The 57,075-nt window shown below is 73.8% G+C and carries 51 protein-coding genes and 1 riboswitch (1 of these 52 running past the window's edge); of the genes, 30 read left to right on the top strand and 21 right to left on the bottom strand.

Annotated features, from left to right (window positions below):
* The 3 genes from AB0950_RS16100 to AB0950_RS16090 form a co-directional block, all read left to right on the top strand.
* Positions 1–451 carry the 3' end of an NlpC/P60 family protein gene (locus AB0950_RS16100; protein WP_360149889.1) on the top strand. The gene continues 584 nt to the left of window position 1, outside the view, so the window shows 451 of its 1,035 coding nt (coding positions 585–1,035); the start codon falls outside the window, past its left edge; its stop codon occupies positions 449–451.
* 294 nt (positions 452–745) lie between these two features.
* Positions 746–1,777, top strand: a complete 1,032-nt coding sequence (locus AB0950_RS16095; RefSeq protein ID WP_366778738.1) for an NlpC/P60 family protein — start codon at positions 746–748, stop codon at positions 1,775–1,777.
* Positions 1,778–1,805: 28 nt separating this feature from the next.
* Positions 1,806–2,999, top strand: coding sequence for a hypothetical protein (locus AB0950_RS16090; RefSeq protein ID WP_366778737.1), 1,194 nt, complete (start codon positions 1,806–1,808; stop codon positions 2,997–2,999).
* Between the two features lie 21 nt (positions 3,000–3,020).
* Here AB0950_RS16090 and AB0950_RS16085 read toward each other — a convergent pair whose 3' ends face one another.
* On the bottom strand, positions 3,021–3,551 hold the full coding sequence (locus AB0950_RS16085; RefSeq protein WP_360149898.1) for a PadR family transcriptional regulator: 531 nt from the start codon (positions 3,549–3,551) through the stop codon (positions 3,021–3,023).
* A gap of 105 nt (positions 3,552–3,656) precedes the next feature.
* Here AB0950_RS16085 and AB0950_RS16080 point away from each other — a divergent pair, with 105 nt between their 5' ends.
* Positions 3,657–5,033, top strand: a complete 1,377-nt coding sequence (locus AB0950_RS16080) for an MATE family efflux transporter (RefSeq protein WP_366778736.1) — start codon at positions 3,657–3,659, stop codon at positions 5,031–5,033.
* Here the strand turns inward: AB0950_RS16080 and AB0950_RS16075 are convergent.
* Entirely contained in the window at positions 4,963–6,198 is a 1,236-nt protein-coding gene (locus tag AB0950_RS16075) for a glycosyltransferase family 87 protein (protein WP_366778735.1), read from the bottom strand. The two genes, AB0950_RS16080 and AB0950_RS16075, sit on opposite strands and share 71 nt — an antisense overlap.
* A gap of 165 nt (positions 6,199–6,363) precedes the next feature.
* On the opposite strand from AB0950_RS16075, the gene AB0950_RS16070 reads away from it, so the two are divergent.
* Complete coding sequence (locus AB0950_RS16070; RefSeq protein ID WP_366778734.1) at positions 6,364–7,506, top strand: glycosyltransferase family 4 protein; 1,143 nt, start codon at positions 6,364–6,366, stop codon at positions 7,504–7,506.
* A 22-nt stretch (positions 7,507–7,528) separates the two neighbouring features.
* Here AB0950_RS16070 and AB0950_RS16065 read toward each other — a convergent pair whose 3' ends face one another.
* Positions 7,529–9,325, bottom strand: coding sequence for an AMP-dependent synthetase/ligase (locus AB0950_RS16065; protein ID WP_360149910.1), 1,797 nt, complete (start codon positions 9,323–9,325; stop codon positions 7,529–7,531).
* Between the two features lie 296 nt (positions 9,326–9,621).
* On the opposite strand from AB0950_RS16065, the gene AB0950_RS16060 reads away from it, so the two are divergent.
* From AB0950_RS16060 to AB0950_RS16035, 6 genes are all read left to right on the top strand, one after another.
* Positions 9,622–10,419, top strand: a complete 798-nt coding sequence (locus AB0950_RS16060) for a metallophosphoesterase (protein ID WP_360149913.1) — start codon at positions 9,622–9,624, stop codon at positions 10,417–10,419.
* A 111-nt stretch (positions 10,420–10,530) separates the two neighbouring features.
* Complete coding sequence (locus AB0950_RS16055; protein WP_360149916.1) at positions 10,531–10,974, top strand: SRPBCC family protein; 444 nt, start codon at positions 10,531–10,533, stop codon at positions 10,972–10,974.
* Positions 10,975–11,018: 44 nt separating this feature from the next.
* Positions 11,019–12,194: an ArsA-related P-loop ATPase gene (locus AB0950_RS16050; RefSeq protein WP_360149919.1), complete on the top strand. Its 1,176-nt coding sequence runs from the start codon at positions 11,019–11,021 to the stop codon at positions 12,192–12,194.
* A 60-nt stretch (positions 12,195–12,254) separates the two neighbouring features.
* A complete protein-coding gene (locus AB0950_RS16045; RefSeq protein WP_360149922.1) occupies positions 12,255–12,755 on the top strand; it encodes a DUF5304 domain-containing protein in 501 nt (166 codons plus the stop codon).
* A gap of 67 nt (positions 12,756–12,822) precedes the next feature.
* Complete coding sequence (locus AB0950_RS16040) at positions 12,823–13,776, top strand: ROK family glucokinase (RefSeq protein ID WP_360149925.1); 954 nt, start codon at positions 12,823–12,825, stop codon at positions 13,774–13,776.
* Positions 13,777–13,865: 89 nt separating this feature from the next.
* Positions 13,866–14,618 carry an endonuclease/exonuclease/phosphatase family protein gene (locus tag AB0950_RS16035; RefSeq protein WP_360149928.1) on the top strand — a complete coding sequence of 251 codons (753 nt, stop codon included), beginning with the start codon at positions 13,866–13,868 and terminating at the stop codon, positions 14,616–14,618.
* A 164-nt stretch (positions 14,619–14,782) separates the two neighbouring features.
* On the opposite strand, the gene AB0950_RS16030 is transcribed toward AB0950_RS16035, so the two are convergent.
* A complete protein-coding gene (locus AB0950_RS16030) occupies positions 14,783–15,343 on the bottom strand; it encodes a hypothetical protein (RefSeq protein ID WP_360149931.1) in 561 nt (186 codons plus the stop codon).
* On the bottom strand, positions 15,336–16,115 hold the full coding sequence (locus AB0950_RS16025; protein ID WP_360149934.1) for an alpha/beta fold hydrolase: 780 nt from the start codon (positions 16,113–16,115) through the stop codon (positions 15,336–15,338). Before AB0950_RS16025 ends, AB0950_RS16030 begins: the two co-directional genes overlap by 8 nt.
* 186 nt (positions 16,116–16,301) lie before the next feature.
* On the opposite strand from AB0950_RS16025, the gene AB0950_RS16020 reads away from it, so the two are divergent.
* The 4 genes from AB0950_RS16020 to AB0950_RS16005 all read left to right on the top strand — a co-directional run bounded on the left by AB0950_RS16020 (position 16,302) and on the right by AB0950_RS16005 (position 20,206).
* Complete coding sequence (locus AB0950_RS16020) at positions 16,302–17,030, top strand: lysophospholipid acyltransferase family protein (protein WP_360150952.1); 729 nt, start codon at positions 16,302–16,304, stop codon at positions 17,028–17,030.
* 174 nt (positions 17,031–17,204) lie between these two features.
* The gene (locus AB0950_RS16015; protein ID WP_366778746.1) at positions 17,205–18,383 is read left to right on the top strand and encodes a DUF5931 domain-containing protein; all 1,179 of its coding nucleotides are present in this window, start codon (positions 17,205–17,207) and stop codon (positions 18,381–18,383) included.
* Positions 18,380–19,057: a response regulator transcription factor gene (locus tag AB0950_RS16010; protein ID WP_360149937.1), complete on the top strand. Its 678-nt coding sequence runs from the start codon at positions 18,380–18,382 to the stop codon at positions 19,055–19,057. The genes AB0950_RS16015 and AB0950_RS16010 overlap by 4 nt, the downstream gene beginning before the upstream one ends.
* Positions 19,058–19,177: 120 nt before the next feature.
* Positions 19,178–20,206: a 6-phosphofructokinase gene (locus AB0950_RS16005; protein WP_360149940.1), complete on the top strand. Its 1,029-nt coding sequence runs from the start codon at positions 19,178–19,180 to the stop codon at positions 20,204–20,206.
* Between the two features lie 48 nt (positions 20,207–20,254).
* Here AB0950_RS16005 and AB0950_RS16000 read toward each other — a convergent pair whose 3' ends face one another.
* Positions 20,255–22,117: an anthranilate synthase family protein gene (locus AB0950_RS16000; protein ID WP_366778732.1), complete on the bottom strand. Its 1,863-nt coding sequence runs from the start codon at positions 22,115–22,117 to the stop codon at positions 20,255–20,257.
* 90 nt (positions 22,118–22,207) lie between these two features.
* The gene (locus AB0950_RS15995) at positions 22,208–22,264 is read right to left on the bottom strand and encodes a trp operon leader peptide (RefSeq protein WP_115913573.1); all 57 of its coding nucleotides are present in this window, start codon (positions 22,262–22,264) and stop codon (positions 22,208–22,210) included.
* Between the two features lie 107 nt (positions 22,265–22,371).
* Between AB0950_RS15995 and AB0950_RS15990 the strand changes: the two genes are divergently transcribed.
* Both AB0950_RS15990 and AB0950_RS15985 read left to right on the top strand, forming a co-directional pair.
* Positions 22,372–23,724, top strand: coding sequence for a class II 3-deoxy-7-phosphoheptulonate synthase (locus AB0950_RS15990; RefSeq protein WP_360149946.1), 1,353 nt, complete (start codon positions 22,372–22,374; stop codon positions 23,722–23,724).
* A gap of 140 nt (positions 23,725–23,864) precedes the next feature.
* Complete coding sequence (locus AB0950_RS15985) at positions 23,865–24,089, top strand: (2Fe-2S)-binding protein (protein ID WP_360149949.1); 225 nt, start codon at positions 23,865–23,867, stop codon at positions 24,087–24,089.
* Between the two features lie 17 nt (positions 24,090–24,106).
* On the opposite strand, the gene bfr is transcribed toward AB0950_RS15985, so the two are convergent.
* A complete protein-coding gene (bfr, locus tag AB0950_RS15980) occupies positions 24,107–24,625 on the bottom strand; it encodes a bacterioferritin (RefSeq protein ID WP_360149952.1) in 519 nt (172 codons plus the stop codon).
* Between the two features lie 174 nt (positions 24,626–24,799).
* Between bfr and AB0950_RS15975 the strand changes: the two genes are divergently transcribed.
* Positions 24,800–25,432 carry a sulfite oxidase-like oxidoreductase gene (locus AB0950_RS15975; protein ID WP_360149955.1) on the top strand — a complete coding sequence of 211 codons (633 nt, stop codon included), beginning with the start codon at positions 24,800–24,802 and terminating at the stop codon, positions 25,430–25,432.
* 59 nt (positions 25,433–25,491) lie between these two features.
* Here AB0950_RS15975 and AB0950_RS15970 read toward each other — a convergent pair whose 3' ends face one another.
* Positions 25,492–26,385, bottom strand: coding sequence for a deoxyribonuclease IV (locus AB0950_RS15970; RefSeq protein WP_366778730.1), 894 nt, complete (start codon positions 26,383–26,385; stop codon positions 25,492–25,494).
* A 92-nt stretch (positions 26,386–26,477) separates the two neighbouring features.
* Between AB0950_RS15970 and AB0950_RS15965 the strand changes: the two genes are divergently transcribed.
* From AB0950_RS15965 to AB0950_RS15950, 4 genes are all read left to right on the top strand, one after another.
* Positions 26,478–26,798, top strand: coding sequence for a CU044_2847 family protein (locus AB0950_RS15965; RefSeq protein WP_360149961.1), 321 nt, complete (start codon positions 26,478–26,480; stop codon positions 26,796–26,798).
* 158 nt (positions 26,799–26,956) lie between these two features.
* Positions 26,957–27,127: an FxSxx-COOH cyclophane-containing RiPP peptide gene (gene fxsA, locus AB0950_RS15960; RefSeq protein WP_360149964.1), complete on the top strand. Its 171-nt coding sequence runs from the start codon at positions 26,957–26,959 to the stop codon at positions 27,125–27,127.
* 7 nt (positions 27,128–27,134) lie between these two features.
* Positions 27,135–28,292, top strand: a complete 1,158-nt coding sequence (locus tag AB0950_RS15955) for an FxsB family cyclophane-forming radical SAM/SPASM peptide maturase (RefSeq protein ID WP_366778729.1) — start codon at positions 27,135–27,137, stop codon at positions 28,290–28,292.
* A complete protein-coding gene (locus AB0950_RS15950; protein ID WP_366778728.1) occupies positions 28,289–30,058 on the top strand; it encodes an HEXXH motif-containing putative peptide modification protein in 1,770 nt (589 codons plus the stop codon). The genes AB0950_RS15955 and AB0950_RS15950 overlap by 4 nt, the downstream gene beginning before the upstream one ends.
* Before the next feature lie 29 nt (positions 30,059–30,087).
* On the opposite strand, the gene fxsT is transcribed toward AB0950_RS15950, so the two are convergent.
* The 7 genes from fxsT to thiO all read right to left on the bottom strand — a co-directional run bounded on the left by fxsT (position 30,088) and on the right by thiO (position 41,767).
* Positions 30,088–34,485 carry an FxSxx-COOH system tetratricopeptide repeat protein gene (fxsT, locus tag AB0950_RS15945; RefSeq protein ID WP_366778727.1) on the bottom strand — a complete coding sequence of 1,466 codons (4,398 nt, stop codon included), beginning with the start codon at positions 34,483–34,485 and terminating at the stop codon, positions 30,088–30,090.
* Positions 34,485–35,504 carry a MoxR family ATPase gene (locus AB0950_RS15940; protein WP_360149976.1) on the bottom strand — a complete coding sequence of 340 codons (1,020 nt, stop codon included), beginning with the start codon at positions 35,502–35,504 and terminating at the stop codon, positions 34,485–34,487. Before AB0950_RS15940 ends, fxsT begins: the two co-directional genes overlap by 1 nt.
* Positions 35,501–37,441: a hypothetical protein gene (locus AB0950_RS15935; RefSeq protein WP_366778745.1), complete on the bottom strand. Its 1,941-nt coding sequence runs from the start codon at positions 37,439–37,441 to the stop codon at positions 35,501–35,503. Before AB0950_RS15935 ends, AB0950_RS15940 begins: the two co-directional genes overlap by 4 nt.
* Positions 37,442–37,595: 154 nt before the next feature.
* Positions 37,596–39,512 carry a Stk1 family PASTA domain-containing Ser/Thr kinase gene (pknB, locus tag AB0950_RS15930; RefSeq protein ID WP_366778726.1) on the bottom strand — a complete coding sequence of 639 codons (1,917 nt, stop codon included), beginning with the start codon at positions 39,510–39,512 and terminating at the stop codon, positions 37,596–37,598.
* A gap of 90 nt (positions 39,513–39,602) precedes the next feature.
* Positions 39,603–40,397, bottom strand: a complete 795-nt coding sequence (locus AB0950_RS15925) for a thiazole synthase (RefSeq protein WP_366778725.1) — start codon at positions 40,395–40,397, stop codon at positions 39,603–39,605.
* A 3-nt stretch (positions 40,398–40,400) separates the two neighbouring features.
* Entirely contained in the window at positions 40,401–40,601 is a 201-nt protein-coding gene (thiS, locus tag AB0950_RS15920; RefSeq protein ID WP_366778744.1) for a sulfur carrier protein ThiS, read from the bottom strand.
* A gap of 2 nt (positions 40,602–40,603) precedes the next feature.
* Positions 40,604–41,767: a glycine oxidase ThiO gene (gene thiO, locus AB0950_RS15915; RefSeq protein ID WP_360571471.1), complete on the bottom strand. Its 1,164-nt coding sequence runs from the start codon at positions 41,765–41,767 to the stop codon at positions 40,604–40,606.
* A riboswitch (TPP riboswitch) is annotated at positions 41,765–41,876 on the bottom strand. It overlaps the preceding gene by 3 nt.
* Positions 41,877–42,058: 182 nt before the next feature.
* Here thiO and AB0950_RS15910 point away from each other — a divergent pair.
* The 5 genes from AB0950_RS15910 to AB0950_RS15890 all read left to right on the top strand — a co-directional run bounded on the left by AB0950_RS15910 (position 42,059) and on the right by AB0950_RS15890 (position 46,586).
* On the top strand, positions 42,059–43,291 hold the full coding sequence (locus AB0950_RS15910; protein WP_366778723.1) for an FAD-dependent oxidoreductase: 1,233 nt from the start codon (positions 42,059–42,061) through the stop codon (positions 43,289–43,291).
* A gap of 145 nt (positions 43,292–43,436) precedes the next feature.
* On the top strand, positions 43,437–43,802 hold the full coding sequence (locus AB0950_RS15905) for an Rv2175c family DNA-binding protein (protein WP_360149991.1): 366 nt from the start codon (positions 43,437–43,439) through the stop codon (positions 43,800–43,802).
* A 93-nt stretch (positions 43,803–43,895) separates the two neighbouring features.
* On the top strand, positions 43,896–44,543 hold the full coding sequence (gene thiE / locus AB0950_RS15900; RefSeq protein WP_366778722.1) for a thiamine phosphate synthase: 648 nt from the start codon (positions 43,896–43,898) through the stop codon (positions 44,541–44,543).
* A 130-nt stretch (positions 44,544–44,673) separates the two neighbouring features.
* The gene (gene metF / locus AB0950_RS15895; protein WP_360149997.1) at positions 44,674–45,597 is read left to right on the top strand and encodes a methylenetetrahydrofolate reductase [NAD(P)H]; all 924 of its coding nucleotides are present in this window, start codon (positions 44,674–44,676) and stop codon (positions 45,595–45,597) included.
* 56 nt (positions 45,598–45,653) lie between these two features.
* Entirely contained in the window at positions 45,654–46,586 is a 933-nt protein-coding gene (locus AB0950_RS15890; protein WP_360150000.1) for a hypothetical protein, read from the top strand.
* A 34-nt stretch (positions 46,587–46,620) separates the two neighbouring features.
* Here the strand turns inward: AB0950_RS15890 and AB0950_RS15885 are convergent, their stop codons facing one another.
* The 4 genes from AB0950_RS15885 to AB0950_RS15870 all read right to left on the bottom strand — a co-directional run bounded on the left by AB0950_RS15885 (position 46,621) and on the right by AB0950_RS15870 (position 52,150).
* Entirely contained in the window at positions 46,621–48,129 is a 1,509-nt protein-coding gene (locus AB0950_RS15885; protein ID WP_366778721.1) for an NAD(P)/FAD-dependent oxidoreductase, read from the bottom strand.
* Between the two features lie 439 nt (positions 48,130–48,568).
* The gene (locus AB0950_RS15880) at positions 48,569–49,198 is read right to left on the bottom strand and encodes a TetR/AcrR family transcriptional regulator (protein WP_360150006.1); all 630 of its coding nucleotides are present in this window, start codon (positions 49,196–49,198) and stop codon (positions 48,569–48,571) included.
* A 56-nt stretch (positions 49,199–49,254) separates the two neighbouring features.
* Positions 49,255–51,339 carry a YhgE/Pip domain-containing protein gene (locus AB0950_RS15875; RefSeq protein WP_366778720.1) on the bottom strand — a complete coding sequence of 695 codons (2,085 nt, stop codon included), beginning with the start codon at positions 51,337–51,339 and terminating at the stop codon, positions 49,255–49,257.
* Positions 51,326–52,150: an ATP-binding cassette domain-containing protein gene (locus AB0950_RS15870; protein ID WP_366778719.1), complete on the bottom strand. Its 825-nt coding sequence runs from the start codon at positions 52,148–52,150 to the stop codon at positions 51,326–51,328. The genes AB0950_RS15875 and AB0950_RS15870 overlap by 14 nt, the downstream gene beginning before the upstream one ends.
* A 177-nt stretch (positions 52,151–52,327) precedes the next feature.
* Here AB0950_RS15870 and AB0950_RS15865 point away from each other — a divergent pair, with 177 nt between their 5' ends.
* The 3 genes from AB0950_RS15865 (at position 52,328) to AB0950_RS15855 (ending at position 54,504) form a co-directional block, all read left to right on the top strand.
* The gene (locus AB0950_RS15865; RefSeq protein ID WP_360150015.1) at positions 52,328–52,891 is read left to right on the top strand and encodes an SAV_6107 family HEPN domain-containing protein; all 564 of its coding nucleotides are present in this window, start codon (positions 52,328–52,330) and stop codon (positions 52,889–52,891) included.
* A 124-nt stretch (positions 52,892–53,015) separates the two neighbouring features.
* A complete protein-coding gene (locus AB0950_RS15860) occupies positions 53,016–53,843 on the top strand; it encodes a methyltransferase (protein ID WP_360150018.1) in 828 nt (275 codons plus the stop codon).
* A gap of 277 nt (positions 53,844–54,120) precedes the next feature.
* Complete coding sequence (locus AB0950_RS15855) at positions 54,121–54,504, top strand: DUF3040 domain-containing protein (RefSeq protein ID WP_360150021.1); 384 nt, start codon at positions 54,121–54,123, stop codon at positions 54,502–54,504.
* A 107-nt stretch (positions 54,505–54,611) separates the two neighbouring features.
* Here the strand turns inward: AB0950_RS15855 and AB0950_RS15850 are convergent, their stop codons facing one another.
* Positions 54,612–56,996: a DUF3488 and transglutaminase-like domain-containing protein gene (locus tag AB0950_RS15850; protein WP_366778718.1), complete on the bottom strand. Its 2,385-nt coding sequence runs from the start codon at positions 56,994–56,996 to the stop codon at positions 54,612–54,614.
* Positions 56,997–57,075 lie beyond the last annotated feature (79 nt).

The raw sequence follows: 57,075 nt of genomic DNA, 5'->3' as shown, positions 1-57,075 counted from the left end.
CACCCTGACGGCCAAGGAGAAGCAGGAACTGGCCGCCCAGCAGGCGCGCGCCGACCGCTCCTCCAGCGAGCGCGTGAACCTCGGCGACGCCCCGCCCGCCTCCGGCCGCGCCGCCGCCGCCTTCTCCGCCGCCCAGAGCAGGCTCGGCTCGCCGTACGTCTACGGCGCCTCCGGCCCGTCCTCCTTCGACTGCTCGGGCCTGACCTCCTGGGCCTACGCCCAGGCCGGCGTCTCCATACCGCGCACCTCCGAGGCGCAGGCCACCATCGGCACCCGGATCTACGACCAGAGCCAGCTCAAGGTCGGCGACCTGGTGTTCTTCTACGGCGACATCCACCACGTCGGCCTGTACGCCGGCAACGGCCAGGTGCTGCACGCGCCGCACACCGGCGCCGTCGTCCGCTACGAGGCGATGTCCGACATGCCGTTCCAGTTCGGCGTCCGCGTCTGACCCCACCCGCGCGACGCGGCCCGATCCTCCCGCGGAACCCGGTCTGTTACCCGCGTACGCGGCCGGAACGCCGTCGGGATGGCGCCCGAACGGGCGAATCCCGTGGACCGGAGCTGACTCCACGCCCCGCCGGTGACCTGCGTCAGCGGCGGGGCGTCACTGTGCGTCGCCACCCCGGCCGTTGGTCGGCGCCCCCGCGCCCGGCTACTGTCTGCCGCGTTTCCCCGGCGCCCGGGGTCTCCCCGTCCCCAGGCGCCGGGGAACGGCCGTACGTCCGCCAGCAGAAGGACTGCCGTGGGGTCTCATCGCCGCCTTGCCTCCTCCGGATTCGACCGGGGCGCCGCCGCCCTGTGCGTACTGTCGGCCGCGACCGCCGCGCTCGGCGCCGTACCGGCGCACGCGGCCCCGCACGCCGACGCCCGCGCCGAGGTGGACCGCCTCTACCAGGAGGCCGAGCAGGCGACCCAGGCCTTCGACAAGGCCCAGGAGCGCGCGGGGGTGCTGCGCCGCGAGGTGCGGGCCGCCCAGGACCACATCGCCCGGCAGCAGCAGCGCGTCAACACCCTGCGCGAGCAGCTCGGTGCGCTGGCCGGCGCCCAGTACCGGGCGGGCGGCATCGACCCGGCCGTCGCGCTGCTCTTCTCCGACGACCCCGACGACTACCTCGACAAGGCCGCCACCCTCGACCGCATCACCGCCCAACAGGCGGGCCACCTGCGGGAGTTGCAGTCGGTGATGCGGGAACTGGCCCAGGAGCGCGCGCAGGCGGCCGGGAAGCTCGCCGAGCTGGAGCGCAGCCGGGAGGCCGTGGCCGCGCACAAGCGGACCGTGCAGAAGAAGCTCGCCAAGGCCCAGCGGGTGCTCGGCACGCTGTCGCCCGCCGCACGCGCCGCCTTCGGCCGGGCCTCGCGCTCCGACGACTCCGGCCGCGCCGACCTGTCCGAGCTGTCCGACCTGGCCGGCGGCAGCGTCGCCCCCGACGCCCGCGCCGCCGCCGCGGTGGCCGCCGCCCGCTCCGCCCTCGGCCGGCCGTACGTGTGGGGCGCCAACGGCCCCTCCGGCTTCGACTGCTCGGGCCTGATGCAGTGGTCGTACGCGCATGCCGGGGTCCAGCTGCCGCGCACCTCGCAGGAGCAGCGCTTCGCCGGCCGGCGCGTCCCGCTGTCGCGGATCCGGCCCGGCGACCTCGTGGTGTACCGCTCCGACGCCAGCCACGTGGGCATGTACGTGGGCGACGGCCGGGTCATCCACGCCCCCTATCCGGGAGCGGCGGTGCGCTACGACCCGGTCGGGATGATGCCGATCTCCTCGGTCACCCGGCCCTGATCCGGCCGCTCGCCGATACGATCGGGAAGTGGCTGGTCGCAGGCGGGCGTGGAGCATCGGGGCCGTGGGGCTCGTCCTGCTGCTGCCCTTGGCGGGCTGCGGCGGCACCCCGGCCGACTCCACCCGCACCGAGGTGCAGCACCTGCTCGACCGGCGCTCCGCCGCCCTGCTGCACCACGACGAGACGGCGTACGGGGCGACGGGCGCCCGCACCGAGTACACCCGGCTGCGCGCCCTGCCGCTGGCCTCGTGGCGCTACCGGGTCACCGAGGTGCACCGCACCGGTTCCGGCGCCACCGCGGACGCCGACCTCAGCTACCGCGTCGCCGGGTACGACAGGGCCCCGGTCGACGCCCGCCGCACCCTCACCCTGCGCCGTACCGCGGACGGCAGGTGGTACGTCACCGCCGACCGGGCCGCCCGGGACGCCGGGCAGCAGCTGTGGGACCAGGGCGCGGTGACCGCCGTCAAGGGCGCCCACAGCCTGGTGCTGGGCACCGGGCCGACCACCGCCGGCCTGCGCGGATACGCGCGGCTCGCCGACCGCGCGGTCCCGGCCGTCTCCCGGGTCTGGGGCGCCGGCTGGGCCCGCCATGTCGTCGTCCTCGTCCCGCGCTCCCTCGACGGCATGGCCGGGCTGCTGGGGTCGCCGGCCGCCAACTACCGGGGCATCGCCGCCGTCACCACCGGGGAGGCGGGCGGCTCGGGCCAGGCCCCGGCGGACCGGGTGGTCGTCAACCCGGAGGCCTACGCCATCCTCGGCGACCTCGGCAAGCAGGTGGTGCTCACCCACGAGACCACCCATGTGGCCACCCGCGCGCAGACCACCGCGGCGACCCCGCTGTGGCTCTCCGAGGGCTTCGCGGACTGGATCGGCTACCTCGGCACCGGCCGCACCCCGACCGAGGCCGCGCCGGAGCTCACCCGTACCGTCCAGGACGGCCACGCGCCCACCGCGCTCCCCACCGACAAGGACTTCGGCTTCACCAGCGCCCCCGCCGAGCTCGCGCGGGCCTACGAGGGCGGCTGGCTGGCCTGCCGGATGATCGCCGAACGCTGGGGCACGGCCCGGCTCGACGCCTTCTACCGCGCCGTGGGCGCACATCAGCAGCGGGCGGGCGCGGTCGAGGAGGCCCTGAAGAAGGTGCTGGGGACCACGACCGAGGCGTTCACCGAGCAGTGGCGGGAGTACGTGCGGGAGCAGCTGACCCCGACCGAGTGACCAACGCGCCCCGGCGGCCGGTCAGTCGGCCTTCTCCAGGGTCTCGATGGCCTCCCGCAGCCAGGCCCGCTCCGCCTGCCCGGTGGCCCGGGCGACCCGCAGCATGCCCGCGCGGAACAGGTCCCCGGCCTCCTCGGCGCGCACCGGCTCGCCCTTCCGGTAGAAGAAGCTCGCCGGGGTCTGGAGGAAGTCCAGCCGGCGGCGCAGCACGGCCGCCTGGGCGGCGGGGTCGTCCAGGTGCCGCAGGAAGGCCAGGAGCGTGTTGAAGCGGACGTGGTCGGTGATCTCCGCCTGCTTGGGGTCGCGCAGCCGCGCGAGCAGCTCCCGCCGGCCCTCGGCCGTCAGGGACAGCACCCGGCGCGGGGCGGCGCTCGCGCCGTCCTCGGTGCGCTGGTCGAGCAGTCCGGCGGCGACGAGCCGGTTGATGGCCGGGTAGAGCGCGCCGTCGCTGACCGGGCGGACATGGCCGCTCAGCGCCTTGATGCGCTCCTTCAGCTCGTAGCCGTGCAGCGGCTCCTCGGCGAGGAAGCCCAGGATCGTCAACTCCAGCACGCGGTCTCCTCCTTGCAGCGGTCCCGTGCGCCATGTTACCTCTTATCGAGCTACCTCGTTTCGAGATACGTCGGTTCGAGGTAGCTCGACAAGAGGAGTGGCTCAGTGAACGCCCACCGCAAGCAGCTCATCGCCCTCGCCCACCCCGTCTACCTCTCCCTGCTCGCCTCGGTCGCCTCCGGGATCACCAACACCGTCTGGGTCTCCCGGCTCGGCGGCGCCGCCGTCGCCGCCGTGGCCGTCGCCACCAACACCGAGAACGTGCTGCTCGGCGTCGCGCTGGTCTTCGCCTCCGGTACGACCGTGCTGGTGGCGCACGCCCGAGGGGCCCGCGACCCGGCCGCCGTACGCGCCGCCGTACGGGGCGGCTGGGCGCTGTGCGCGCTGGTCACCCCGCTGGTCGCGGCCGGCGGCTTCCTGCTGCGCGGACCGCTGGCCGCCCTGGTCCTCGGCGGCGGCGACGGCACGGCCCTGCACCTGGCCACCGCCTACTTCGCCGTCTCCCTGCCCGGCATGACCGTCTTCTTCGCCCAGCAGCTCGTCGACGGCATCCTCAAGGGCGCCGGCGATGCCCGCACCCCCATGCGCCTGGCCCTGCTGGCCAACGGCCTGATCCTGCTGTGCGACCCCGTCCTGATCCACCTCTACGGCGTCCGCGGCGCCGCCGTCTCCACCGTGCTGTGCCGCGGCGTGGCCCTCGCGGCCGGTCTGCGCGCCCTGCGCCGTAACGCCCTGCTGCGGACGGCCGCCGCGGCGCCGCCCGCAGCCTCCGTGCCGGCCGCCCTGCGCCGCACCCTCACCACCGGCCTGCCCATGTCCGCCGACTTCACCGTGCGGCAGAGCGGGGCCCTGGTGCTGGTGGCGATCGTGGCCCGGCTCGGGGTGACGGCGGTGGCCGCCTACGCCATCGCCTACAAGGTCATGTACCTGGCCACCATGGCCTTCTACGCCGTCCGGCAGGCCGCCGCGATCCACACCGCGCACACCCGGGGCGCCGGCGCGGACGCGCGGCGGGACATCGGCCGGCAGGCGGTGCTGGTCTCCGGGACGCTGGGCCTTGCGGCCTCCGCCCTGTTCGCCGCGACGGCCCCCTGGATCATGGCCGCGTTCGGCGCCGGACCCGACGTCGCCCACCAGGGCGCGCTGTTCCTGCGCTGCATCGGCCCCTATCTGCTGCTGATGGCCTGCTTCATCGCGCTCGGCGGGGTCTTCGAGGGCGGCGGAGGGGCACCGGCGCTGCTCCGGGTCACCCTGCTCGGCACAGCCGTCCAGCTGCCCCTGGCGTACGCCCTCGGCGGCCTCGGCCTGCCCGGCGTCTGCCTGGCGCTGGCGCTCGCGATGGCCGTGCAGTGCGCCGCGGTGGCGGCGCTGCTCGCCCGGACCGGACGCCCGGCCCTGCCCGGCCGCCGGGTCAGGGGGAGACGCGGGCCTGACGGGACCGGGCCGGCTCGGGCGGCAGGGGCGCGGCGGGGACCGGGGTGACGGTCGAGCGCCACAGCCGGCGGGCCGCCGTCACCGAGGCCGCGACCAGCAGACCGTTGCGCAGCACCAGCAGCAGCACCCCGTACCCGTCGCTGACCACCACATGGCCGAAGCCGACCGGGAACTCCAGGACCGTCACGAAGGACGCGGCCACCACCATCAGCGCGGGCGCCCCCATCCGGCTCGCCCGGTACGACACGCACACCGCGGCCAGGCCGACCAGCCACACCATGTACTGCGGGCTGATCACCCGGCTGGTGACCGTGAACAGCAGGACCGCGGTGAAGGCCGCCTCCGCGAGGGTGTGCGGCGCCCAGAGGGACGCGCGCAGCCGCCACAGCAGCAGCCAGCCGAACGCGAGCAGGGTCAGCGCCAGCGCCGCCGCGCTGACCTGCTCCACATACGGGCCGACGAACTCGATCGACCCGTAGTTCAGCAGCACCTGGCCCTGCCAGCCGAAGTGCCGGGCCACATGGAAGAACAGGGCGCCGAGCGACTCCACCTCGGTGCCCCGGTCCCGCTGGAAGGTCAGGAAGGCGAAGGCGCCCGGCATGGACAGCGAGAACAGCGCGGCGAGGCCGGACGCGGTCACCGCCGCCGACCACCACGCCCGCCGCCGCACGGCGCCGACCAGCAGCAGCGCCGGCCACACCTTCAGCAGCGCCCCGAACGCCGTCAGCGCGCCCATCGCCTTCGGGTGCCGGGCCCCGGCGAGCAGGGCCGCCACGGCCACCGCGGTGACCATCACGTCGTAGCGGGCGTACACCGTCGGCCCGAGCAGCGGCACGCCCGCCACCCACACCCACACACCGCGCGCGGAGCGGCCGGGGCGCCGGTGCGCGGACAGCAGCAGCACCAGGACGACCGCGTCGGCGAGGAACGCCAGCAGGAAGAAGGCGTGCTCGTACGACAGGAAGGGCAGCGCGGCGGGGGACAGGACCGGGAGGGCGGCGGCCGGCGGGTACTGCCAGGTCACGTCGTCCAGCGGAAACGTGCCCTGCCGCAGCACCTCGTACCAGCCCCGGTAGGTCACCGACACGTCGGAGGTGACGTCCAGGTCCGAGAAGGTGTACACCCGGAAGACGAACAGCAGCAGCAGCGTCCGGGTCGCGGCCCAGGTGGCGAGCAGCCATGCCAGGGACCGCCCGGCGCCTTTGGTCTCCACGTGATCCCCTTGCCGTCCGATTCCCGTGCCGATCGCTTCGGTGCCGCCTCGCGGGACCATGATGGCGTGCCCGGCCGTGGGCCTGCCACAGACTCGGCCGAGGCGGACCCGGTACCGCCCGTGCGATCCCGGCCGGGCACGGCCCGTTCGGTAGGGTCGGCGGCGATGCACAAGACCCTGATCGTCACCAACGACTTCCCGCCCCGGCCGGGCGGCATCCAGGCCTTCCTGCACAACATGGCCCTCCGCCTGGACCCCGGCCGGCTGGTCGTCTACGCCTCCACCTGGAAGCGCGGCCGGGAGGGCGCCGAGGCCACCGCCGCCTTCGACGCCGAGCAGCCCTTCACCGTCGTACGCGACCGTACGACCATGCTGCTGCCGACCCCGCAGGCGACCCGGCGGGCGGTGGGACTGCTGCGCGAGCACGGGTGCACCTCGGTCTGGTTCGGCGCCGCGGCGCCGCTCGGCCTCATGGCCCCGGCGCTGCGCACGGCGGGCGCCGAGCGGCTGGTGGCCACCACCCACGGCCACGAGGCCGGCTGGGCCCAGCTGCCCGCCGCCCGGCAGCTGCTGCGCCGGATCGGTGAGTCCACGGACACGATCACCTATCTGGGCGAGTACACCCGGTCCCGCATCGCGGCGGCGCTCACCCCTGAGGCGGCGAGCCGCATGGTGCAGCTGCCGCCGGGGGTGGACGAGAAGACCTTCCACCCCGGCTCCGGAGGCGAGGAGATCCGCGCCCGCCTCGGCCTCACCGACCGCCCGGTGGTGGTCTGCGTCTCCCGGCTGGTCCCCCGCAAGGGCCAGGACACCCTGATCCGGGCCATGCCCCGCATCCTCGCCGCCGTGCCCGGCACCGTCCTGCTCATCGTCGGCGGCGGCCCCTACGAACGGGACCTGCGCCGGATGGCCGCCGAGACGGGCGTCGCCGGCTCCGTCCGCTTCACCGGCGCCGTCCCCTGGTCCGAACTGCCCGCCCACTACGGCGCCGGAGACGTCTTCGCCATGCCCTGCCGGACCCGGCGCGGCGGCCTGGACGTGGAGGGCCTGGGCATCGTCTACCTGGAGGCGTCGGCGACGGGACTGCCGGTGGTGGCGGGCGACTCGGGCGGCGCACCGGACGCCGTCCTGGACGGCGAGACGGGCTGGGTGGTCAGGGGCGGCGACCCGGCAGCGGCGGCCGACCGCATCGTCCCCCTGCTCCAGGACCCCGAACTGCGCCGCAGGATGGGGCAGCGGGGCAGGCAGTGGGTCGAGGAGCGCTGGCGCTGGGACATGCTCGCCGAGCGGCTGAGGCACGTGCTGTAGAAGCGGCACCCCAGCCGGCGGCCTACTTGGCGTAGATCGCCTCGATCTCGTTCGTGTAGTCCTTCGCCACCACGTTCCGCTTCAGCTTCAGCGACGGGGTGAGGTGGCCCGACTCCTCCGTGAACTGCGACGACAGAATGCGGAACTTCCGCACCGATTCCGCCTTCGACACCGCGGCGTTGCCGTCGTCGACCGCCGCCTGGACCGCCGCGATCAGATCCGGGTCGTCCTTCAGCGACGCCGCGGTGGAGCCCGCCGGCTTGCCGTGCTCGGCGGCCCAACGGCCCAGGAACTCCTCGTCGATGGTGACCAGGGCGCCCACGAACGGCCGCCCGTCGCCCACCACCATGCACTCCGCGACCAGCGCGTGCGCCCGGATCCGGTCCTCGATGACCGCCGGGGCGACGTTCTTGCCGCCCGCCGTGACGATGATCTCCTTCTTCCGGCCGGTGATCCTCAGATAGCCGTCCTCGTCCAGGGTGCCGATGTCCCCGGTGTGGAACCAGCCGTCGGCCAGCGCCTCCGCGGTGGCGCCCGGGTTGTTCCAGTACTCCTTGAACAGGTGCTCGCCGTGGAGCAGCACCTCGCCGTCGTCCGCTATCCGCACCACCGAACCCGGCAGCGGCTGCCCGACCGTGCCGATCTTCTGCCGGTCCCACGGGTTGAACGCCGTCGCCGCACAGGACTCGGTCAGGCCGTAACCCTCCAGCACCGTGAAGCCGATGCCCCGGAAGAAGTGGCCGAGCCGCTCGCCCAGCGGGGCGCCGCCGGAGATGGCGTACTCGCCCCGGCCGCCGAGCACCGCGCGCAGCTTGCTGTAGACCAGCCGGTCGAACACCTTGTGCTTGAGCTTCAGGCCGAACGACGGGCCCGACGGGCCGTCCAGCGCCTTGCTGTAGGCGATCGCGGTGTCCGCCGCCTTGTCGAAGACCGCGCCCTTGCCGTCCGCCTGCGCCTTGGCGCGCGCCGAGTTGTAGACCTTCTCGAACACCCGCGGGACGCCGAGGACCAGCGTCGGCCGGAACGCGGCCAGTTCGTCGGTGAGGTTCTTGATGTCCGGGACGCAGCCCAGCTTGATCGGCGCCATCATCGGCGCGATCTGCACCAGCCGGCCGAAGACATGGGCGAGCGGCAGGAAGAGCAGCACCGAGCACTCGCCGGTGCGGAACAGCGGGCGCAGCCGCTCCACGATGTTGCCGCACTCGGCGAAGAAGCTGCGGTGGGTGAGCACACAGCCCTTGGGGCGGCCGGTGGTGCCGCTGGTGTACACGATGGTCGCCGGATCGTCGGCCTTGGCCAGCGAGCCGCGCTCCTCGACCGTCTCGTCCGACACGTCCTGCCCGAGCCGCCCCAGCTCCTCCACCCCGCCGGCCTCGATCTGCCAGACGTGCTTGAGGGCGGGCAGCGACTCGCGTACCGACTCCACGTTCGCGGCGTGATGGTCGAGTTCCACGATGCAGGCGGTGGCGCCCGAGTCCGACAGGATCCACTGCACCTGCTCCGGGGAGCTGGTCTCGTACACCGGGACGGTGACCGCGCCGGCGCTCCAGATCGCGAAGTCGAGCAAAGTCCACTCGTAGCGGGTGCGGGACATCAGGCCCACCCGGTCGCCCGGCTGCACGCCGGCCGCGATGAGGCCCTTGGCGGCGGCGTGCACCTCGGCCAGGAACGCCCGTGCCGTCACGTCCTGCCAGACACCGGCCACCTTGCGGGCGATGACGGCGACGTCGGGATGCTGCGCGGCGTTTCTGCGGACGATGTCGGTCAGATTGCCGTCCGCAGGGACCTCGTACAAAGCCGGAAGGCTGAACTCGCGCAAGACTGCTGCTCCTCATAGGGCGCCGGCGCCACGACACTGTGTGATGCGCTGGTGCGGTCCAAGGCTCGGGCAGGTGCTCGGGAATTCAGCTGTTGAAAACCAGAGCACGACTGGACTGCCCGGACGTTACCCGCCGGTATGGCGTCTACGACAGGGGGTTCCGCCGAGATGTTCGCTGCGTCACACGCGTGGGCGTTCCTTCGCGCACAGTAGTCCACGGCCGAACCGACCGGCGAGTAACCCCAGGCCGGGCCGACACTGTTCACGCGGATCCCACAGGCCTACCCTTGATCGCCATGGCATCCACACGCCCCGGAAACCGAAGGACGCGCGTCCATGTGGTCAGCGACGTGCACGGCAACGTCCGCGACCTGGCGCGGGCCGGCGAGGGTGCCGACGCGCTGATCTGCCTGGGCGACCTGGTGCTGTTCCTCGACTACGCCGACCACTCGCGCGGCATCTTCCCGGACCTGTTCGGCAAGGAGAACGCCGACCGGATCGTCGAGCTGCGCACCGCCCGCCGGTTCGAGGAGGCCCGCGCGTTCGGCGCCCGGCTGTGGGCGGACCTGGGCACCGACCGGGCGACGGCCGTGGAGCAGGCGGTGCGCAAGCAGTACGCCGAGCTGTTCGCCGCGTTCCCCACCCCGACGTACGCCACCTACGGCAATGTCGACATGCCGCCCCTGTGGCCGGAGTACGCGGGCCCCGGCACCACGGTCCTCGACGGCGAGCGGGTGGAGATCGGCGGCCGGACCTTCGGCTTCGTCGGCGGCGGACTGCGCACGCCGATGCGCACGCCGTACGAGATCGGCGACGAGGAGTACGCGGCGAAGATCGAGGCGGTCGGCGAGGTCGACGTGCTGTGCACCCACATCCCGCCGGAGGTGCCGGAGCTGGTGTACGACACGGTCGCCCGCCGCTTCGAACGCGGCAGCCGCGCCCTGCTGGACGCCATCCGCCGCACCAGGCCCCGCTACGCCCTCTTCGGCCATGTCCACCAGCCGCTCGTCCGCCGCATGCGCATCGGCGCCACGGAGTGCGTGAACGTCGGCCACTTCGCCGGGACGGGCCGGTCCTGGGCACTGGAATGGTGAGAAGCGGGACATCGGGTGAAGGCGGCAGGTCGGCGGCGCGGTAGCCTTCACGCTGCACACACGTGCGCACGACGACCTCTGTACCGGCCCGCATCTGGAGGAGCCACGGCGATGGCGGAACACACCAGCTCGAGCATCACCATCGAGGCGGCACCGGCCGACGTCATGGGGGTGATCGCCGACTTCGCCCGCTACCCCGACTGGACCGGCGAGGTGAAGGAGGCGGAGGTCCTCAAGACCGACGACCAGGGCCGTGCCGAGCAGGTACGCCTCGTCATGGACGCCGGCGCCATCAAGGACGACCAGACCCTGGCCTACACCTGGACCGGCGACAACGAGGTCTCCTGGACCCTGGTCAAGTCCCAGATGCTGCGCTCCCTCGACGGCTCGTACCTCCTCAAGCCCACGGGCCCGTCCACCACCGAGGTCACCTACCTCCTCACCGTGGACGTCAAGATCCCCATGCTCGGCATGATCAAGCGCAAGGCGGAGAAGGTCATCATCGACCGCGCGCTGGCGGGCCTGAAGAAGCGCGTGGAGTCGGGGCAGAAGTAGTCACTCCCGTTTGAAGCACGCGCACGGCGGTACCGTTCAGCCCCATGCGCACCATCCTGATCACGGGCCCGGGCGGCGGCGGTCGTACCACGATCGCCGCCGCCACCGCGCTCGCCGCCGCCCGCGAGGGCGCCCGCACCCTCCTGCTCGGCGCCGACCGCACCGACACCCTCGGCGCCGCACTGGGCTCCGCGACAGGACCGGCGCCGCACGAGGCCGCGCCGCACCTCACCGTCTGGCGGCCCGACGCCGCCGCACGCTTCCGCGAGGACCTCACCGCCTTCCAGGACCGCGCCGCGAACGTCCTGAACCTGCTCGGGGCCGCCCGGCTGGACGCCGAGGAGGTCACCCCGCTGCCCGGCGCCGAGGAACTGTCCTTCCTGCGGGCGCTGAGGGACGCGGCCCTGTCCGAGCGCTTCGACCTCCTCGTCGTCGACCTGCCACCCCTGCCCCAGGCCCTGGCGCTGCTCGGCCTGCCCGAGGAGCTGCGCCGCTATCTGCGCCGCCTGCTCCCGCCCGAGCGGCAGGCGGCCCGCGCCCTGCGCCCGGTCCTCGGCCGGCTGGCCGGCGTGCCGATGCCGTCCGACTGGCTGTACGAGACGGCGGCCCGCTGGGACGTCGAACTCGCCGCCGTCGAGGCCGTCCTCACCGACCGGGACACCGTCGTACGCCTGGTCGCCGAGCCCGGCCCGGCCGGCGCCGACGCCGTACGCGGCGCCGGACTCGGCCTCGCCCTGCGCGGCCTGCGCACCGAGGCCCTGATCGCCAACCGCACCCTGCCCGAGAGCACCCCGGACAGCTGGCTGTCCTCCCTGCTCGCCCAGCAGCGCAAGACGCTCGACGACTGGCAGGAGCAGCCGTACGACGTCCACCCCGTCCCGCACCTCGGCCGCGACCCGCGCGGCGCCGACGACCTCGCCGCGCTCGCGGTACCCGGCGTCAAGCCGGCGCCCGCCCCGGTCGAGTGGCCCGTCGAGGACCGCAGGAACGAGGACGGCGTGCTGGTCTGGCACATCCCGCTGCCCGGCGCCATACGGGACGAGCTGGACCTGATCCGGCGCGGCGACGAACTCGTGATCAGCGCCGGCCCCTTCCGCCGGATCGTCCCGCTGCCCTCGGCCCTGCGCCGCTGCGGCGTCGCCGGCGCCGGCCTGCGCGAGGGCGAGCTGCGCATCCGCTTCGCCCCGGACCCCGACCTGTGGCCCGCGGCCGGACGGTGATGATCCGGGTGCGGCCGTTCGGGTAACGTCGTAAAGGCGAACCGTAGTCAGGAGTCCGCCATGAGCGAAGAGCGTCCCGCATCCGACTCGCCCGAGGAACACGCGGACCAGGGGCGGGCGACCGACGCCGACGCCTGGGCCACGGCCTGCGCCGAGGACCTCGCCGCCGAGAGGGCCCGCCGCCGCGCCGAGCACGGCCCGCAGCCGGGGTCGGCCGCGGAGGAACTGAAGAGGCTCGTGGACACGGTGGCCGACAAGCTGTCCGGTCTGCAGTCACCGGTCCTCGGCGGCCTCGCCGGACCCGCCGCCCAGCAGGTGGTGCGGCAGGTCGTCCAGCAGGCCAAGGCCGCCGTCGAGCCCGTCATCGACCGCAACCCCGAGGTCTTCGACCATCTCGCCGCGGCCGGCAGCGAACTGCTCGCCGCCTACCGCTCCGCGGTCCAGGCCCAGGAGCGCCGCTGGACCGCCCGCACGGCCGACGACCTCACCCGCGAGGATCCCGGCGACCGGCGTGACGGAGGCGAGGGCACCGGCCCGGGGGAGCGCATCGACCTGGACTGAAGCCCTCCCCCGGCGGGGCCTCGGGTACGGTTGGCCGTAGCGGGGCTCGACCGAAACTGAGGGATTCATGGGACTCACCATCGGCGTCGACATCGGCGGCACCAAGATCGCGGCCGGCGTGGTCGACGAGGAAGGCAACATCCTCTCGACCTTCAAGGTGCCGACCCCCACCACGCCCGAGGCCATCGTGGACGCCATCGCCTCGGCGGTGGAGGGTGCGCGCGCCGGGCACGAGATCGTCGGCGTGGGCATCGGCGCGGCCGGTTACGTCAACCGCCAGCGCTCCACGGTCTACTTCGCGCCCAACATCGACTGGCGCAACGAGCCGCTGAAGGACAAGGTCGAGGCCCGCGTGGGCCTCCCGGTCGTGGTCGAGAACGACGCGAACGCCGCCGCCTGGGGCGAGTACAGGTTCGGCGCCGGCAAGGGCCACCGCAACGTCATCTGCATCACGCTCGGCACCGGCCTCGGCGGCGGCATCATCATCGGCAACAAGCTGCGCCGCGGCCACTTCGGCGTGGCCGCGGAGTTCGGGCACATCCGCATGGTCCCGGACGGCCTGCTGTGCGGCTGCGGCTCGCAGGGCTGCTGGGAGCAGTACGCCTCCGGCCGTGCCCTGGTCCGCTACGCCAAGCAGCGCGCCAACGCCACCCCCGAGCGCGCCGAGGTGCTGCTGGCGCTGGGCGACGGCACGCCCGACGGCATCGAGGGCAAGCACATCTCCATGGCCGCCCGCCAGGGCTGCCCGGTGGCCGTGGACTCCTACCGCGAGCTGGCCCGCTGGGTCGGCGCGGGCCTGGCCGACCTGGCCTCCCTCTTCGACCCCTCGGCGTTCATCGTCGGCGGCGGCCTCTCCGACGAGGGGGAACTGGTCCTCGACCCGATCCGCAAGTCCTACAAGCGCTGGCTGGTCGGCGGCAACTGGCGCCCGGTGGCCGACGTGATCGCCGCCCAGCTCGGCAACAAGGCGGGCCTGGTGGGCGCGGCGGACCTGGCCCGGGAACCCGACCCGATCATGTGAGGGACGTTCACCGAAGCAGGGGCGCGAGGACGATCCTCGCGCCCCGAGCTGTCGGGCGCCCCGACCCGGGGACGTCGTAGATTGACGGCATGGCAACCCCGCTGCTCCCCAACTCCCGTACCGAGCCCGACGGTTCCGCCGTCATCCGCGTCCTGAGCTACAACATCCGCTCGATGCGCGACGACACCCAGGCCCTGGCCAGGGTGATCACCGCCTGCGCCCCCGACCTGGTCCTGATCCAGGAAGCCCCCCGTTTCTTCCGCTGGCGCAAGAAGCTGGCGCGGCTCGCGGCGGCCTCCGGCCAGGTCGTCCTCACCGGCGGCGCCACCGCGGCGGGCCCCGCGATCCTCTGCTCGCTCCGGGCGACCGTGGAGCGGGCGGATGACGTCCTGCTGCCCCTCACCCCCGGACTGCACCGGCGCGGCCTCGCCACGGCGGTGGTCCGCTTCGGCGGCGCCCGCCTGGGCGTGATCAGCTGCCATCTGAGCCTCGACGGGAACGAGCGGTACGAGCAGGGCGGCCTGCTCCTCGACCGGCTGGCCGGACTCGGTGTGGAGCACGCCCTCGCGGGCGGCGACCTGAACGAGGGCCCCGGCGGCCGGACCTTCCGCCGCCTCTCCGCGAGCCTCCAGGACTGCCGGGCCGTCGCCCCCTGGGGCGGCGAGACGACCTGGCCGCACAGCGAACCGCCGCGGCGCATCGACGCCGTGTTCGCGACCAAGGGCGTCGAGGTGCTCGGCTGCGGTGTCCCGCTGGACCAGCCGGGCGTCACCCGCGCCGACCTGACGGCGGCCACGGACCATCTCCCGGTCCTCGCCGCGGTGCGCGTCCCCGCGGTGTGACCCACCCGGTCCTGACCCGCCCGTGCGCGGCTGCGGGTGCGTGGGGGCCGGTCGCGCAGTTCCTCGCACCCTCAGGGGGCTGCTGTGCCGTCTGCCGGGTCGGGCCGCAGCCCCGGCACCAGTGCCCGCAGCCCCTCCGCATGGCTTCCGTCCGGCGCCGGCGGTCAGACCACGGCGCCCCGTCCCGGGTCGTCGTCCTGGTCGTCGTCCGTGCGCATCCGCATCACCAGCGTGGCGAAGCCGCCGAGGAAGCCGCCGACGCTCAGGGTGGTCAGCCACCAGGTCATGTCCCAGCCGAGCAGCATCGCCAGCAGGACCAGCACCGGCCCGCCCACGACGCCCAGCCAGGCGAACTTCGCGGTGGCGTCGGCGCTCGGCAGCGGCGGCGGCTCCGGCGGCACGAAGTGGTCCTCGTCGTCCTCGTCCCCGGAGGGCTCGGGCGGGGTGTGGTCGCGCGGGCCGACCCCGGGCGCGAAGGAGACCGAGCTGCCCAGCGGCGGCCGCACCGGCGCCGTGTCGGGGGCGTCGCTCTCGGCGTCCTGCTCCGGCTCCGGCAGCGCCAGGTCCTCCACCGGCCTGTAGGGCGTGGCCCCCGGCGGGTCCGGCGGCTCCTCGCCGAACCCCGCGACGATCGCCCGCCAGGCGGCGTCCTCGTCGAAGGGCAGGTTCTGCTCGTCCGGCTCGGGGCCCTCGCGGCCTTCGCGGTCGGACTCGTGCTCAGCCACCTGCGGCCGTCCCTTCCTTGCCGAGACTGGGTGCGAGCCGGCCCATGAAGCCGAGGCTCTCCTCGAAGATCCGGTCCGCATCCACGTCCAACGTCGCCACGTGGTAGCTGTGTTCCAGCACGGTCTCCGTGACGTCCGTGGACGACACCCGGCTCAGCACCCGGGCCGAGTCGGCCGCCGGGACCACGTGGTCCTGGGCGCTGCGCAGCAGCAGCAGCGGCTGGGTGACCTGGGGCAGCTCGACGTCCAGCCGGCGCAGGAACACCCGCAGCGAGTGCGCCGCGTGCAGCGGCACCCGGTCGTAGCCCAGCTCGGCCGCGCCCTCCTTCGCTATGTCGCTGGCGATGCCCTTCGTCGTCCGCACGAGGTGCCGGGCCACCGGCAGGGCGTACGCCGACAGGCCGTGCACCTTGTTCGCCGGGTTGACGACCACCACGCCCGAGACCCGCTCGCCGTGCCGGGCGGCGAGCCGGAGCGCCAGCGCGCCGCCCATCGACAGGCCCGCCACGAACACCCGCGAGCAGCGCTCGGACAGCGTCCGCAGCTCGCGGTCCACCTCCGCGTACCAGTCCTGCCAGCTGGTGACCTGCATGTCCTCCCAGCGGGTGCCGTGTCCGGGCAGCAGGGGCAGCGACACGGTCAGGCCGTGCGCCGCGTGGTGCTCCGCCCAGGGGCGCAGCGACTGGGGCGAGCCGGTGAAGCCGTGGCAGAGGAGGACCCCCACTTCCCCGCCCTCGTGGCGGTACGGCTCGGCTCCGGGGAGGACCGGCACCTTCGACGCTCCTGTTCCTGAAGAGGCCCCCGCCGGTGGCCGGCGCAGGCGTGAGGGAAACGTGCGGATGTGCTTCACCGTACGCGACCGCACTGACACCGACCAGGGTCGTCGGGTGCTTTGACGGTCCCGCGGGTTAAGGTCTGTTCGACGGAAACAGGAGGCACGCGGGTGTTGTACGGCACGATGAAGGTCGCCATCGGGGGGCCGCTGAAGGTCGCCTTCAGACCCTGGGTGGAAGGCCTGGAGAACATCCCGGCCGAGGGCCCCGCCATACTGGCGAGCAATCACCTGTCCTTCTCGGACTCCTTCTTCCTGCCCGCGGTGCTGGACCGCAAGGTCACCTTCATCGCCAAGGCGGAGTACTTCACGACGCCCGGGGTGAAGGGCCGGCTGACCGCCGCGTTCTTCAAGGGCGTCGGACAGCTCCCGGTGGACCGCTCCGGGGCGCGCGGCGCCGGTGAGGCGGCGGTCAGGAGCGGCATAGAGGTGCTGGAGCGCGGCGAGCTGTTCGGCATCTACCCCGAGGGCACCCGCTCGCCCGACGGCCGCCTCTACCGGGGCAAGCCCGGCGGCCTCGCGCGCGTGGCGCTCGCCACCGGCGCTCCGGTCATCCCGGTGGCGATGATCGACACCGAGAAGATCCAGCCGCCCGGCAAGGTGATGCCGAAGCTGATGCGGCCCGGCATCCGCATCGGCAAGCCGCTGGACTTCAGCCGCTACCACGGCATGGAGCACGACCGCTTCGTCCTGCGCGCGCTGACCGACGAGGTCATGTACGAGATCATGAAGCTCTCCGGTCAGGAGTACGTCGACATGTACGCGACCGCCGCCAAGCGGCAGATCGCGGAGGCGGCGAAGGCGGCCAAGGAGGCCGAGAAGAAGGACGCCGAGAAGAAGAAGGCAGAGGACTAGCGAGGGCCCCCAGCAGGGGCCGGGGGGACGGGGGACATGGCCGAGCGTGAGGGCGACGCAGCCGCTGGGCGCGTCGACGGCGCCGGGACGAGCATGCGCGGGTCCGAGGGCCCGGGCAGGGCCGCCCGCTCGGCGCCCGGCGGCGCGCGAGCCGGGCGCCGGGCCGTGCTGCGGATGTCGGTCGAGCTGCCGCTGTGGCGTGCGCTCACCGGTTACCGGGTCCTGACGATGCTGTACGCCATCGGCCTGTGCGCCAGCGCGTACTCCCACTTCGTACGGCCCTGGGTCGCCGTCGCCTACTACGCCCTCCTGGTGGTGTGGACGCTCGCCACCCTGCCCCGGGTGCGGAACGCGGCGAGCTGCACCAAGGCCTTCCTGGCCGCCGACCTGACCGTCGCGCTCCTCGGCGTCCTGCTCACCCCGCTCGCCGACAACCACGAGCGGATCGCCGGCGGCGGCCCCACCCTGCCGTCGATATGGACCGCCGGCTCGGTGCTGGCCTTCGCCCTCAAGGGCGGCTGGCGCTGGGCGGCCGTCGCCTCCACCGGCGTGGCCGCGGCCAACCTCGTCGAGCGCGGGCACCCCGCCCGGGACACCGTGCACAACGTGATCCTCGTCTGGGTGGCCTCGATCGCCATCGGCTACGTCGTGGAGGTCGCCCGCGCCTCCGAGCGCACCCTCGCCCGCGCCCTGGAGATCGAGGCCGCGACCCGGGAGCGGGAGCGGCTGGCCCGGGACATCCACGACGGCGTGCTCCAGGTGCTGGCGATGGTGCAGCGGCGCGGCGCGGTCATCGGCGGCGAGGCGGCGGAGCTGGGGCGGCTCGCCGGGGAGCAGGAGGTGGCGCTGCGCACCCTGGTCTCCGGCGCCCTGGTGCCGGTCTCCCGGGTGGCGCGGGACGCCGCCGGGGCCGTCGTACACGCCGTCGAGGAACCCGACGACGAGGGACCGGTCGACCTGCGTTCGCTGCTGGCTTCCTACGCGTGCGCCCGGGTGAGTCTGGCCGAGCCCGGGGCGCCGGTCGAGCTGCCCGGGCCGGCCGCGCGGGAGCTGGCCGCCGCGGTCGGCGCCGCCCTGGACAACGTACGCCGGCACGCCGGGGACGGGGCCCGGGCCTGGATCCTGGTCGAGGACGAGCCGGACGAGATCGTGGTGACCGTCCGGGACGACGGTCCGGGCATCCCCGAGGGCCGGCTCGCCCAGGCCGAGGGGGAGGGCCGGCTCGGTGTGGCCCAGTCGATCCGGGGGCGGCTGCGCGACCTGGGCGGCAGCGCCGAACTCGTCTCCGTGCCCGGGCAGGGCACGGAAGTGGAACTGAAAGTACCGAAGAACGTGAAGGCGGGGCGTCGATGAGCGAGCAGCGGGACCCGATCAAGGTCATGGTGGTGGACGACCACCCCATGTGGCGCGACGCGGTCGCCCGGGACCTGACCGAGTCCGGCTTCCATGTGGTGGCGACGGCCGGCGACGGCGAGCAGGCGGTCCGCCGCGCCAAGGCCGCCGCCCCCGACGTGCTCGTGCTGGACCTGAACCTCCCGGCCAAGCCCGGCGTGCAGGTGTGCAAGGAACTGGTCGGCCATAACCCGGCGTTGCGGGTCCTGGTCCTGTCCGCGAGCGGCGAGCACGCCGACGTGCTGGAGGCGGTGAAGTCCGGCGCGACCGGCTACCTGCTGAAGTCGGCCTCCACCGAGGAACTGCTGGACGCCGTGCGCCGAACCGCCGTCGGCGACCCGGTGTTCACGCCGGGCCTCGCCGGACTCGTCCTCGGCGAGTACCGCAGGCTGGCCGCCGAGCCGGCGGCCGCGTCCGACACGGACAGGCCCGGCGCGCCCCGGCTGACCGACCGGGAGACGGAGGTGCTGCGGCTGGTCGCCAAGGGCCTGAGCTACAAGCAGATCGCCGAACGCCTGGTCATCTCGCACCGCACGGTGCAGAACCACGTGCAGAACACCCTCGGCAAGCTCCAGCTGCACAACAGGGTCGAGCTGGTGCGGTACGCCATAGAGCGCGGCCTCGACGAGGAGTAGCCCCCCGCCCCGGTCCGCATCCGGCAATGCCCCGAAATCACCCGTCCCGCCCCTCCCCGTGTGACCTGAATCACCATAACGTGACTCTCTGTCAGGGAACCGCGGTGAAGGGACATTTCCATGCGGGTCGGAGTACTGACCGGAGGCGGCGACTGCCCCGGGCTCAACGCCGTCATCCGGGGCATCGTCCGCAAGGGCGTGCAGGAGTACGGCTATGACTTCGTCGGCTTCCGGGACGGCTGGCGGGGTCCTCTCGAAGGCGCCACCGTCCGCCTCGACATCCCCGCGGTGCGCGGCATCCTGCCCCGCGGCGGCACCATCCTGGGCTCCTCGCGCACCAACCCCCTCAAAGAGGAGAACGGCATCCGCCGGATCAAGGACAACCTGGCCAAGCTGGACGTCGAGGCCCTCGTCGCCATCGGCGGCGAGGACACCCTCGGCGTCGCCGCCCGGCTGTCCGACGAATACGGGGTGCCCTGCGTCGGCGTGCCCAAGACGATCGACAACGACCTGTCCGCCACCGACTACACCTTCGGCTTCGACACCGCCGTCAACATCGCCACCGAGGCCATCGACCGCCTGCACACCACCGCCGAGTCCCATATGCGGGTGCTGGTGGTGGAGGTGATGGGCCGTCACGCCGGCTGGATCGCCCTGCACTCGGGCCTGGCCGGCGGCGCCAACGTCATCCTCATCCCCGAGCAGCGCTTCGACGTCGCGCAGGTCTGCGCCTGGGTCACCTCCCGCTTCCGGGCGTCGTACGCGCCGATCGTGGTCGTCGCCGAGGGCGCCATGCCGAGGGACGGCGACATGGTGCTCAAGGACGGGTCGCTCGACTCCTTCGGGCACGTCCGGCTCTCCGGGGTCGGCGAGTGGCTGGCCAAGGAGATCGAGAGCCGCACCGGCAAGGAGGCCCGCACCACGGTCCTCGGCCATGTCCAGCGCGGCGGCACGCCCAGCGCCTTCGACCGCTGGCTCGCCACCCGGTTCGGCCTGCACGCCGTCGACTGCGTCCACGACCGCGACTTCGGCACGATGGTCGCCCTGCGCGGCACCGACATCGTCCGCGTCCCCCTCGCGGATGCCACGGCCAAGCTGAAGACGGTGGACCCGAAGCTGTACGAGGAGGTCGGGGTGTTCTTCGGCTGAGAGTCCGGTGCCGGGCCCGGGGACCTGGCGGTCCCCGGGCCCGTCCGCTCACCTCGCCGTGCTCGCCCCGCGCAGCCGGCCGATCAGCTCCCGCACCACGGCAGCCCCGTTCAGGCTGAGGACCGACTCCGGGTGGAACTGCACGCCCGCGAAGCCGGGCCCCCGCAGCGCGTGCACCTCGCCGTTCGCCGCCCGGCTCGCCTCGATGCCGTGCGCGGCCAGCTCCCGGGCCGTCTCGTCGTCGCAGCGGGCGACGAAGCTGTTGTAGAACCCGACCGTCTCGGGCCGCCCGAACAGGTCGACCGTGGTCTGCGCCCCCTGGTACGGCACCTCCTTGCGGACGACCTCCAGGCCCAGTTCCGCCGCGATCAGCTCATGGCCCAGGCAGACGCCGAGCACCCCGTGCCGGTGCTCCCGGACCACCGCGGCGGTCAGCTCCCGCAGCAGACGCATCTTCGGGTCGGCGAGGTCGGCCGGGTCGCCCGGCCCCGGGCCGAGCACCACCGGCCCCTCGTGCGCGAGCACCGCCGCCCGCAGTCCCGGCTCGTCGTACCGCCGTACCGTCACCTCCAGGCCGCCCGAGCGCAGCACGTGCGCGAGCATCGCGGTGAAGGTGTCCTCGCCGTCCACCACCAGGGCGTGCCCCTCCACCGCCGCGGAACGCTCCTGCATCCGCAGCCAGAACGGCGCCAGCGCCGAGCGGCGCCCGTCCAGCGCGGCCCGCACCCGCGGGTCGTCGGCCAGCCGGGGCCGCTCCCGCTCCGCGCGCGGCCGGGACGGCCGTACCCCGAGGGCCGCCAGCACGCCCGCCGCCTTGGCGTGGGTCTCCGCGACCTCGCCCGCCGGGTCCGAGCCGCGCACCAGCGTGGCGCCGACCGGGACGCGCAGCCGGCCCCGCGCCGAGATGTCGGCGGTGCGGATCAGGATGGGGGAGTCCAGGGTCTGCGCCCCGCCGGAGTCCCGGCCGAGCAGGGCGAGGGCGCCCGCGTAGTACCCGCGGCCGCCGACCTCGTGGCGCTCGATGACCCGGCAGGCGTTCTGCACGGGCGAGCCGGTGACGGTGGCCGCGAACATCGTCTCGCGCAGCACGTCCCTGACGTCGAGCGAGGACTTCCCGCGCAGCTCGTACTCGGTGTGCGCGAGGTGCGCCATCTCCTTCAGGCGCGGCCCGACGACCACCCCGCCCATGTCGCCGACGGTGCACATCATCTTCAGTTCCTCGTCGACGACCATCGACAGCTCCTCGATCTCCTTGCCGTCGGCGAGGAAGGCCAGCAGGTGCTCGGGGGTCGGGCCCTCGGCGGGATAGCGGTAGGTCCCGCTGATCGGGTTCATGACGACCGTCCCGCCGGACATCCGCACGTGCACCTCGGGACTGGCCCCGACCAGCGTCCGCTCTCCGGTGTGCACGACGAACGTCCAGTACGCGCCCCGCTCGCCCTCCAGCAGCCGGCGGAACAGGGCGAGCGCGTCGGCCCGGCCGAACCCCGGGATCTCGCCCTCGTACGTCCGCCGGATCACGAAGTTCGCGCCCTCGCCCCGGCCGATCTCCTCGCGCAGCACCCGGCCGACGATCTCGCCGTACGCCTCGTCGCCGACGTCGAAGCCGCCGCCCTCGACCCGCACGTCATGACCGGGCAGCTGACGCAGGGCCTCCTCCAGCGGGATCTCGTACGACTCCTCGGGGACCAGCACCAGCAGCGGGGTGCCGTCGTCGCGGACGTCGAAGCCGCGCTCGCGGATCTGCCGGAACGGCACCAGCGCGAGGCCCTCCTCGGGCAGGTCGGCGAGCCGGTCGCGGCGGGTCACGGGGCCGGCCAGCACCTCCACCGTGTGCTCGTCGCGGCCCGGGGTGCGGCGGCGGAGCAGGGCGAAGGGGCGGTCGTCGTGCAGCAGCTGTGCCAGGTCCATGGTTCCTCTTCCGTCGATGGGGAGGAACGGCCCCGGACACGCCGAAGGCCGCCCCTCGGGCGGCCTTCGCGAAGTCTTGCGTACGCGCGATCAGTGGGCCGCCGGATGAGCGGTCCACCACCAGTTCTGGATCGACAGCGCGAACATGGCACGAACCCTACCGCACCCGCCCCCGCGTCCACAGGACAACCCTCGCGTCTCACCCTTCGAGCCAGAAGATGGGGCACGCGACACGACCCCGTAATGTTTACGAGGTGACCGTGAACGCTAAGACCAGCCCCGGCGCTGGCAACACCTGGCGAAACCTGCCCGCGGCGCAGCAGCCCGAGTACCCCGACCCCGAGGCTCTGCGCGCAGTGATCGCGGACCTCGAGTCGTATCCGCCGCTCGTCTTCGCGGGCGAGTGCGACCAGCTGCGCGCCCGGATGGCGGCCGTCGCCAAGGGAGAGGCGTTCCTCCTCCAGGGCGGCGACTGCGCCGAGGCCTTCGACGCGGTGTCCGCCGACCACATCCGCAACAAGCTGAAGACGCTGCTCCAGATGGGCGCCGTCCTCACCTACGCGGCCTCCGTGCCCGTGGTGAAGGTCGGCCGGATCGCCGGGCAGTACTCCAAGCCCCGCTCCAAGCCGACCGAGACCCGCGGCGGCGTGACGCTGCCGGTGTACCGGGGCGACTCCGTCAACGGCTTCGAGTTCACGCCCGAGTCCCGCATCCCGGACCCCGAGCGGCTGAAGCGCATGTACAACGCCTCGGCCTCCACGCTGAACCTGGTGCGCGCCTTCACCACCGGCGGTTACGCCGACCTGCGCCAGGTGCACGCCTGGAACCAGGACTTCGTGAAGACCTCGCCGTCGGGCCAGCGCTACGAGCAGCTCGCCCGCGAGATCGACAACGCGCTGAACTTCATGCGGGCCTGCGGCGCCGAGCCGGAGGAGTTCAAGACCGTCGAGTTCTTCGCCTCGCACGAGGCGCTGCTGCTGGACTACGAGTCCGCCCTGACCCGGGTCGACTCGCGCACCGGCAAGCTGTACGACGTCTCCGCGCACATGGTGTGGGTCGGTGAGCGCACCCGCCAGCTGGACGGCGCGCACATCGAGTTCGCCTCGCGGATCCGCAACCCGATCGGCATCAAGCTCGGCCCGACGACGACGGCCGAGGAGGCGCTGCAGTACATCGACCGCCTCGACCCCGAGCGGGAGCCGGGCCGGCTGACCTTCATCGTCCGCATGGGCGCCGACAAGATCCGCGACCGGCTCCCCGAGCTGGTGGAGAAGGTCACGGCGTCCGGCGCGACGGTGGCCTGGGTCACCGACCCGATGCACGGCAACACCTTCGAGGCGGCCTCCGGGCACAAGACCCGCCGCTTCGACGACGTGCTCGACGAGGTCAAGGGCTTCTTCGAGGTCCACAAGGCGCTCGGCACCCACCCCGGCGGCATCCACGTGGAGCTGACCGGCGACGACGTCACCGAGTGCGTCGGCGGCGGTGACGAGATCTTCGTCGACGACCTGCACCAGCGCTACGAGACGGCCTGCGACCCGCGGCTGAACCGCAGCCAGTCGCTGGACCTGGCGTTCCTCGTCGCGGAGATGTACCGGGACCAGTGAGCGGACGGAAGGGGCGCGGATCACACAGGATCCGCGCCCCTTCCCCTTTTGCGCGCGCCCACGGGATAGGTAAGGTTAGGTTTGCCTCACCGAGATACGGGATGGCAGTCATACAGCGATCCCGTCGGGAGGTGCGCCGCGTGTACGTCTGCAGCTGCTTCGGCATCACCGAGGCCCAGGTCCGGCGGCACGCGCAGGACGGCGCCTCCACCCCCCGCCAGATAGCCTCCGCCTGCAAGGCGGGCACGGACTGCGGCGGCTGCGTACGGCGCATCCAGGCTCTCCTCGGCCGGGGCGCCTGTCCCCGCCGGGAGCTGATCGAGCGGCGCGCCCCGGCGCTGGAGCGCCTGGACGACGCGGCCTAGCAGCCGCGTCCGGCCGCTCAGTGCGTGGAGAAGCCGCCGGTGCCGGGGCCCGAGGGGTCGGGCTGGCTCTGCTCGATCACGGTCGAGAGGTAGAGCGCCTCGCCCAGCTTGTCCAGGAGTTCCAGCTGGGTGTCCAGGTAGTCGATGTGGTGCTCCTCGTCGGCCAGGATCGCTTCGAAGACGTTCGCCGAGGTGATGTCGTCCTTCTCGCGCATCAGCCGGATGCCGCGGCGCAGCCGGTCGATGGCCTCGACCTCGATCTGCCGGTCGGCCTGGAACATCTCGGTCACCGTCTGCCCGACCCGGACATGGAAGAGCCGCTGGTAGTTCGGCAGGCCGTCGAGCAGCAGGATGCGGTCGGTGAGGACCTCCGCGTGCCGCATCTCGTCGAAGGACTCGGCCCGGGTGTACCTGGCGAGCTTCGACCAGCCCTTGTGGTCCTGGAGCTTGGCGTGCAGGAAGTACTGGTTGATCGCGGTCAGCTCGGCGGTCAGCTGCTCGTTGAGCAGTTCGATGATCTCGGGGTCGCCCTGCATCGCAATGGACTCCTTCCAGGTAAGCCGGACCCGGCCGATAGCGCCGCATGATGGCACCGGCGACGAAGATCGTCCAGTAAGTATGCACTTAGTACGTACGTCATGAGTTGCTGGCCCTTGTCCGGTTTCGGGGGGTGGTCAAGGGCACTGCCCGGGGTCTGTCAGGATGGATACATGGGTCATCCGGTGGAGCGAGCGTCTGGAGCGACGGCAGGGTCCGAGCTTCCGCCGGGTCAGCGGCTCCAGCGCGGCTGGCCGGTCACGCACTACGGGCCCGTGCCGAAGTTCCGCCCCGAGCGCTGGGAGTTCCGGGTCTTCGGCGCCACCGCCGACGGTGACAAGCACGTCTGGAACCACGAGGAGTTCACGGCCCTGCCGTACACCACCGTGGTGGCCGATCTGCACTGCGTGACGAAGTTCAGCATGGTCGGCGCGGAGTGGGGCGGCATCCCGGCCGCCGTGATCCTGGACCTGGCCCCGCCGGCGCCGGACGTCACCCATGTGATGGTCTGGGCGGAGTACGGCTTCAGCTCCAACCTCCGCCTGTCGGACTTCGCCTCCGACCGCACCCTCTTCGCCACCCACAAGGACGGCGAGCTGCTCACCGCCGAGCACGGCTTCCCGGTCCGCCTGATCGTGCCGCACCTGTACGCCTGGAAGGGCCCGAAGTGGGTCCGCGGGGTGGAGTACATGACCGCCGACCGCCGCGGCTTCTGGGAGGAACGCGGCTACCACAACATCGGCGACCCGTGGAAGGAACAGCGCTACTCCTACCAGGAGCAGCCGGGGGAGGGCCCGGAGCTGTGAGCCGAACCCTCCGGTCCGTCAGCCGTCCCTGAGCTGTGGACCGGGCCCGTCCCGGCCCGTCAGCCGTCCCTGAGCTTCTTCAGCCGCTCCACGTCCGCCGCGTGCCCCTCCCTGCCGCCGGGCGTTTCGATGATCAGGGGGACGCCCTCGGTCGCCGGGTGGGTCATCAGCGCCCGGAACGGGTCCTCGCCGATGTGGCCGGCGCCGATGTTCTCGTGCCGGTCCTTGTGCGCGCCGGCCACGTCCTTGGAGTCGTTGGCGTGGATCAGCTTCAGCCGGCCCTCGCCGACCGTGTCCACCAGCAGGTCGAGGGTCTGGTGCATGCCGCTCGGCCCGGTCAGGTCGTGGCCGGCGGCGAAGACGTGGCAGGTGTCCAGGCACACCCCGAGCCTGGGATGGGCGTCCAGCGCCTCGAAGTACGGCCCGAAGTCCCAGGTGCGCGAGCACAGCGAGGCGCCCTGCCCGGCCGTCGACTCCAGCAGCAGGTACGGATCGTCGTCGTGGGTCAGCTCGTCCAGCAGCGGCAGCAGACGCGCCCGTACCTGCTGCAGGGCCACCTGCCTGCTCCGCCCGCCGGTCGCGCTCCCGGTGTGCACGACCACGCCGAGCGCGCCGATCTCGCGCCCGCGCCGCAGCGAGTGCCGCAGCGACTCCACCGACCGCTCCACGGTCGCCTCGGTGTGCGAGCCGAAGTTGATCAGATAGGGGGCGTGGACGTACGCCGGGATCGACTCCTCGGCGCAGGCCGCCCGGAACGCCTCGTCCTGCCGGGGGCTGCCCGCAGGGGTGGCCCAGCCGCGCGGGTTGGCCACGAAGACCTGCACGGCCTCCGCCTTCAGCGCACGGGCGTAGGGCAGCCCCACCGAGTGCAGACCACCGGCGACGGGCACATGGGCGCCGACGGGGTTGCGGGCAGCGGGGGCCGGGAGCGAGGGGGAGGATGGTGAGGTCATGGCCCACCCAGCATGCCAGGACGTGTGGGGACGCCCCCGATCAGGGTACGACTGCACCAGCGCGCCCGCGCGGACGCCAGGGGAGGGTGCACATGGGGGACGTCGTCAGCTTCTCGCTCCCGGACGGGGGCAGGGTCCTCGTCGAACCGGTCGACGAGGACCTCTACGGCCTGGAGGAGATCTCGGTCAACGGCGGCACGGTCGTCAGACGGGCCCAGGAGGGCCTCGGGGAGGCGCTCGACGGCATCCGGCGGATGGCGGCGGAGGCGCACGCCCGGATCACCTCGCTCGCGGTCGCCCCGCGCCGCCTTGAACTGGAGTTCGGAGTGAAGCTCAGCGGGGAGACCGGAGCGGTCCTGGCCAAGGCGACCGGTGAGGCACACCTGGTCGTCCGGGCCGTGTGGGAGAACTAGCGGGGCCCGGCGCGGCCGAGCCGAGGTGTCCGGATCCGTCGCAGCGTGCGTACGGCCTTCTCCCGCAGCCGGGGGAGGACGCCTACCATGCCCAAGTGGCGCGGACGCCGCGGTGCGGGCCGTATGCCGGATGTCCCGGAGACGGAAGGGGCACAGGCATGGAAGAGACGACGGGGGTCGGGTGCGAACTGCCGGACATCGCCGCGTTCACCGTCGACGAACTGCGCGCGCTGCCGGGCTCCGTGCTCGCGGCGGCCCTGGAGCGGCTCCGGGCGGAGGCGGCGGAGTCCGGCGAGGACGCGTACAACAGCTGGCAGTCGAGCCCCTGACGGGCCGATGGCAGACGTCGAGGCGCTTTTCGAACAGGGCTGGCGGCCCGTCCCGCTGCGCCAGTTCGTCGTCAAGATACGCAGCCGGTGCAATCTGGCCTGCGACTACTGCATCATCTACGAGCACGCCGACCGGACCTGGCGCCGCCAGCCCGCCGCCATGAGCCCGCAGACGGTGCGGCAGACGGCCCGGCGCATCGCCGAGCACGCGACGCGGCACGGGCTGCGGCAGCTCCGGATCGTGCTGCACGGAGGCGAGCCGCTGCTGGCCGGACCGACGGGTATCGGCCGAATCGTGGGCACCGTGCGCGCGATCGTCGAAGAGGCGGGCGCCGAGGCCGAGTTCACCGTCCAGACCAACGGCACGCTGCTCGGCCCCCGCATGCTGCACACCCTGGCCGAACACCGGGTGCGGGTCGGGGTCAGCGTGGACGGGGACCGGCAGGCGCACGACGCGCACCGCCGCACCCCCTCCGGCGCCGGCTCCTACGACCGGGTGACGGCCGGACTGCACCGCCTGTCCACCCAGTACCCGCACCTGTACGCCGGGCTGCTGTGCACCGTCGACCCATTCCGGGACCCTGTTGCCGTCTACGAGTCACTGCTTCAGACCCGCCCCCCGCTGATCGACTTCCTGCTGCCGCACGCCCACTGGGGCGCCCGCCCGCCCGCACCGGCCGGCGCCTACGGCACCTGGCTCGCGGCCGTCTTCGACCGCTGGGCCGGAGCGCCGCGCAAGGAGACCTCGGTGCGGCTGCTGGACGAACTGCTGCACTCCGTGCTCGGCGGCCGCAGCCGGCTGGACTGGGTCGGCGTCACCCGCTCGGTGTCCGCCTTCGTCGAGGCCGACGGCGGCATCCACCAGAACGACGCCCTGCGCACCGGGTACGACGGCGCCTCCGCCACCGGCCTGGACGTCTACCGCCACTCCTTCGACGACGTCCTGCTGCACCCCGGGTTCGCCGCCCGGCAGGCCGGCCTGCGGGTGCTCGCCCAGCAGTGCCTTGACTGCGCCGAGCTGTCCGTGTGCGGCGGCGGCGAATACGGCCACCGCTACGGCCCGGGCGGCGGATACCGGCGGCCGAGCGTCTACTGCGCGGACCTGCTGCTGCTCATCCGGCACATCCGGCGCTGGGTGGCCCGCTGCGCGGGGCGTCCGGGGTGATCGCCACGCATGTCATCCCGGACCCCGTCTTCGACGCGCTCGCCGCCGGCGGGGGCGGCCCGGAGGCCGTACGGCTGCTGCGCCAGGCCCGGCGCAGCCGCAACCTCCTGCTGCTGCGGCGGATCCTGGACGGCCCCTGCGGGCCCGCCGCCGAGCCGGCCGCCGCCCTGCTCGCCCGGGTGGAACGCGCCGACCCCGCCGCGGCCCGCAGCGTGATCGACGCCTCCTCGTTCGGCACCTGGGCCGCGCGCGCCGCGGGCGACTGCCCGGCCCACCGGCACGGCGGATGCAGTGCGGGTGACCTCGGCGCCCTCGCCGCGGTCGCCGCCGTACGCGCCGGGACCGGCGCCGAGATCGCGGTACCGGTGCACGACGGCGCCCTGTATCTGTCCGGCCTGGGCACGGCCACCCGGCTCGGCCCGGTCGGCGAGGCGCTGGTCGTGGTCACGCCCCGGCCCCAGGCTCACCTTGGCGCGGACGGCGCGCGGTCCGCCCGGGGCCACGGCTGCCAGGTGGAGATCCGGCTGCCGGGAGAGGTACGGCGGCTGCCGCGCGACCCGGGCCGGGAGGGGCACGACTGGCAGGCCGTGGCCTTCCTGGAGGCCCGGCACCGGGGGCTGGCGCTGCGGCTTCCGCTGGAGACCGCGGACCCCCGGCTGCCCTCCCTGGACACGGCCAGCGCCCGCCCCGCGGCCTGGCAGGAACTGCTCCGGTCGGCCTGGCGGATCCTGGTCGACAGCCATCCTGGGCGCGCCGAGGAACTCGCGGCCGGACTGGGCGCTGTCGTCCCGCTGCCCGCGCCCGCCCGCGGGGTCACCTCCGCGACCTCACGGCACGCCTTCGGCACCGTCCTGGCCTCCTGGCCCGCCGACCCCGACCGGCTGGCGCTGACCCTGCTGCACGAGTTCCAGCACAGCAAGCTCAGCGCGCTCGCCGACCTGGTGACCCTGCACGAGCCGGACGGCCGTCCCCGCCTGTACGCACCCTGGCGACCCGACCCGCGCCCGCCCGCCGGACTGCTCCAGGGCATCTACGCCCACCTCGGGGACCTGGCGTTCTGGCAGCAGCGCAGCGCCGGGCGGACCGCACCCGAACGCACCGACGCGGTGTGGCGGCTGGCGCTGATCCGCGCCCAGGCCGAGCGGGGCGTGACGGAGGCGGCGAGCCGGCTCAGGCTCACCCGGCTCGGCGCCCGGTTCCTCGACCGGGCTGCGCAGACCGTGCGGGCCGTCTCCCTGGATCCCGGGCCCGTCCGGGTCGCAGCGCGCGTGGAGGCCGGTACCGAGGCGGTGTGGCGGCTGCGCTGGGCCGTGCCCGAGGGCACCGCCGTCAAGCAGCTGGCCGAGCAGTGGCGCGCCGGGCTGCCCGCCGGACCGCTGCCGTCCGGTGACATCCGGCCCGCCTCGGGTCCCGTGGCCGGGCCGGGCGCCGAGTTCGGCCGCTGGGCGGCGCGGCAGCGCGGCGCCCACCGGGCACCGCCCGCTCACCAGACCGCCGAAGCGGTCGCCGCCGCCCCCGACCGGCTCGAACACTGGGCCGCCCTGGCCGCCTCCGTGACGGAGGAACGGCTCCCGGGCGCCGCCGTGCTGCGCCGCCGCACCGAACTCGTCCGGGACCTGCACCACGAACTGGCCACCACCACCGCAGGAACCCACCCCCCGGACCCCCTGACCCTCGCAGCCTGGCTGGCCGGGAACCCTGCGGCGGCTACCGACGCCGGGCCGGACACCGGCGCCCCCCGGGACACCGGATGGTCCACCGGCTGAGGAGAACCACCGCCTCCGTGTCGGTTCCCTCAGAACACCGGGGTTTCGATGTCGCAGAACGCGCGCTCGCCGCGGGAGAAGACCTCGGCCACCGGGTAGGTGGGGCCCAGTGTCCGGGCGAACCGCGTCAGGACGTCGGCGAGGAGCGCTTCGGCCTCCTCCTCGCGGCCCAGTGACCGCAGGTCGTGCACGAGGTTGCCGCCGCACACCAGCGTGACCGGGTGGTCGGGACCGAGGGTGTCGCGCAGTGCGTCCAGATGACGGGTGTTCGCCCGCATCGCGTCCTCGAAGCGGCCCGCGGAGTGCAGGTCGTTGGCGAGGTTCACCCCGCAGCGCAGCGTGCAGTTGTGCCCCGGGCCGAACCGGCGCTCCAGCTTCTCGTAGGCGGACAGGTTCAGCGACAGCGCCCGCTCGTGCTCGCCGAGCGCCCGCAGGATCACGGCGTGATTGGTCTCCGTCATCGGCAGATACGGGTGGTCCGAGCCGAAGAGCTGCTCGTACCCGTTCACGGCCAGCGCGGCCAGCCGCTCGGACTCCTCCAGCTCACCGCGCAGCAGCAGGTCGACGGCGTGGTTGCCGATCGCGGCCAGGGTGTTCAGGTCCCCCTCGCCGTACCGGGCCCGGCAGCGTTCCACCGTACGGCTGGAGCGCTCGTACGCCTCGTCGTAGGCGCCCATCGCCCGCAGCGAGACGGCGAGGTTCTTGGCCACGTCCAGGGTGTACGGATGCTCGCGGCCCTGCCGGTCACGCAGCTTCGGGTACAGGGCGCGCAGCGACTCCGTGGAGCCGTGGTAGTCGCCCAGCTCGCGCTGGTCGCGGGCGTAGTTCGCGGCCACCACCAGGGTCAGCGGGTCGTCCGGGCCGAAGATCCGCACCCGCCGCTCGTAGGTCTCCGCGTCCAGCTCCAGCGCCTCCTGGAACCGGCCCAGCAGCCGCAGGTCGAGCGCGCGGTTGGCCGCGGACATCAGGGCCAGCGGATGGTCCGGCCCGAAACCGGTGATCAGCCGGTCCAGAGTGTCCGCGTCCCGTTCCGCCGCCGCCTCGAAGTCGCCCAGCACCCGCAGGTCGGCGGCGTTGCTGTTGGCGATCGCCAGGGTCTCCTCGTGGTCCTCGCCGTACACCCGGCGGGTGCGTTCCAGCAGCTCGGCGTTGAGCCGCCGGGCCTCGTGGAACTGCCCGAAGCTGCGGATCAGGTTGCCGTAGGCGCGCGTGATGCGCATGGTCTGCGGATGGTCCTCGCCGAGCCGCTCACGCCACTCCGCGCGCGCGAACTCGGCGAGCTGGGCGCCGCCGGTGTAGTCGCCGTGCTGGTAGAGATAGCGGACCTCGTTGATCACCAGGTCGCGGACGTCCCGGTGCTCGCACTCCACCGCCCGGGTGGGCCGGATGTGCGGGCGCAGCTCGGCGTACCGCCGCCAGTTGGCGTCGTCCTCCGGCTCCTTGGGGTCGGCCGCCGCCAGCAGGACATGGGTGAGGTGGTAGGTGTCCTCCTGCTCCTGCGGGGACATCTGGTTGAACAGCACCGCCTGCACCAGCCGGTGCATCTGCAGGCTGTTGCTGCGGTGGTCGATGCGGGCCAGCGCCAGCCGGCCGATCTCCCGGGTGACCAGGCCCAGTTCCACCGGGTCGCGCAGCGCCTCGGCGAGCGGGGACGGCAGCGGGGCGAAGGCCGCGCTGCGCAGCACCGCCCAGCTGATCGGCTCCGGCGCCATGCACGAGCACAGCCGCAGCAACTGCACGGCGGCCGGGCTGCGTTCGGCCAGCCGCTCCATGGCCAGGTTCCAGGTCGCCACCACGGAGTGCGGATAGCCGGACGGCACCGAGCTGTCCAGCAGCCGTCCCGCGTGCTCGCGCAGCAGCTGAAGGTACTCGTCCACCGACATCGCCGTCTCCGCGTGCCAGGCGCCGGCCTGCTCCACCGCGAGCGGGAGGTCGCCCAGCGCCTCGGCCAGCCGCGCGGCGTCCTGCGCGGGCATGCCCGGCACCCGGCGCTGCAGGAAGCGCACCGACTCCGCCCGGGAGAACACGTCCACCGCGATGGGGTGGGCGTGTCCCGCCCAGCTCTGGTTGCGTGACGTGACCAGGATGTGGCCCTCGCCGGAGGGGAAGTACTCCTCCAGGTCCTCGGGCCGGTCGGCGTTGTCGAAGACCAGGAGCCATCTGCGGAACGGCGTTCCCCTGCGCAGGCTGTCCAGGACCAGCGGGAGCGCCTCGTCGCCGCTGGGGGCCGCGTCCAGGCCCAGGTGCGGGGCGAGCGCGGCGATGGAGGAGCGGACCAGCGCCGGGTCCTCGGCGTTGATCCACCAGATCAGCTGGTACTGGGACTGATAGCGGTAGATGTACTCCACAGCCAGTTGTGTCTTGCCGACTCCGCCCAGACCGAAGAACGCCTGCGGCACGATGGCCGCGCGCCGGTCGGCCAGCCGGTCGTGCAACTGCGTGATCAGTTCGTCCCGGCCGGTGAAGATGTGGTTCCGCGGCGGGATGCGCCGGCCCCACACCTGCGGGACGCTCTCCTCGAACCGCACCGGCCGGGTGTTCGTCGGCAGGGGAGCGCTGCCCGGCCCCCCGGTACGCGAAGGGCCGTCGACGCCGGCCAGGCGAGACGCGGACTCGGCCACGGATGATTCCCTTTCCGCTGATGGCCGGGGGGTCTGTGCCGCCCGGCCGGATTCGACCGGGTGGGGACGGCCGGCCCCCGCTTCGGCAGTGCTGTCCAAGGATGTGGTGTCGGTCACGTCGTAATCGTAAGACTGCACAGCGTCACCGCGACCCGCCGGGCGCTGCTGCCGGGAGATGAGTCCGCGCAGCTCGCGCGCCCGGGCGGCGAAGCTCCCGCCCAGCGCGTCGGCCACCGCCGCGTCCACCTTGGCGAAGGGCAGGCTCTCCGCGCTGATGCGTGAGGGCAGCCGCGCCGACGGGTCGGCCAGCGTGGCGTCGAACCGGTACGGCGCCGAGGAGTGTTCGGCCAGGTAGTCCGAGACGGCCGTGAGGACCCGGCGGCTCTCCTGCCGGTGCAGGGAGCCGAGCAGCAGCGAGCGCACGTCCTGCGGGAAGTCGAACTCCGTCTGCTCCGCCGGGCGCCGCCGGTCACCGGACACCGGGTGCAGCAGTCCCGACAGGAACACCTCCGCGAGGTGCGACGGCGTCGTACGGGGCGCCATGACCTGCTGGACCAGGCGCATCACCGGCAGGAACAGCGGGGCGGCGGCCAGGTATCCGGCCAGCTCGAAGGCCTGGGGCGAGGCCTGCGCGCGGAAGGCGAGCACCCGGTCCAGCGGGGACAGCCGCTCCTCGGCCGGCCGCGGCGGCGCCGTCCGCGCCGGCGCCGGGCGCGCCGCGTCGCCCGCCGCCACGGCGTACCCCTGGAACGGCGACGACTCCGGACGGGCGACCAGGCGGGCCCACATCTGCAGGGCCGCGGGCGCCAGTTCCACCACCGGCACCAGCACGCCGGGGACACCGGTCCCGGCGTGCAGGTCGCCGTTGGGGGCGCCGGGCCGGGAGGCGTGCAGGGTCACGGGGAGCGGGCGCAGCGCGGTGCGGTGCCACAGCCGCCGGTCGAGCGGCTGCACCAGCGCCGTCGGCCGGCCGCGCGCCCAGCGGGCCAGCAGCCTGAGCGCCGCGCCCGAGCGCCAGCCGGGGCCGATGCCGTCGCTGAGGACCAGTACGGCGCCGCGCGGCGAGTGGTACGCGGGCGGACCCTGCCCGGCGTGGCGGCGCGGCCCGTCCCCGGACCAGGGAGGCGCCGTGGTGCGCACCGCGAGGGTCCCGTCCGCCAGATGCTCCAGCCAGCGCACGGTGATCGAGCGGAAGGCCCCCACCCGGCGCAGCACCGTGCGCAGCTCGGCGACCGCGCTGTCCCACAGCACCATGGACTCGCCGGTGTCGACCACCAGCACCAGATCGAGCCAGGGCTCCTCCTCCGGGACCAGCACCGGCTCCCAGACGTCGGTCTGCGCCGCGCGGTCGGCGGTGGCCTCCTCGTCCATCCGGTGCCGCACCGTGGACGAGGCCCGGCGCCTCAGCGGCCGCAGCGCCCGCCCCAGTTCGGCCGGCTTCGCCAGCGGCCGCACCCCGGGCGAACGGACCGGCAGCGCCGGTACGGCCGTCGCGGCGTCGCCGGCCGGCGCGCGGAAACCCCGGGCGTGCAGCTCCGGTCCCCGCGTGCGCGGGGCGGGAATGCCCGCGCGCACCGCGCCGTCCGGGTGCGCCTCGTCCGGTTCCTCGTCGCCCGGGGTGTCGCGCCGGCGCCTGAGCGGATCCGGCTCCAGCTGGCCCGTGAGCCCGGTCAGCGGATGCGGCCTGCGGACGGCCGGGCCGGCCTGCGCCGCGCCCTCGGCATGCGCCAACCGCGCCGCGAGCCAGAGGACTTCGGCGATCTCCCGCGCGTCCGGAGTGGGGCGCTCCGGTGATTCGTACGCCATCAGGGCCCCGTCTCGAGATGCCGCCACAGCGTGCGCAGCAGATCCTCCCACTGCTCGCGGTCCTCGTCCGCACCCGCGCGCGCCAACTGGATGGCGCTCAGCAACTGGTCCACCGCCACGCTGCCGTTGCCCTGCTCCACGAGGAACGCCTCCACCAGCGGGCGCGCCTGCGCGAGCGCCTCCTCGCCCAGATGCGCGGCGACGATCGCGGCGAGCCGCTCCGGACCCGGAGGCTCGATGTCGTACCGCAGGCAGCGCCGGGCGAACGCGGCGGGGAACTCCCGCTCCTCGTTGGAGGTGATGACCACGAACGGGAAGGCCCAGCAGGCGACCTGACCGTCCGTCACCCGCGCCTGGCCGCCGTCCGCCGTCCGCACGGACACGCTGCGCTGTTCCGGGGGCAGCCGCAGCAGCTCCTCGATCGCGAAGCGGCCCTCCTCGAACACGGTCAGAAGATCGTTCGGCAGGTCGATGTCGCTCTTGTCCAGCTCGTCGACGAGCAGGACGCGCGGCCGGCGGCGCGGCAGCAGCGCCGTGCCCAGCGGCCCGAGCCGCAGGAACCGGCCGATGTCGCCGGTGCCCTCGCCCGTGTCCAGGCCGGCCCGCTTCAGGTTGGCCTCGTGCAGCCGGCCGATCGCGTCGTAGGCGTACAGCCCGTCGCGCAGGGTGGTGCGGGAGGTCACCGGCCAGTGCAGGACCGGCCCGAGCCCCAGCTCGTAGGCGACGGCGTGGGCCAGCGTCGACTTGCCGGTGCCCGGACGGCCCGTCAGCAGCAGCGGACGGCGCAGCAGCAGCGCCGCGTTGACCACGTCGACCAGTCCCCGGTCCACCTGGAAGACCCGGCCCCGCCGGGCGTCGGCGGGCTCGGGGGCGAGGGGCTCCTCCTTTTCCGGGGGCGTGCCCTGCTGGATCGGCCGCCAGCCCGGAGGGTCGGGGAGCCGTTCGATCGCGTTGTGCGGGACGCCGTCGCCGCGATACAGCCACCACCCGGGTGTCTGCGTGCTTCCGGTCTCGGTCACGAGGGGTCACCTCCGGGGGCGGGAACGGGTGCGGCCAGGGGGGTCTGCGGGGGCAGCCGGTCGAACGGGTCCCAGAGGAAGCCCAGGCGCAGCCCGCCGGCGATGCGCGGCCCGCCGCCCGCGGGCACCGGCGACCACTCGCCGCGCCGGGCCCGCAGCACGGCCTCGGGCAGGCCCCGCACGCCGGTCGACCGCAGCCGGTCCGGCAGCTCACGGGTGACGCGCGCCCCGTCCTGCTCGTCGTGCGCCCACACCAGCGCGGGGATCCCCGCGTCCAGGGCCGCGTCGAACTCCGGGTCGGGCGTGCGCTTCCGGGACGCCCGCGGCGGAAAGCCGAGGACCAGCGCGAGCGGTCCGTCCTCGGGGTACAGGGCGGAGAACAGCACTTCGTACGACGCCGTGTCCTGGCTCCGGGCGGGCAACACATCGACCACCCGCTCCCCGGAGAGTACGGACATCGCTCTCATCCTGTCCCACTTTCGGGACCAGTTATGCCCCCATCCGAGCCAAACCGATTCGTTCTGGCGCTCGAGGCTGCGCACGGCGACCGGATGCACCACCCCCAGGCGCACCTCCGCGCCGCTGGGCGTGCTGATCGGGAGCCCGTCGACGGGCCGGCCGAGCAGTTCGCGGGGCAGGACGAACTCCACGAACAGATCCGGGGAGTCGATGGCCTTCGCCCGGCGCATCCGGATGATCTCTTTCCTGATCAACCGCTCGACGTCGGCCAGCCGCAGGGCGTCGGTGTACTGCTGCACGGCCTCGCGCGGCGAGCCCTCGTGCTCCTGGAAGACGTCGAGCAGATAGTGCCGGGACGGCGAGGCCGGCGTGATGCGGAACGTGGCGTACGTCCACCGGGCGCCGGCCCGCGCCGGACGCGAGCGCCGCTGCAGCAGCGGGCCCGGATCGACCACCGGCACGCAGTGCCCGGCCCGGCCGCGCACCCAGCGGGCCAGTTCCTGCCCGCGGGTGCCCGGGACCCGCTGGGACAGCGCGGCGACGAAGGCCAGCAGGGGCGGCACCGGGCGGCCCGCCTGGGCGATCTGCTGCAGGTCGTGCACGATCCCGAGGATGTCCTCGGGCGCGCCCTGCCAGGGGCGGCGCACCGGCCCGAGCGCCTCGTCGCGCAGCCCCACCAGACCCGGCAGCGGCACCGCGCCGTCCAGCAGCAGACGGTAGAGGTCGTCCATGGCCTCCGCGTCGAACGGGCCGTCGTCGAACGGCATCCGGTGCGGGCCGGCGTCCGGCTCGGCGCCCGGCGGGTCCGGGGGTAACTCCCCGGACAGCGCCAGGGCGGCGCGCAGCGGGGGCCAGGCCCGGGCCAGCCGCGCCAGGGGGATCATCCACGTCACCCCCGCGTCCGGCGCCTTGTCCCGCAGCACGGCCAGCCCCATCACCCGGGAGGTCGCCACGTCCTTCACGCCGCAGCCGCTGTACCCCTTGCCGACCCTGCGGCCGGTGTCGGGCGCGTCGTTCAGCTGGATCAGCGCCGAGTCGGGCCCTCCGGGGCCGGCCATCAGGCAGTCCGCCCACACGCCGTGCGGCTGCCCCTGCGGATAGCCGTACACCTGCATCCGCCGCTTCGCGCTGTAGGAGCCGGCGGACAGATGGCCGTGCGAGGTGGGGAACCGGTCGCCGACCAGGGACAGATCGCCGTGCAGGGTCAGCACCGAGAAGTCCTCGTGCGAGTGCCCGCCGGCGTACTGGTGCCCGCCGCCGGGGGAGCCGCGCAGCCGCAGGCCGTTGCTCAGGCCGATCGTCACGGTGGCGCCCGGGTCGTCGTGCCACTGCCGGCCGAGGGCGCTCGTCACCACGTGCGCGCAGGTCAGCACGTACCGCGGCGGCATGACGACCCCGCCGCCCACGGGGGCGCCCGTGGGCCCGAGGATGCTCACCTGCCAGACGTCGGTTGCGGTCAGCTCCGCGACCGGTTCCACCCCCAAGAGACCTCTCCCCCCGTCTGCCCCGCGACCGGACGCGCGTCTGCGGAGCCGCCATAGTAGCGGCCTGGCAGGGGGTGGAAGCAGGGGGCAACGGGCCGTCGGCGGCGGGGAGTTGACCCTGCCGCCGGGCAGCCCGCGGGCGCCCTGGTCAGCGGATGGTGATCGTGATGGTGGAGCCCTTGGGAGCCTTGTCGCCGGCCCGCACCGACTGCTTCTTCACGGTGTCGCCGAACAGCCCGAGCAGCCCGCGGTCCTCGTCCACCTTGAAGCCGGCGCCCTCCAGCGCCTTGTGGGCGTCGTCGACGCTGTCGCCGGTCACGTCCGGCACCTCGACCATCACCGGGCCCTTGGACAGCGTCAGCGTCACCGTGTCGCCCTGGGCGGCCTGGCCGCCGTCGCCCGGGCTCTGCCGGGCCACCTTGCCCTTGTCGTACGACGAGTTGACCTGCCCGGGCGCGACCCGCACCTTCAGCCCGGCGTCCGTCAGCTCCTGCCGGGCGTCGGCCAGGTCGTCGCCGGTGACGTCCGGCACGTCGACCGGGCTGCCCTTGCTGACGGTCAGCGCGATCGCCGAGCCGGCGTGCCGCTTGGTGCCGGCCTGCGGGGTCGTGGCGATCACGGAGCCCCGGGGCACGTCCTCGCTGAACTCCCGGGTGACCATGCCCGGCTCCAGGCCGTCCGCCTTCAGCCGCGCCCGCGCCTCGGCCAGCGTGCGGCCCTCGACGTCCGGCACGTTCACCGTCTCCGGGCCCAGCGAGATGGTCAGCGTCACCGCGTCGTGGTCACGGATGCGGGCGCCGGGCGCCGGGTCGGTGCCGACGACCGTGCCCCGGGCCACGGTGTCGTTGTACTCCCGCTTGACCTGCCCGACCTCCAGACCGGACGACTCCAGCCGGGCGCGGGCCTGCGCCTCGGTCTTGGCCAGCAGCGGCGGGACCTTGGTGAACTGGCCGGAGTTGATGTACCAGACCCCGGCGCCGGCGCCGAGCACCACCAGCAGGGCGGCGACGATCGTCAGCACCAGCCGCCTGGACCTGTGCGGCGGCACCGGGGGCGCCTGCAGCCGGCTGGTGTGCCGCACGCCGTCCGCGTCCGGCTCCTCGTCGCCGACCGGCAGCGGCCTGGGCACCGTCAGCGAGCGCGGGATCACGCTCGTACGGTCGCCGGCGTTGTCGTGTTCCGCCGTGACCGCCTGCGGCGGCATCGCGTCCAGCTGCTCGTCGCTCAGGCCCCGGCGCGCCTCGCGGGTCCGGGCGAGCAGCGCCACCGCGTCCTGCGGCCGGATCTCCGGGCTGCGCGCGGTCGCCGACGCGACCAGCTCGTCCAGGTCGTACGGCAGCCCGGGCACCAGCGCCGAGGGCGGCGGCACGTCCTCGTGGATGTGCTTGTAGAGCACCTGCGCGGGGGAGTCCCCCGCGTGCGGCTTGGCGCCGGTCAGCATCTCGTACAGCACGACACCGCACGCGTACACGTCGACGCGCGCGTCGGCGCTGCCCTGCTCGATCTGCTCGGGCGCGAGATACGACACGGTCCCGAGGACGGCGCCGGTCGTGCTGGTCTGGGTGTCCACGGACCGCACGAGCCCGAAGTCGGCGACCTTGACCCGGCCGTCGTCGCCTATCAGCACGTTCTCCGGCTTCATGTCCCGGTGCACGAACCCGGCCCGGTGCGCCGCCCCGAGCGCGGCGAGGACGGGTTCGAGGATGTCGAGCGCCGCGCGGGGCTGCAGCGCCCCCCGCTCGCGCAGCACGTCCCGCAGGGTGCACCCGGCGACGTACTCCATCGCCAGGTACACATACGACCCGTCGGTGCCCTGGTCGAAGACCTGCACCACGTTCGGGTGCGCCAGCCGGGCCACCGACTTCGCCTCCCGGATGAACCGCTCCACGAACGAGCCGTCCGCGGCGAGCGCCGGGTGCATCACCTTCAGCGCGAGCACGCGGTCCAGACGGGTGTCCAGGGCCCGGTAGACCGTGGCCATCCCGCCGACCGCGATCCGCGCGTCGACGCGATAGCGGCCGTCGAGCACCTGGCCGACGAGGGGGTCCTGAAGGGTCGTATCCACGAGAGGGGAGTCTACGAGGAGCGACCGACAGCGCCGCACGGTGCGCTGACGCCGGTGACGGAATGCAGCACAGCTGTGACGGCCCCGCGATCAGAAGGCCGGGCGCTCGGGATCCAGGCGGGCGCGTCCCTCGGCGGGGGAGGAGGCCTGGGCGAAGTGCCTGCGCGGGATCCGCCCGGCCAGCCGGGCCAGCCGGCCTCCTTCCACGGCATGCCGCATCGCGGCGGCCATCGTCTCCGGCTCCTGCGCCCGGGTCACCGCCGAGGCGAGCATCACCCCGGCGCACCCCAGCTCCATGGCGAACGCCACATCGGACGCCGTCCCGGCCCCCGCGTCCAGGATCACCGGCACGCGCGCGTGCTCGACGATCAGCTGGAAGTTGTGCGGGTTGCGGATGCCCAGCCCGGACCCGATCGGCGAGCCCAGCGGCATGACGGCGGCACACCCCACGTCCTCGAGTCTCCGCGCCAGCACGGGATCGTCATTGGTGTACGGCAGCACTGTGAACCCGTCGTCGACCAGCGTCTCCGCCGCCTCCAGCAGCTCCACCGGATCCGGCAGCAGCGTCCGCTCGTCGGCGATGACCTCCAGCTTGATCAGATCCGTGCCCAGCGCCTCCCGCGCCAGCCGCGCGGTCAGCACCGCCTCGCCCGCGGTGAAGCAGCCCGCCGTGTTCGGCAGCACCCCGATGCCCAGCTTCTCGAGCACCGACAGCACCGAGCCGTGCACGGAGGGGTCCACCCGCCGCATCGCGACCGTCGTCAGCTCCGTGCCGGAGGCGGCCAGCGCCCGCTCCAGCACGTCCAGGCTGGGCGCCCCGCCCGTGCCCATGATCAGCCGCGACGACAGGGGCCTACCCCCGAGGACCAAGGGATCGTCGGCCATGGCTCAGCCTCCCTGGACGGCGGTGAGGACTTCGATCCGGTCGCCCTCGGCGAGCGCCGTGGCGGCCCACCGCGCGCGCGGGACGACGGTCTCGTTGACGGCGGCGGCCACCCCGGACGGCGACGGAACCAGCGACCGTACGACGGCTTCGAGAGCGGTGCCCGGAGCGATCTCCCGGCGCTCTCCGTTGACGGAGATCGAGATGCTCATGCGGGCTGCTCCACGAGGACGGGGGCGCCGAAGCGCCGCGGCGTGAACGGGCGGGCTTCTTCCGGCAGCTCGCCGTCGGCCAGCAGCTGTGCCATCACATCCCCGGTGACCGGCGTGAGCAGCACCCCGTTGCGGTAGTGCCCGGTGGCCAGCAGCAGCCCGTCCAGCCCGGACGGGCCGAGCAGCGGCGCGTTGTCGGGGGAGCCGGGGCGCAGCCCGGCCCGGGTCTCGGTGAGCGGCAGCTCGGTGATGCCCGGCACCAGCTCGTGGGCGTCGCGCAGCAGCTCGTACACCCCGCCCGCGGTGACGGTCGTGTCCCAGCCCAGCTCCTCGCTGGTGGCGCCGACGACCAGCTCGCCGTTCTCCCGGGGCACCAGGTACACCTGGCTGCCGCGGACCACGGCGCGGACGGTACGGCTGAGGAAGGGCGCGTACCGGCGCGGCACGGTGAGCCGCAGCACCTGCCCCTTCACCGGGCGCACCGGCGGCAGCAGCGCCTCCGGCACGCCCGCGAGCCGCCCGCTCAGGCTCCCGGCGGCGAGCACCACCTGCCCGGCGCGCAGCGCGGTGCCGTCGGCGGTGGTCACCCCGGCCGCCCGGTCGCCCGTGACGTCCAGCCGCTCGGCCCACGCGCGGTGGAAGACGACGCCCGTCCGCTCGCACGCGGCCACCAAAGCCGCCGCGAGCCGTCGCGGGTCGATCTGGTGGTCGCCGTCGACCCGCAGCCCGCCGCGCACCCCGGGCGCCAGCATCGGCTCCAGGCGCCGGCACTCCCGCCCGGACAGCCACTGCGCGTCCAGCCCCGAGCGCTGCTGCAGCGCGTGCAGTTCGCGCAGGTGGGCGCGGTCGTCGGCGTCGAGCGCGACCGCGAGGGTGCCGCAGCGGCGGTAGCCGAGGTCGTGGCCGGTCAGCTCGGTCAGCTCGGCCGCGAAGCGCGGGTAGCGGCGGGCCGACTCCAGGTTCAGGGCGAGCAGCGTCTCCTCGCCGTAGTGCAGTTCGGTGACGGCGGCCAGCATCCCGGCCGCGACCCGCGCGGCCCCGCCGCCGGGCTCGGGGTCCACCACGGCCGTGGCCAGCCCGCGCTGCGCCGCGCGCCAGGCCGTGACCAGGCCGATGATCCCGCCCCCGATGACGAGGACGTCGGACGTACGTGACGACATGGGCGTCCAGCCCCTCCCTTCGCCGGCATGACCCGGATCAGGTTCGTACGGTCGGAGGCCGCCAGCCTCCCTCTCAGCCCGGTGCGTCCGGGCTCCCGCGAGTGCGTGTACGGGGGCCACCCTAGCCCGCCGCCCGCACCGCCCGTAAGAGCGCCCCGGCCGTGCGCGGCCGTCCGGTCGGCACCCGGGAGGGTGAGCCGCCGGGCGTTCTCCCACCGGTACCTGCGGTGTGGAGCAGGTCACCGGGCATGGCCGCTGACTGACGCTCCGTCACGTGTCTATGGTGATCGGGTGGGCGAACAGACAGCACAAGAGGGCACGTCACAGGGGCGGCGCGTGGTCGTCGCCGGCGCGGGCATGGCCGGCGTGCAGACCGCGGTCGCGCTGCGGGAGCAGGGCTTCAGGGGCGTGATCACCGTGATCGGCGCCGAACCGCACCAGCCGTACGACCGGCCGCCGCTGTCCAAGGCCGTGCTGCTCGGCAAGGCCGAGGACTCGGCCTTCGACGTGGACTTCGACTCCCTCGGGGTCGAGCTGCGGCTCGGCTGCGAGGTGCTGGGCCTGCGCCCCGCCGAGCGGGAGCTGGACACCGAGCAGGGCCCGGTGCCGTACGACGTCCTCGTCCTCGCCACCGGCGCCGAGCCGGTCACCCTGCCGGGCACCGAGGGCGTGCCCGGCGTGCATCTGCTGCGCACCCTGGACGACGCCGAACGGCTGCGGCCGGTGCTGGCCCGGCAGCACGAGATCGTGGTGGTCGGGGCCGGCTGGATCGGCGCCGAGTTCGCCACGGCCGCCCGGGAGGCCGGGTGCGCGGTGACCGTCGTGGAGGCCGCCGGCCGGCCGCTCGCCGGCGCTCTGCCCGCCGAGGTCGCCGCCCCCATGGCCGCCTGGTACGCCGACGCGGGCGCCGAACTGCGCACGCACGCGCGCGTGGAGCGCGTCGAGCCCGGCGCGGTGCTCCTCGCCGACGGCACCCGGCTGCCCGCGGACGCCGTCGTCGTCGGCATCGGCGCCCGCCCCGCCACCGCCTGGCTGGCCGGCTCCGGCGTCGAACTGGGCCCGCACGGGGACGTCCTCGCCGACGCCCGGCTGTGCACGTCCGTGCCCGATGTGTACGCCGTCGGCGACTGCGCCTCCTTCCCCTCCGGCCGCTACGGCGAACGGCTGATGGTCCACCACTGGGACAACGCCCTGCAGGGCCCGCGCACGGTCGCCGCGAACATCCTCGGCGAGACCCCGGCGGCCTACGACCCGGTGCCGTACTTCTGGTCCGAGCAGTTCGGCCGCTTCGTCCAGTACGCCGGCCACCACCCCGCCGCCGACCGGCTGATCTGGCGCGGCGACCCGGCGGGCCCGGCCTGGACGGTGTGCTGGCTGTGCGAGGACCGCCTGGTGGCCCTGCTGGCCGTGGGCCGACCGCGTGATCTCGCCCAGGGGCGGAGACTGATCGAGGCGGGCGCCCGCATGGACGCGGCGGCCCTGGCCGACCCCGGCAAGCCGCTGAAGGACGCGAAGGCCGAGTGACCGGCGCTGCCCCGAAAGGGGCGCGGGGTTGTTCCGCCGTGCCGCCGCGGGGGAGCGACCGGCCGCCGCCACGCCCGGCCCGCCCGGCGACACAACCCGGCATGACGCATCGCGACCGAACCGGCGGAGCGCCTACCCTGGTGCCGTGACCGAGATTGACGCAAAGATCGATGCTCTCGTCCCCGCCTGGCTCACCCTCCCCGACATCGCCGAAAGGCTCGGCGTGGAGGTGACGCGCGTGCGGCAGCTGGTCAAGGAGGGCCAGCTCATCGCCGTCCGCCGCGGTGAGAACCGGGCGCTGCACGTCCCCGCCGCCTTCATCGACGGGGACAAGGTCGTCAAGGGCCTGTCCGGCACCCTGACGCTCCTGCGGGACGACGGCTTCACGGTCGAAGAGATGATCGAGTGGCTCTTCACCCCCGACGACACCCTGCCCGGCACCCCCGCGCAGGCCCTGAGCGAGAATCGCGGCACGGAGGTGAAGCGCCGCGCCCAGGCGCTCGCCGTCTGAGCCGACCCGCACCACAAGGGGTGGCGTGCGGGCCGCAGCGCCCGTACGCCACCCGTGACACCAGCCAGGGACACCGATCAGGGGGACCCACGTATGTCCGACACCGCGCGCGCCGCGCTCGCCGACGCCCGTCTGTACCTGTGCACGGACGCGCGCACCCGCCAGGGCGACCTCCCCGAGTTCCTGGACGCGGTCCTGGCCGGCGGCGTCGACATCGTGCAGCTGCGCGACAAGGGCACGGAGGCCGCCGAGGAGCTGACGCACCTGGAGGTCTTCGCGGACGCCTGCGCCCGGCACGGCAAGCTGCTCGCGGTGAACGACCGCGCGGACGTCGCCCACGCGGCCCGCGCCGACGTCCTGCACCTCGGCCAGGGCGACCTGCCGGTCCCGGCCGCCCGCGCCATCCTCGGCGACGAGGTGCTGATCGGCCGCTCCACGCACGCCGAGCCCGAGGCCGCGGCGGCCGCCGCGCAGGAGGGCGTGGACTACTTCTGCACCGGCCCCTGCTGGCCCACCCCCACCAAGCCCGGCCGGCACGCGCCCGGCCTCGGCCTGGTCCGGTACACGGCCGGTCTGGCCACCGACCGCCCCTGGTTCGCGATCGGCGGGATCGACCTGACCAACCTCGACGAGGTGCTGGACGCGGGCGGCCGCCGGGTGGTCGTGGTCCGTGCGATCACCGAGGCCGACGACCCGGGAGCGGCCGCGGCCGAGTTCGCGAAGCGGCTCCGGCAGTTCTAGCAGCGGCTGCGGCAGGTCCAGCGGCACCGTTGTCCGGGGTTTTGTCCAAGGGATGGACAGCAACTCGGCAATTCGGGCAAATCCCCGTCCTCCGGTTGGGGGACCGCCCGCCCCTGGCTAACCTGCCCGTATGGCCCTCGGAACCCCCTCCACCAGGACTGATCGCGCACGCACCGTGCGCGACATCCTCGCCAGCGGCAAGACGACGTACTCCTTCGAGTTCTCGGCGCCGAAGACCCCCAAGGGCGAGCGGAACCTGTGGAGCGCGCTCCGGCGGGTCGAGGCGGTTGCGCCCGACTTCGTCTCCGTGACCTACGGCGCCGGCGGCTCCACCCGCGCCGGCACCGTCAAGGAGACCGAGCAGATCGTCGCCGACACCACGCTCACCCCGGTCGCCCACCTCACCGCGGTCGACCACTCCATCGCCGAACTGCGGAACATCATCGGCCAGTATGCGGACGCCGGGATCCGCAACATGCTCGCCGTGCGCGGCGACCCGCCCGGCGATCCCATGGGCGAATGGGTCCCGCACCCGCAGGGTCTGACCTACGCGGCCGAACTCGTCCGGCTCATCAAGGAGTCGGGCGACTTCTGCGTGGGCGTCGCCGCCTTCCCGGAGATGCACCCCCGCTCCATGGACTGGGACGCCGACGTCGCCCACTTCGTGGACAAGTGCCGTGCGGGCGCCGACTACGCCATCACACAGATGTTCTTCCAGCCGGAGTCGTATCTCCGCCTGCGCGACCGCGTGGAGGCCGCGGGCTGTGACACCCCGGTGATCCCCGAGGTCCTGCCCGTCACCAGCGTGAAGATGCTGGAACGGTTGCCGAAGCTCAGCAACGCCCGCTTCCCGGACGCCCTGAAGGAGCGGATCCTCACAGCCAAGGACGATCCGGCGGCGGTACGCTCCATCGGTATCGACTTCGCCACGGAGTTCTGCGCACGGCTGCTCGCCGAGGGAGTGCCCGGACTGCACTTCATCACGCTCAACAACTCCACGGCGACCCTGGAAATCTACGAGAACCTGGGCCTGCACCACCCCCCGCAGGCCTAGACCGGCCGCACCGCGATACGACACACTGCGTAGCGGTCACTGGGAGAGGGGCGTACATGGGCTGGACGGTCCTCTACATCGCGTTCGGCATCGTCGCACTGTGGTTGCTGGGCGAGGTGCTGCTGCAGTACAAGGCGCGACTGCGCTGGCGGCTGCTCGCCTTCGCCGGCTTCCTCGGCGTCGTGCTGGGTGTGCTGATGCCGTCCGTCGTCGTCATCGGGCTGGGCGCGATCGCCTTCGCGGTCGGCCAGACCTACGTCACGCTGTCGTTCCGCCGCGGCTTCGCCGCCGGCTGGGCCGTCAAGCGCCCCGACACGGACAGCGAGGGCGGCAGCAAGCGCCGCCGCGGCAAGGCCGACCGGCACGACCCGGACCTCGACGGCGCCGAGCCCGCAGGCCCGGAGGACGACCGGGACGCCGAGGGCCGCTACCACCAGGACCCCGGCGGCTACGACGAGGGCTACGACCGCGACGACGTCTTCACCCCGGCGTCCCGCGGCGCCGAGCCCACCGCCGCCGAGACCACCGCCGTCTACGAACCGCAGCCCCTGCCCGACGACACCGGCTCCTACGGCGTCTACGGCGACACCGCCTACGCGGGCGCCACCCAGTCCCAGGGCACCGACCAGCAGAGTTACGCCTACGACTACTCCGGCTACGCCCAGCAGGGCTACGGCTACGACGCCGGGGGCCAGCAGGCGTACGCCAACTACTCCGACCCGTACATCGGCAGCCAGTCCTACGACGGCGCCGCGTACGACACCGGCTACGCGCAGCAGTACGCCCAGCAGGGCTACACCCAGGAGCCGTACGGCGGCGGCTACGGCGAGACCCCGGCCGGCGGGGTCTGGGTGCCCCAGCAGCGCACCGACGAGACCTACGGCGGCGAACTCCCGCAGGAGCAGCCGTATCCCTACCAGGGCCAGGACCAGGGCTACGCCGAGCAGCCGCAGCCCGGTGCCGGCTACGACGAGCAGTACCGCTTCTGAGGCGCGCAGCGCTTCCCCGGGCCCGGCGCCCTGCTCACTGCGAGCCGCGGAACCCCGGGCCCTCCACGATCAGCCCCGCCACCAGCGCGCCCGACATGCCCGCGTGCGGCAGGCCGCCACCCGGGTGCGACCAGCCGCCGACGGTGAAGAGGCCGGTCAGAGTGGTGGCGTTGCCCGGATGCAGCAGGCGTCCGGCGCCCGCCGCGAGCGCCGGGGCCGGTATCGCGCCGCCCACCGCGCCCGTGGCCTCCTCGACGGCGGCGGGGGTGAGCACCTCCGTCCAGAGGATGCGGTCCCGCACCCCGGGCACGGCCCGCCCGGCCGCCTCGATCATGTTCTCCGCGTGGCGGTCGAGCACCTCCCGGGCCCCCTGCGGCGGGCCGGCGGGGATCACCGAGGACAGGACGACCGCCTCATGGGCGGCGTCCGGCACCAGTGCCGGGTCGTCCGGGCGCAGCACGGTGACGGTCGGGCGCGCGACCGCCTCGCCCGAGCCGCCGAACACCAGCTCCCACTCGGCCTGCTGATCCTGCGCGTGCACCACGGTCCGGTGGGCCGTGCCGCCCGGCCGGCCGCCGCGCAGCGCCAGCAGCACCGTGAGCCGGCTCGTCCTCCCGGGCTGCGGCGGGACCTCGCCCCCGCCGCGCAGGGCCGTGCCCGGCACGAACCGGCCGAGGGCGTCCGGAGCCACACCGGCCACCACGAAGTCCGCCTCGGCCACGGTGCCGTCCGTCAACTCCACGCCCGCCGCCCGGCCGTCCTTCTCCAGGATCCGGGCGACCTCCGCGCCGAAGACGAACTCCACCCGCCGCCGCACGCACCGCTCGTACACCGCGCGCGCCAACTCCCGGACGCCGCCGCGCACATACCAGGTGCCGAAGGCGTGCTCCATGTAGGGCAGCACGGCCGCGCTCGCCGGGGTGGTCCGCGGATCCAGGCCGTGGCCGAGCGCGGCACTGTGCAGCAGCGCGGCCAGGCGCTCGTCGCGCAGCTCCCAGGCGCCGATCTCGGACAGCGTGCCCGCCCGCCGCGTGCGCAGCAGCCGCTTGTGCGGGACGGCCGGATACGGCTCCTTCTCCGCCAGCACCTGCCAGTCGGGCCACAGCGGCTCCTCCAGCAGCGGTCTGCGGGTGCGGTCCCAGGCCTCCCGGGCCCGCACCAGGAAGTCGCCCCAGCGCTCGCCCGCGCCCGCGCCCAGCGCCTCGTCCAGGGCCGCGACCACACCCGCGCGCGAGGCGTTCGGCAGCGACACCTCGGTGCCGTCCGCGAACACATGCCGGGCCGACGGATCGACCTGGACCAGCTCGACGCAGTCCTCCAGCGGCTCCTTGCCGGTCTTGACGAACAGATCGCGGTACACGGCGGGCAGCGTCAGCAGCCCCGGGCCGGTGTCGAAGCCGAACCCGTCCCGCTCGAAGCGGCGCACCGCACCGCCGTACGTGTCCGTGCGCTCGTACACCGCCACCCGGTGGCCCGCGACGGCCAGCCGGGCGGCGGCCGCCATCGCGCCCATCCCGGCGCCGATCACCGCAATCCGTGCCATGCCTGCGACTTTACCGACCGCCACTGACAATCCGGCCCGCGGGAGGCCGGCGCGGACGCGCCCCGCACCGGGCCGTTGGCCGCGTACGTGGGCACGCGCGCGTACGGCTGAGTATCCGTACCTAGGCCGCGAGATGAGTACGTGCGCGGATGGGCCGCGACCTGTGTGAACGGGACAGTGGAGACACGGCAAGGGGGCGCGGCCCGGCACCGCCGACACGGGGCGGCGGAACGGCGCCCGCCACCCGGCCGCTCCTTCCGCCGATCCGTCGGCGGAAGCGAGACCGGGGGACCCGGGGGACGACCGCCCACGGGGGAGCACAGGGGGAAGACCGTACGGGGGAGAACGGGGGAGTACGGGGGAGTCGGGAAGGCGCCGGTCCGCACGCGGACCGGCGCCTTCCTCATGTCCCCCGCAGCCCCCCGGGGTGCGGGCCCGCTCAGCCCTTCCCGCTCACGCGCCCCTGCAGCAGCCTGGACAGGGCCGCGTGGACGTCGTCCAGGGAGCGCTCCGGCTGGAAGGACTTCCAGTCCAGCGCGGCCACCAGCACCATGCCGACCAGCGCCGCCGCCGTCAGCTGGATGTCGATCTCCTCGCTGAACTCGCCGGCCGCCACGCCCTCGCGCAGCACCTGCTCGACCACCGCGACGGCCTCCTGCCGGACCACCATCAACGTGGACTGCCAGGCCCGGTTGGTGCGCCACAGCTCGGCCACGTACAGCTGCGTGAAGGCCGGATAGCGGTCGATGAAGACCAGGCCCGCGCGGACCATCGCGTCCAGCGCGTCCACCCGGCTGCCGCCCGCCCGCGCGGTCCGCTCCGCCGCCTCCTTCAAAGATGCCGTGAGCAGACCGACGCCGTGCCGCAGCAGCTCCTCGAAGAGGACCGACTTGCTCGCGAAGTTGTAGTAGACCGTGCCCTTCGCGACCCCGGCCCGCTCGGCGATCTCGTCCACGGTGGTCGCGGAGAAGCCCTGCTCGGCGATGAGTGTCACGGCCGCCTCGTAGAGCTTCTGCCGGGTGGCCTCGCGGCGGGTGCTGCCGCCGGACCTGGTGCTGCTGCGTTCCATGGCCCCGATTCTCACAGGTACGCGCGCGTGCGGTGACAGCGCGGGGATCACGGACGTCACAGACTCAGCTCCGGGTGCAGCCGGTCCGGCGTCCAGACCTGGCGGCGCCGGGCCGCGACGGCGGTCAGCGCGAGCGCGGCCGCGGTGAAGGCGGCCAGCACCCCGCACGCCTGCCAGACCGGGCCGAGCCCGCCGCCCGTGATCAGCCGGCGCAGCGCCGCCACGATGTAGCTCATCGGCAGGAACGGGTGGATGGCGTTGAAGAAGCCCGGACTGGTCTGCACGGGATAGGTGCCGCCCGCCGAGGTCAGCTGGAGCATCAGCAGTGCCAGCACCAGGATCCGGCCCGCCGCGCCGAAGCGGGCGTTGAGCCACTGCACGATCGCCGCGAAGCACGCCGCGACCAGGAACAGGAAGCCGATCGTGCCGGCCGCGCGCAGCATCTGCAGGCCGATCGCCCAGTGCAGCACGGCCATCAGCGCGCCCACCTGGAGCACGCCGACCGCGGCCACCGGCAGCCAGCCCGCGAGCGCGATCCGCCAGGCCGGCGAACCGGCCGCCAGAGCACGCCGGTTGAGCGGCGGGATCAGCATGTAGGCCACCATCGCGCCCACCCACAGGGACAGCGGGATGAAGTACGGGGCGAAACCGGTGCCGTAGTTCGGCGCCTTGTGCAGGTCGTGGGAGGCCAGCTGGACCGGGTCGGACATCACGCCGGTGCGCCGGTCGCGGTCCTTCTTGTCGTAGTCCGGGATCTTCCCGGCGCCGTCGTGGAGCCCGCCGGCGAGCTTTCCGGAGCCGTCGGACAGCTTGTAGAGGCCGCCGTTCAGGGTCCGGGCGCCCGACGCGGCCGTGCCGATGCCCTTGTCCAGCGTGGCCGCGCCGGTCTGTGCGGTGCCGAGCCCGGTGTGCAGCTTCTTGGCGCCCGCGGCGACCTTCTGCGCACCGGAGTTCAGCTTGTCGATCTTCGCAACCGCGTCGCTGACGTCCTCGTACAGGTGCGGTGACCGCGCTTGGAGGGCCTTGGCCTGCTGCTGGAGGGTGCCGAGGTTGTCCCGCATCGTCTTCAGGTCGCCGTCCTGGTCGGCGATCAGCGTGTTGAGGTCGTCGGCCACGGCCGCCACGTCGGCGGCGGCCGTCCTGGCCCGCTTCAGGTCGGGGCAGGCCGGGTCCGGGACCGCGGCCTTCTCGCAGCGCGTCCGGTAGACCTCGTCCAGCACGTCCGAGGACGCGTGGGCGGTTTTCGCGGCGCCCGGGGCGAGCTTCACCATGACGTCCAGGTTGTCCTTGACGGTCTTGGCCGAGTCGGCGACCAGGCGGGCGGTGTCCCCGATCGTCTTCTCGTTGTCCTTCAGGTAGGGACCGGCCTTGCCGTAGACGCCGTCGACCTTGTCGGCGAGCGCCTGGGTGCCGTCGGCGACCTGCCGGGACCCGTCCTGGAGGTCGCCGGCGCCGGTGTTCAGCTTCTTCAGGCCCTTGGCCAGCTTGTCGCTGCCGCTCTTGGCGTCCTTCAGCCCGTCGGCGAGGTCCTTCGATCCCTTCTCCGCCTTCCCGATGCCGGTGTTCAGCCGGTCGGCGCCCTTGGCCGCGGTGACGGTCTGGTCGTGGATGTCGGAGAACGAGACGAAGATCTTGTCCAGGAAGGTGCGGGAGGTCTTGGCGGAGGCGGCCGAACGGACCTCGTTGAAGACGGTCCGGGAGATCTGGCCGACGATGTAGTTGTTCGCGTCGTTGGTGCGCACCTGGAGCGCGCCGGTCTCCGGGGAGTCGCCGGAACTGGAGGCGATGCGCCGGCTGAAGTCGGCGGGCATGGTCAGCGACAGGTAGTACGTGCCGTCCTCGACGCCGTCACGGGCCTCCTCGTCGCTCACCTCGTGCCACGCGAAGGTCCGGCTGTCGCGCAGCCCGGCCACGATGTCGTCACCGGCGGTGATCCGCTTCCCGCCGGCCGTGGCGCCCTTGTCGTCGTTCACCAGGGCCACCGGGATGCGGTCCAGGCGGCCGTACGGGTCCCAGAACGACCACAGGTACAGGGCGCCGTAGAGCAGCGGCAGCACGAGCAGCGCGACCAGCGCCGCGCGCGGCAGCCGCCCGCGCCCGAACCGCCTCAACTCGAGTGCGGCCAGCCTAGGCGTGCGCATCGACGTCCTCCTTCGGATCGCTGTTCCGGGCCTGCGTGCTGCTGTTCGCGTGGCTCTGCTCGCTGCTCTTCGCGCCGGTGTCCGTGCCGGCCTTACCGCCCGTCGCCGTGGTGTCCTCCGCCCCGGTCCGTACGACCACGCAGTCGTCGGGGGCGGTGCGGCAGACGGCCGCCACCGTCGTGCCCGCGCGCGTGAGCGAGCGCAGCAGCGCCCAGAGTTCGGCGCGCTCGGTGTCGGAGAGCTTGGTGTCGATGTCGTCGACGGCGAGCAGTCCGGGCCGGCCGAGCAGCGCCAGGGCGATGGACAGGCGCAGCTCCTGGGGTCGTTCCAGGTCGCGTACGGCCGTCCGGGAGCCCTTGGGCAGAGTTTCGAGGTCGAGCCCGGCGGCGGCGAGGGCCGCGTCGACGCGCAGCCGGGCCTCGTGCACGCGCTGGGTGCGGGGGCGCAGCAGCTCGCGAACGGAGTCGCCGAAGCGGCTCTGCAGCAGGGCCCGCTCCCGCAGATGCTCGCCGACGGTCAGCGCGGGCTCGAGATCGGTCACCCCGGCCACGTTGGCCACCGCGCTGACCCGGCGCAGCCTGGCCATGTGCCGGGGCAGCCGGAACCCCCCCACGGCGGCCGTCCCCTCGGTGGGCTTCATCCGTCCGGTGAGCGTGAGCAGCAGACAGGTCCGGCCGGAGCCGGACGGCCCCTCGATCGCGATGAGCGAGCCGGGTTCCGCGTCGACGGCGACGCCCCGGAAGGCCCACCCCCGCGGCCCCTTGAGCCCCAGGCCCTCTGCCCTGACGTCCACGCCGTCCGCGCCGTCCACAAGCCCCCCTGTCCCTTCGTGCCGGTGAAGCCATTTTTGCACTGACTGGTCAGTGCAAAAATAAGCCCGAACCCACGATCGATGCAAAGCCGCAGGTCAGAACGGATTGTCAGTGCCATACCTCACGATGGGCACATACGGCACCCATGCCGTCACCCAGACGACAGGAGGTTCGTCATGGCCAACCCGTCCGCAGCCGCCGCCCGCCGGCGCCGCGCCACCGGCCCTGCCCCCTCACTGACCGGCCCGGCGAGCGATGTGCACCCCGTGCTCCGCCGGGCCACGGCCCCGCCCGCCGCTCTCGACCTGCTCGCCCAGGCCCGCGCCGGACTGGACGAGGCCGCCGTCCTGGAAACGCCGAACGAGCGCTATGCGACGGCCCACCTCGCCGCCCTGCGCACCGCCGCCGCCGTGCTCGCCGCCCGCGGCCGCCCCGAGACCTCGCCCCGGCGCCGCGCCCGCATCCGCAGCGCCTGGGAGGTGCTGCCCGAGATCGCCCCCGAACTGACCGAGTGGAGCGCGCTGTTCGCCTCCGGCGCCGCCCGCCGCGCCCGCGCCGAGGCCGGCATCCAGGGCGCGGCCAGCCGCCGGGACGCCGACGACCTGATACGCGACGTGGCGATGTTCCTGCGCATCGTCGAGCGGATGCTCGTCCTCCAGCCGGTCCTGCCCCAGCCCCGCCAGGACCCGGGAGAACCGGGCGGCCCGAGAGCGCGCGATGACCTTCCGGACGCGGGCTGACCACCGCGGGTCCCGGCGTGCGAGACGCGCCGAGTCCGGCCCGCCTGCGGTGACCGGCGAAGCGGCGGAGGCAATAGGGTGGAGTCGCCTGAAGCCGTCCAGCCCTGCCGAGGAGTCAACCGCCGTGTCGGACCCGATGCGCCCGCCCGCCTCCCACCAGCACCCGCACCCGGCGTCGCCGCGCTCCGACACCCCCCGCTCCCGCGCCTCCCTGCGCACCGCCGTCGTCTGGGAGGTCCTCCAGGACGCCCTCGACCGCCGGGTCAAGGCCACGGGACGCGAGGCGCTGGACGTCCTCGACACCGGAGGCGGCAGCGGCAACTTCGCCGTGCCCCTCGCCCGGCTCGGCCACCGCGTCACCGTCGTCGACCCCAGCCCCAACGCGCTGTTCGCGCTGGAGCGCCGGGCCGCCGAGGCCGGCGTCGCCGACCGGGTCAAGGGCGTCCAGGGAGATGCGCACGGCCTGTTCGACGTGGTCGAGCGCGGGGGCTACGACGCCGTGCTGTGCCATGGCGTCCTGGAGTACGTGGACGACCCGGCCGAGGGCGTCCGCAACGCGGTTGCCGCGCTGCGCTCCGAAGGCGTCCTCAGCCTGCTCGCCGCGGGCCTCGGCGGCGCGGTGCTGGCCCGCGCCCTCGCCGGTCACTTCACGGAGGCCCGGCAGGCGCTGCAGGACCCCGAGGGCCGCTGGGGCTCCGGGGACCCGATGCCGCGCCGGTTCACCGCCGAGCAGCTCACCGCGCTCGTCGAGGGCGCGGGCCTCAGGGTCGGCGCCGTGCACGGCGTGCGGGTCTTCGCCGACCTGGTGCCCGGAGTCCTCGTGGACACCGAGCCCGGCGCCCTCGACGCACTCCTCAAGCTGGAGTCCGCGGCGGCCGAGCTACCCGCCTTCCACTCCGTCGCCACCCAGCTGCACGTGCTCGGCCAGACGCCGGGTGCCGCCGAGGGCTGAGCGCACCGCCGTGACCCGCCGCTGATCAGGGGCTCGTCGGCGGATGGAGTACGCCACAAGCCCCCCGATCGTGGGGTTTGCGCCGTATGATCGAGGTAAGCCGCCCGGCATGACGGGTCGGCCGCCGGGGAATGCAAGCCTCAGCGAGCCGCGACAGCCATGACGGACTCCGGTTGGCCAATTGGCGTAGAGGGGCGGGTTTCACGGGGGCGATTCCCTGCCTATCCTGAAGGGACCCCCCGGGTCGCCCCGGCGACTGCACGATGAGGAGGACTCCGTGCCGCTCTCGGAGCACGAGCAGCGCATGCTCGAGCAAATGGAGCGAGCGCTGTACGCCGAAGATCCCAAGTTCGCGTCGGCGCTTGAGGGAAACGGGCTGCGGACGTACACCCGGCGGCGGGTCTACCAGGCGGTCGCGGGCTTCCTCGTGGGTATCGCGCTCCTCATGGCCGGAATGGTCGCACAGCTGATCTGGGTCAGCGTGGTGGGTTTCCTCGTCATGCTGGGCTGTGCCGTACTCGCGGTCACCGGCTGGCGCAAGGCGCCCAAGCCGGGCGAACAGCCGGCGGGCGCCGTCCGACGCCCGGTGCGGCCGAAGCGCTCCATGATGGACCGCATCGAGGAGCGCTGGCAGCGCCGCCGGGACGGACAGGGGCAGTAGCAGCAGCCGTCCGGCGGCTTCGAGGAAGCGACCGGACGATGACGTCGACAGACACAGACAACGGGTGAGGGGCGGCCACCAGCGGTGGCCGCCCCTCACCCGTTGTCTCAGCCCCGCTGCTGCGACGGCCGGCGCAGGCCGGGCCGGGCCCCCGCGAGCCGGGCCCTGAGCGCCGACCAGCGGGCCGACGCCGCCCACAGCACCCGTACCGACGAGCGGGGCAGGAGCAGCGCCCGCAGCCGCGCGCCCGCGCTCACCGTGCCGCGCAGTCCCGCGATCACCCGGCGCACGTCCTCGGCCGCACCCGCCGCCGGACGCGGCCGGGGCGCGTACAGCGCCTGCTCCACCGCGTCCGCGAGCCGGTGCACCGCGGCACCGGCCGCCGGATCCAGCCGGCCCCGCCCGGCGATCCGGGCGGCCGCCCGGCGCGGGGTCAGGGACTCGTCGGGCGCGATGCCGTGGTCCCAGGCGCTGTCCGTCAACTCCTGCCAGGCCGCCAGGGTGTGCGCGACCGCGCCCTCCTCGGTCCGGGCGTGCCCGCCGAGCCGCACCGCACGCACCCGCAGCCGCCACAGCATCGGCGCCAGCGGAACCGCCAGGACCACCAGCGCGGCCAGACCGATCAGCAGATACCACCACGGGCCCGCGCCACCGCCGCCGCTGTGCGGGGCCGCCGCCGCGGACGCGGTGTCGCAGCCCTGCACCCTGGCCAGGTCGGGCGCGCAGCTCTGGCCCTGCGAGGCCGACGCCGAGGGCGCCGCGGACGCCTCGTGCGACGGCAGGTCCGGGTTGGGCAGCGAGGTGCCGGGCGTGTCCGACTGGGTGTACGACGGCATGGTGCCCCGGGTCGGGGTCGGCTCGAAGCGGGTCCAGCCCACGCCTTCGAAGTACAGCTCGGGCCAGGCGTGCGCGTCCTTCTGGCTCACCGTGACCGTGCCGTCGGCCTGCGGGGTGCCGGGCGCGAAGCCCACCGCGACCCGGGCCGGGATGCCGAGGGTGCGGGCCATCGCCGCCATGGCGAAGGAGAAGTGGACGCAGAAGCCCTCCTTCTTCTTCAGGAAGGTCGCGATGGCGTTCGGACCGCGGCCGACCTCCACCTGGGTGTCGTACTGGAAGCCGCCCGAGACCGCGAAGTAGTCCTGGAGCTTGACCGCCTCCTCGTAGTGGCTCCGGGCGCCCGCCGTGATCTGCCGGGCGGTCCTGGCCACCACCTTCGGCACCGAGGACGGCACCTTCGTGTACTCCCGCTCCAGGGCGGAGGGCGGCTCGGGCGCCGTGGCCAGTTGCGCCGCGGTCGGCCGCACGTCCAGGCTGGTCACCTGGTAGGTCTCGCCGCGCGTGGTCTGGCCGTGGTCGCCGACGAGCGTCATCCCGACCGGCTCGTAACGCCAGCGGCCGCCGATCCTCACCCTGCTCGGCGGGTACGGCATCGGCAGCCAGTCCTGGGCGTACCAGTCCGACGCCGAGACCGTCGTCGTCTCCGTGGCCCGCTTGACGTCCCCGGCGAGGCCGATGGGGGTGGGAAACCGGTCCGGTACGCCGACGATGTGCCGCTGGGCCGGCTTCCACGTGGTGCCGTCGAAGTCGTCCAGGGACACTATCCGCAGATACAGGTCCGAGATGTCGGTCGAGCTGGTCCTCAGGGACAGCACCTGGCGGTCGGTGTTCGTGTTCAGGCTGTCGCGCAGGGACACCAGGGGGTTGACCGCGGAGATCGTGCCGCCGTTGCCGTCGCCCGCTCCCACGCCCGTGCCGGCGGCGTCCAGCAGGCCTCCCTGCATCGCGGGCAGGGCGAGCGGCACCACCAGGGCCGCGCCGAGCGCGAGCGCGCCGATCCGGCGTCCGGCGCGCACCGGGGCCACCGCGCTGCTCTCCGTGGTCCCCGCGGAGCGGGGCGCGCCGCCGAAGACCCGGCCCCACTGCGCCAGCCGGTCCCGGCCCTCCGCGAGCAGCAGCATCAGATAACCGGCCGCCGCCACCAGGAACCACAGCCAGTCCGCCCCGCCGCCGGACAGCCCGGCGGCCACCGAGTACAGCGCGAGCAGCGGCAGCCCGGCCGGGGCCGCGCTGCGGAAGGTCACCGCGAGCGTGTCCACCAGCAGACCGATCAGCAGCACCCCGCCGATCAGCATCAGCTTGATGCCGTCGGTCAGCGGCGCCGGTATCGCGTACTCGCTGACGTCGTTCGAGCCCTGCTGGAGCAGGTCGCCGAAGTGCCGGAAGGCGTCCGGGCCCGGCAGCAGCCCGATGACCGCGTGCTCCCGCGCGAAGACCAGGGTCAGCAGCACCAGCGTGACCAGCGCCTGCGCCAGCACCGTCATGGTCCGGCCCAGCGGCACCCGGCGGGCCGCCGCGCCCACCCCGGTCTGCACCGCGAGCAGCGGGACGAGCTGCAGCAGCCACGTCGGCGCGGCCACCAGGGGCAGCAGCGCGCAGGACGCCATCAGTGTGGCCGCCGCCGCGCACAGGGCCAGTCGTGCCCGCCCGCTCATCGCGTCGCCTCCGCGCTTATCGTGGCCAGGCCTGAGCGCTCCCGGTCGGCCTGCTGCCACAGCGCGTTCAGCGCGCCGC

The organism is Streptomyces sp. NPDC007189 (assembly GCF_040703635.1).
Taxonomy (GTDB): domain Bacteria; phylum Actinomycetota; class Actinomycetes; order Streptomycetales; family Streptomycetaceae; genus Streptomyces.
Note: the sequence above shows the minus strand (reverse complement) of the source record. Positions and strands in the feature narration are given on the sequence as shown.

Excerpts from the sequence above, each read along its gene's own strand:
- AB0950_RS16070 (WP_366778734.1), top strand. The coding sequence starts at position 6,364 with ATGCACAAGACCCTGATCGTCACCAACGACTTCCCGCCCCGGCCGGGC.
- AB0950_RS16060 (WP_360149913.1), top strand. The coding sequence starts at position 9,622 with ATGGCATCCACACGCCCCGGAAACCGAAGGACGCGCGTCCATGTGGTC.
- AB0950_RS16055 (WP_360149916.1), top strand. The coding sequence starts at position 10,531 with ATGGCGGAACACACCAGCTCGAGCATCACCATCGAGGCGGCACCGGCC.
- AB0950_RS16050 (WP_360149919.1), top strand. The coding sequence starts at position 11,019 with ATGCGCACCATCCTGATCACGGGCCCGGGCGGCGGCGGTCGTACCACG.
- AB0950_RS16045 (WP_360149922.1), top strand. The coding sequence starts at position 12,255 with ATGAGCGAAGAGCGTCCCGCATCCGACTCGCCCGAGGAACACGCGGAC.
- AB0950_RS16040 (WP_360149925.1), top strand. The coding sequence starts at position 12,823 with ATGGGACTCACCATCGGCGTCGACATCGGCGGCACCAAGATCGCGGCC.
- AB0950_RS16035 (WP_360149928.1), top strand. The coding sequence starts at position 13,866 with ATGGCAACCCCGCTGCTCCCCAACTCCCGTACCGAGCCCGACGGTTCC.
- AB0950_RS16020 (WP_360150952.1), top strand. The coding sequence starts at position 16,302 with ATGAAGGTCGCCATCGGGGGGCCGCTGAAGGTCGCCTTCAGACCCTGG.
- AB0950_RS16015 (WP_366778746.1), top strand. The coding sequence starts at position 17,205 with ATGTCGGTCGAGCTGCCGCTGTGGCGTGCGCTCACCGGTTACCGGGTC.
- AB0950_RS16010 (WP_360149937.1), top strand. The coding sequence starts at position 18,380 with ATGAGCGAGCAGCGGGACCCGATCAAGGTCATGGTGGTGGACGACCAC.
- AB0950_RS16005 (WP_360149940.1), top strand. The coding sequence starts at position 19,178 with ATGCGGGTCGGAGTACTGACCGGAGGCGGCGACTGCCCCGGGCTCAAC.
- AB0950_RS16000 (WP_366778732.1), bottom strand. The coding sequence starts at position 22,117 with ATGGACCTGGCACAGCTGCTGCACGACGACCGCCCCTTCGCCCTGCTC.
- bfr (WP_360149952.1), bottom strand. The coding sequence starts at position 24,625 with ATGCAGGGCGACCCCGAGATCATCGAACTGCTCAACGAGCAGCTGACC.
- AB0950_RS15975 (WP_360149955.1), top strand. The coding sequence starts at position 24,800 with ATGGGTCATCCGGTGGAGCGAGCGTCTGGAGCGACGGCAGGGTCCGAG.
- AB0950_RS15970 (WP_366778730.1), bottom strand. The coding sequence starts at position 26,385 with ATGACCTCACCATCCTCCCCCTCGCTCCCGGCCCCCGCTGCCCGCAAC.
- AB0950_RS15965 (WP_360149961.1), top strand. The coding sequence starts at position 26,478 with ATGGGGGACGTCGTCAGCTTCTCGCTCCCGGACGGGGGCAGGGTCCTC.
- fxsA (WP_360149964.1), top strand. The coding sequence starts at position 26,957 with ATGGAAGAGACGACGGGGGTCGGGTGCGAACTGCCGGACATCGCCGCG.
- AB0950_RS15955 (WP_366778729.1), top strand. The coding sequence starts at position 27,135 with ATGGCAGACGTCGAGGCGCTTTTCGAACAGGGCTGGCGGCCCGTCCCG.
- fxsT (WP_366778727.1), bottom strand. The coding sequence starts at position 34,485 with ATGGCGTACGAATCACCGGAGCGCCCCACTCCGGACGCGCGGGAGATC.
- AB0950_RS15925 (WP_366778725.1), bottom strand. The coding sequence starts at position 40,397 with ATGGCCGACGATCCCTTGGTCCTCGGGGGTAGGCCCCTGTCGTCGCGG.
- thiO (WP_360571471.1), bottom strand. The coding sequence starts at position 41,767 with ATGTCGTCACGTACGTCCGACGTCCTCGTCATCGGGGGCGGGATCATC.
- thiE (WP_366778722.1), top strand. The coding sequence starts at position 43,896 with ATGTCCGACACCGCGCGCGCCGCGCTCGCCGACGCCCGTCTGTACCTG.
- metF (WP_360149997.1), top strand. The coding sequence starts at position 44,674 with ATGGCCCTCGGAACCCCCTCCACCAGGACTGATCGCGCACGCACCGTG.
- AB0950_RS15890 (WP_360150000.1), top strand. The coding sequence starts at position 45,654 with ATGGGCTGGACGGTCCTCTACATCGCGTTCGGCATCGTCGCACTGTGG.
- AB0950_RS15885 (WP_366778721.1), bottom strand. The coding sequence starts at position 48,129 with ATGGCACGGATTGCGGTGATCGGCGCCGGGATGGGCGCGATGGCGGCC.
- AB0950_RS15880 (WP_360150006.1), bottom strand. The coding sequence starts at position 49,198 with ATGGAACGCAGCAGCACCAGGTCCGGCGGCAGCACCCGCCGCGAGGCC.
- AB0950_RS15875 (WP_366778720.1), bottom strand. The coding sequence starts at position 51,339 with ATGCGCACGCCTAGGCTGGCCGCACTCGAGTTGAGGCGGTTCGGGCGC.
- AB0950_RS15865 (WP_360150015.1), top strand. The coding sequence starts at position 52,328 with ATGGCCAACCCGTCCGCAGCCGCCGCCCGCCGGCGCCGCGCCACCGGC.
- AB0950_RS15850 (WP_366778718.1), bottom strand. The coding sequence starts at position 56,996 with ATGAGCGGGCGGGCACGACTGGCCCTGTGCGCGGCGGCGGCCACACTG.